This window comes from Streptomyces speibonae, from assembly GCF_984686075.1.
In genome coordinates, this window is record NZ_OZ480260.1 from 4,418,094 (window position 1) to 4,471,268 (window position 53,175).

At 71.0% G+C, this 53,175-nt stretch carries 61 protein-coding genes and 1 pseudogene (2 of these 62 running past the window's edge); 41 read left to right on the top strand and 21 right to left on the bottom strand.

All coding sequences use genetic code 11. From position 1 onward, the window contains the following. Positions 1-584, bottom strand: partial view of a winged helix-turn-helix transcriptional regulator gene (locus AC5L3C_RS20020; protein WP_493650157.1) — the 5' portion only. 196 nt of this gene lie to the left of the window's left edge; 584 of the gene's 780 nt are visible here — the first part of the coding sequence; it begins with the start codon at positions 582-584; the stop codon falls past the left edge of the window. Between the two features lie 187 nt (positions 585-771). Between AC5L3C_RS20020 and AC5L3C_RS20025 the strand changes: the two genes are divergently transcribed. The 10 genes and pseudogenes from AC5L3C_RS20025 (at position 772) to AC5L3C_RS20070 (ending at position 6,729) form a co-directional block, all read left to right on the top strand. Then, positions 772-1,647 (top strand): alpha/beta hydrolase, encoded by an 876-nt coding sequence (locus tag AC5L3C_RS20025; protein ID WP_493650158.1) that lies wholly within the window; start codon positions 772-774, stop codon positions 1,645-1,647. 37 nt (positions 1,648-1,684) lie between these two features. Then, on the top strand, positions 1,685-1,939 hold the full coding sequence (locus AC5L3C_RS20030; RefSeq protein WP_125510277.1) for a MoaD/ThiS family protein: 255 nt from the start codon (positions 1,685-1,687) through the stop codon (positions 1,937-1,939). 3 nt (positions 1,940-1,942) lie between these two features. Continuing rightward, positions 1,943-3,037, top strand: a complete 1,095-nt coding sequence (locus tag AC5L3C_RS20035) for a hypothetical protein (RefSeq protein ID WP_493650159.1) — start codon at positions 1,943-1,945, stop codon at positions 3,035-3,037. A 598-nt stretch (positions 3,038-3,635) separates the two neighbouring features. Next, positions 3,636-4,376, top strand: coding sequence for an LmeA family phospholipid-binding protein (locus tag AC5L3C_RS20040; RefSeq protein WP_493650160.1), 741 nt, complete (start codon positions 3,636-3,638; stop codon positions 4,374-4,376). Positions 4,377-4,600: 224 nt separating this feature from the next. Continuing rightward, a complete protein-coding gene (locus AC5L3C_RS20045; RefSeq protein WP_493653945.1) occupies positions 4,601-4,684 on the top strand; it encodes a putative leader peptide in 84 nt (27 codons plus the stop codon). Between the two features lie 124 nt (positions 4,685-4,808). Beyond that, entirely contained in the window at positions 4,809-5,654 is an 846-nt protein-coding gene (locus AC5L3C_RS20050) for a sulfurtransferase (RefSeq protein ID WP_125505573.1), read from the top strand. 43 nt (positions 5,655-5,697) lie between these two features. After that, entirely contained in the window at positions 5,698-5,985 is a 288-nt protein-coding gene (locus AC5L3C_RS20055; RefSeq protein ID WP_004986406.1) for a DUF1416 domain-containing protein, read from the top strand. An 87-nt stretch (positions 5,986-6,072) separates the two neighbouring features. After that, entirely contained in the window at positions 6,073-6,333 is a 261-nt protein-coding gene (locus AC5L3C_RS20060; protein ID WP_493650161.1) for a DUF3099 domain-containing protein, read from the top strand. Positions 6,334-6,343: 10 nt separating this feature from the next. After that, a pseudogene (locus AC5L3C_RS20065) lies at positions 6,344-6,397 on the top strand (hypothetical protein); the annotation flags it as partial. Positions 6,398-6,453: 56 nt separating this feature from the next. Then, a complete protein-coding gene (locus AC5L3C_RS20070) occupies positions 6,454-6,729 on the top strand; it encodes a VOC family protein (RefSeq protein ID WP_493653947.1) in 276 nt (91 codons plus the stop codon). Here the strand turns inward: AC5L3C_RS20070 and AC5L3C_RS20075 are convergent. Then, positions 6,723-7,085, bottom strand: a complete 363-nt coding sequence (locus tag AC5L3C_RS20075) for a DsrE family protein (RefSeq protein WP_493650162.1) — start codon at positions 7,083-7,085, stop codon at positions 6,723-6,725. The genes AC5L3C_RS20070 and AC5L3C_RS20075 overlap by 7 nt on opposite strands. Before the next feature lie 121 nt (positions 7,086-7,206). Between AC5L3C_RS20075 and AC5L3C_RS20080 the strand changes: the two genes are divergently transcribed. The 6 genes from AC5L3C_RS20080 (at position 7,207) to ygfZ (ending at position 11,906) form a co-directional block, all read left to right on the top strand. Further along, a complete protein-coding gene (locus AC5L3C_RS20080; protein ID WP_493650163.1) occupies positions 7,207-7,989 on the top strand; it encodes a hypothetical protein in 783 nt (260 codons plus the stop codon). Continuing rightward, positions 7,986-8,780 (top strand): hypothetical protein, encoded by a 795-nt coding sequence (locus AC5L3C_RS20085; RefSeq protein ID WP_493650164.1) that lies wholly within the window; start codon positions 7,986-7,988, stop codon positions 8,778-8,780. Before AC5L3C_RS20080 ends, AC5L3C_RS20085 begins: the two co-directional genes overlap by 4 nt. Continuing rightward, positions 8,777-9,613, top strand: coding sequence for a hypothetical protein (locus AC5L3C_RS20090; protein ID WP_493650165.1), 837 nt, complete (start codon positions 8,777-8,779; stop codon positions 9,611-9,613). Before AC5L3C_RS20085 ends, AC5L3C_RS20090 begins: the two co-directional genes overlap by 4 nt. Before the next feature lie 227 nt (positions 9,614-9,840). Continuing rightward, positions 9,841-10,416, top strand: coding sequence for a heme-binding beta-barrel domain-containing protein (locus tag AC5L3C_RS20095; protein WP_493650166.1), 576 nt, complete (start codon positions 9,841-9,843; stop codon positions 10,414-10,416). A 77-nt stretch (positions 10,417-10,493) separates the two neighbouring features. After that, the gene (locus AC5L3C_RS20100) at positions 10,494-10,931 is read left to right on the top strand and encodes a Fur family transcriptional regulator (protein WP_493650167.1); all 438 of its coding nucleotides are present in this window, start codon (positions 10,494-10,496) and stop codon (positions 10,929-10,931) included. A gap of 9 nt (positions 10,932-10,940) precedes the next feature. Beyond that, the gene (ygfZ, locus tag AC5L3C_RS20105; protein WP_493650168.1) at positions 10,941-11,906 is read left to right on the top strand and encodes a CAF17-like 4Fe-4S cluster assembly/insertion protein YgfZ; all 966 of its coding nucleotides are present in this window, start codon (positions 10,941-10,943) and stop codon (positions 11,904-11,906) included. Positions 11,907-11,943: 37 nt separating this feature from the next. Here ygfZ and dtd read toward each other — a convergent pair whose 3' ends face one another. Beyond that, positions 11,944-12,369: a D-aminoacyl-tRNA deacylase gene (dtd, locus tag AC5L3C_RS20110; RefSeq protein WP_493650169.1), complete on the bottom strand. Its 426-nt coding sequence runs from the start codon at positions 12,367-12,369 to the stop codon at positions 11,944-11,946. Between the two features lie 177 nt (positions 12,370-12,546). On the opposite strand from dtd, the gene AC5L3C_RS20115 reads away from it, so the two are divergent. Together AC5L3C_RS20115 and AC5L3C_RS20120 are read left to right on the top strand one after the other, a co-directional pair. Beyond that, positions 12,547-13,179 carry an RsiG family protein gene (locus AC5L3C_RS20115; protein ID WP_493650170.1) on the top strand — a complete coding sequence of 211 codons (633 nt, stop codon included), beginning with the start codon at positions 12,547-12,549 and terminating at the stop codon, positions 13,177-13,179. A gap of 87 nt (positions 13,180-13,266) precedes the next feature. After that, positions 13,267-14,523 carry a GNAT family N-acetyltransferase gene (locus AC5L3C_RS20120; protein WP_493650171.1) on the top strand — a complete coding sequence of 419 codons (1,257 nt, stop codon included), beginning with the start codon at positions 13,267-13,269 and terminating at the stop codon, positions 14,521-14,523. 194 nt (positions 14,524-14,717) lie between these two features. On the opposite strand, the gene AC5L3C_RS20125 is transcribed toward AC5L3C_RS20120, so the two are convergent. Next, entirely contained in the window at positions 14,718-14,903 is a 186-nt protein-coding gene (locus AC5L3C_RS20125) for a hypothetical protein (RefSeq protein ID WP_125505585.1), read from the bottom strand. Positions 14,904-15,077: 174 nt separating this feature from the next. Between AC5L3C_RS20125 and AC5L3C_RS20130 the strand changes: the two genes are divergently transcribed. After that, positions 15,078-15,992, top strand: coding sequence for a winged helix-turn-helix domain-containing protein (locus tag AC5L3C_RS20130; RefSeq protein WP_493650172.1), 915 nt, complete (start codon positions 15,078-15,080; stop codon positions 15,990-15,992). A gap of 4 nt (positions 15,993-15,996) precedes the next feature. Here AC5L3C_RS20130 and AC5L3C_RS20135 read toward each other — a convergent pair whose 3' ends face one another. After that, positions 15,997-16,185: a hypothetical protein gene (locus AC5L3C_RS20135; protein ID WP_493650173.1), complete on the bottom strand. Its 189-nt coding sequence runs from the start codon at positions 16,183-16,185 to the stop codon at positions 15,997-15,999. 128 nt (positions 16,186-16,313) lie between these two features. On the opposite strand from AC5L3C_RS20135, the gene AC5L3C_RS20140 reads away from it, so the two are divergent. The 4 genes from AC5L3C_RS20140 to AC5L3C_RS20155 all read left to right on the top strand — a co-directional run bounded on the left by AC5L3C_RS20140 (position 16,314) and on the right by AC5L3C_RS20155 (position 21,451). Beyond that, positions 16,314-17,195, top strand: coding sequence for a winged helix-turn-helix domain-containing protein (locus tag AC5L3C_RS20140; protein ID WP_493650174.1), 882 nt, complete (start codon positions 16,314-16,316; stop codon positions 17,193-17,195). Beyond that, complete coding sequence (locus AC5L3C_RS20145) at positions 17,195-17,950, top strand: HAD family hydrolase (RefSeq protein WP_493650175.1); 756 nt, start codon at positions 17,195-17,197, stop codon at positions 17,948-17,950. The genes AC5L3C_RS20140 and AC5L3C_RS20145 overlap by 1 nt, the downstream gene beginning before the upstream one ends. Before the next feature lie 419 nt (positions 17,951-18,369). Further along, complete coding sequence (locus AC5L3C_RS20150) at positions 18,370-20,487, top strand: phosphotransferase (protein WP_493650176.1); 2,118 nt, start codon at positions 18,370-18,372, stop codon at positions 20,485-20,487. Between the two features lie 79 nt (positions 20,488-20,566). Beyond that, positions 20,567-21,451: a hypothetical protein gene (locus AC5L3C_RS20155; RefSeq protein ID WP_493650177.1), complete on the top strand. Its 885-nt coding sequence runs from the start codon at positions 20,567-20,569 to the stop codon at positions 21,449-21,451. Between the two features lie 59 nt (positions 21,452-21,510). Here AC5L3C_RS20155 and AC5L3C_RS20160 read toward each other — a convergent pair whose 3' ends face one another. Further along, on the bottom strand, positions 21,511-22,215 hold the full coding sequence (locus tag AC5L3C_RS20160) for a FadR/GntR family transcriptional regulator (RefSeq protein ID WP_493650178.1): 705 nt from the start codon (positions 22,213-22,215) through the stop codon (positions 21,511-21,513). Positions 22,216-22,453: 238 nt separating this feature from the next. Here AC5L3C_RS20160 and AC5L3C_RS20165 point away from each other — a divergent pair, with 238 nt between their 5' ends. From AC5L3C_RS20165 to AC5L3C_RS20180, 4 genes are read left to right on the top strand one after another with little or no spacing between them, the layout of a single operon-like run. Continuing rightward, entirely contained in the window at positions 22,454-23,698 is a 1,245-nt protein-coding gene (locus tag AC5L3C_RS20165) for an aminotransferase class V-fold PLP-dependent enzyme (RefSeq protein ID WP_493650179.1), read from the top strand. A gap of 45 nt (positions 23,699-23,743) precedes the next feature. Beyond that, positions 23,744-25,039 (top strand): ABC transporter substrate-binding protein, encoded by a 1,296-nt coding sequence (locus AC5L3C_RS20170; RefSeq protein WP_493650180.1) that lies wholly within the window; start codon positions 23,744-23,746, stop codon positions 25,037-25,039. 2 nt (positions 25,040-25,041) lie between these two features. Then, a complete protein-coding gene (locus AC5L3C_RS20175) occupies positions 25,042-26,040 on the top strand; it encodes a carbohydrate ABC transporter permease (protein WP_493650181.1) in 999 nt (332 codons plus the stop codon). Next, positions 26,037-26,873 carry a carbohydrate ABC transporter permease gene (locus AC5L3C_RS20180; protein WP_493650182.1) on the top strand — a complete coding sequence of 279 codons (837 nt, stop codon included), beginning with the start codon at positions 26,037-26,039 and terminating at the stop codon, positions 26,871-26,873. The genes AC5L3C_RS20175 and AC5L3C_RS20180 overlap by 4 nt, the downstream gene beginning before the upstream one ends. Positions 26,874-26,891: 18 nt before the next feature. Here AC5L3C_RS20180 and AC5L3C_RS20185 read toward each other — a convergent pair whose 3' ends face one another. Next, positions 26,892-27,485, bottom strand: coding sequence for a DinB family protein (locus AC5L3C_RS20185; RefSeq protein ID WP_493650183.1), 594 nt, complete (start codon positions 27,483-27,485; stop codon positions 26,892-26,894). A gap of 4 nt (positions 27,486-27,489) precedes the next feature. Continuing rightward, entirely contained in the window at positions 27,490-27,966 is a 477-nt protein-coding gene (locus tag AC5L3C_RS20190) for a pyridoxamine 5'-phosphate oxidase family protein (RefSeq protein ID WP_493650184.1), read from the bottom strand. Positions 27,967-28,115: 149 nt separating this feature from the next. On the opposite strand from AC5L3C_RS20190, the gene AC5L3C_RS20195 reads away from it, so the two are divergent. The 3 genes from AC5L3C_RS20195 (at position 28,116) to AC5L3C_RS20205 (ending at position 29,796) form a co-directional block, all read left to right on the top strand. Then, a complete protein-coding gene (locus AC5L3C_RS20195; RefSeq protein WP_493650185.1) occupies positions 28,116-28,592 on the top strand; it encodes a helix-turn-helix domain-containing protein in 477 nt (158 codons plus the stop codon). A gap of 78 nt (positions 28,593-28,670) precedes the next feature. Next, entirely contained in the window at positions 28,671-29,303 is a 633-nt protein-coding gene (locus AC5L3C_RS20200) for a hypothetical protein (RefSeq protein ID WP_493650186.1), read from the top strand. 160 nt (positions 29,304-29,463) lie between these two features. After that, positions 29,464-29,796 carry a DUF2516 family protein gene (locus AC5L3C_RS20205; RefSeq protein ID WP_185930967.1) on the top strand — a complete coding sequence of 111 codons (333 nt, stop codon included), beginning with the start codon at positions 29,464-29,466 and terminating at the stop codon, positions 29,794-29,796. Positions 29,797-29,814: 18 nt separating this feature from the next. On the opposite strand, the gene AC5L3C_RS20210 is transcribed toward AC5L3C_RS20205, so the two are convergent. From AC5L3C_RS20210 to AC5L3C_RS20220, 3 genes are all read right to left on the bottom strand, one after another. After that, on the bottom strand, positions 29,815-31,182 hold the full coding sequence (locus AC5L3C_RS20210; protein WP_493650187.1) for a PP2C family protein-serine/threonine phosphatase: 1,368 nt from the start codon (positions 31,180-31,182) through the stop codon (positions 29,815-29,817). Positions 31,183-31,517: 335 nt separating this feature from the next. After that, complete coding sequence (locus tag AC5L3C_RS20215) at positions 31,518-32,636, bottom strand: C40 family peptidase (protein WP_493650188.1); 1,119 nt, start codon at positions 32,634-32,636, stop codon at positions 31,518-31,520. Between the two features lie 903 nt (positions 32,637-33,539). Next, positions 33,540-34,355, bottom strand: coding sequence for a class I SAM-dependent methyltransferase (locus tag AC5L3C_RS20220; RefSeq protein WP_493650189.1), 816 nt, complete (start codon positions 34,353-34,355; stop codon positions 33,540-33,542). 208 nt (positions 34,356-34,563) lie between these two features. Between AC5L3C_RS20220 and mshA the strand changes: the two genes are divergently transcribed. Together mshA and AC5L3C_RS20230 are read left to right on the top strand one after the other, a co-directional pair. Beyond that, positions 34,564-35,901 carry a D-inositol-3-phosphate glycosyltransferase gene (gene mshA, locus AC5L3C_RS20225; RefSeq protein WP_493650190.1) on the top strand — a complete coding sequence of 446 codons (1,338 nt, stop codon included), beginning with the start codon at positions 34,564-34,566 and terminating at the stop codon, positions 35,899-35,901. Continuing rightward, positions 35,894-36,412 carry a type III secretion system chaperone family protein gene (locus tag AC5L3C_RS20230; RefSeq protein ID WP_493650191.1) on the top strand — a complete coding sequence of 173 codons (519 nt, stop codon included), beginning with the start codon at positions 35,894-35,896 and terminating at the stop codon, positions 36,410-36,412. The genes mshA and AC5L3C_RS20230 overlap by 8 nt, the downstream gene beginning before the upstream one ends. On the opposite strand, the gene AC5L3C_RS20235 is transcribed toward AC5L3C_RS20230, so the two are convergent. Beyond that, complete coding sequence (locus tag AC5L3C_RS20235) at positions 36,366-37,187, bottom strand: helix-turn-helix transcriptional regulator (RefSeq protein ID WP_493650192.1); 822 nt, start codon at positions 37,185-37,187, stop codon at positions 36,366-36,368. The two genes, AC5L3C_RS20230 and AC5L3C_RS20235, sit on opposite strands and share 47 nt — an antisense overlap. Here AC5L3C_RS20235 and AC5L3C_RS20240 point away from each other — a divergent pair. After that, positions 37,186-37,659, top strand: coding sequence for a DUF2000 family protein (locus AC5L3C_RS20240; protein WP_493650193.1), 474 nt, complete (start codon positions 37,186-37,188; stop codon positions 37,657-37,659). The genes AC5L3C_RS20235 and AC5L3C_RS20240 overlap by 2 nt on opposite strands. A gap of 12 nt (positions 37,660-37,671) precedes the next feature. Continuing rightward, positions 37,672-38,238: an HAD domain-containing protein gene (locus AC5L3C_RS20245; protein ID WP_493650194.1), complete on the top strand. Its 567-nt coding sequence runs from the start codon at positions 37,672-37,674 to the stop codon at positions 38,236-38,238. Here the strand turns inward: AC5L3C_RS20245 and AC5L3C_RS20250 are convergent. Continuing rightward, positions 38,181-38,420 (bottom strand): hypothetical protein, encoded by a 240-nt coding sequence (locus AC5L3C_RS20250; RefSeq protein WP_493650195.1) that lies wholly within the window; start codon positions 38,418-38,420, stop codon positions 38,181-38,183. The genes AC5L3C_RS20245 and AC5L3C_RS20250 overlap by 58 nt on opposite strands. Before the next feature lie 116 nt (positions 38,421-38,536). Beyond that, entirely contained in the window at positions 38,537-39,310 is a 774-nt protein-coding gene (locus AC5L3C_RS20255; protein ID WP_493650196.1) for a methyltransferase domain-containing protein, read from the bottom strand. A gap of 314 nt (positions 39,311-39,624) precedes the next feature. On the opposite strand from AC5L3C_RS20255, the gene AC5L3C_RS20260 reads away from it, so the two are divergent. Beyond that, positions 39,625-40,968, top strand: a complete 1,344-nt coding sequence (locus AC5L3C_RS20260; protein WP_493650197.1) for an FG-GAP and VCBS repeat-containing protein — start codon at positions 39,625-39,627, stop codon at positions 40,966-40,968. Positions 40,969-41,154: 186 nt separating this feature from the next. Here AC5L3C_RS20260 and AC5L3C_RS20265 read toward each other — a convergent pair whose 3' ends face one another. Both AC5L3C_RS20265 and AC5L3C_RS20270 read right to left on the bottom strand, forming a co-directional pair. Then, positions 41,155-41,376 carry a hypothetical protein gene (locus tag AC5L3C_RS20265; RefSeq protein ID WP_125505609.1) on the bottom strand — a complete coding sequence of 74 codons (222 nt, stop codon included), beginning with the start codon at positions 41,374-41,376 and terminating at the stop codon, positions 41,155-41,157. Positions 41,377-41,451: 75 nt separating this feature from the next. Continuing rightward, positions 41,452-42,069, bottom strand: a complete 618-nt coding sequence (locus AC5L3C_RS20270) for a scabin-related ADP-ribosyltransferase (protein WP_493650198.1) — start codon at positions 42,067-42,069, stop codon at positions 41,452-41,454. A 587-nt stretch (positions 42,070-42,656) separates the two neighbouring features. On the opposite strand from AC5L3C_RS20270, the gene AC5L3C_RS20275 reads away from it, so the two are divergent. Continuing rightward, positions 42,657-43,112: a VOC family protein gene (locus AC5L3C_RS20275; protein WP_493650199.1), complete on the top strand. Its 456-nt coding sequence runs from the start codon at positions 42,657-42,659 to the stop codon at positions 43,110-43,112. Positions 43,113-43,176: 64 nt separating this feature from the next. Here AC5L3C_RS20275 and AC5L3C_RS20280 read toward each other — a convergent pair whose 3' ends face one another. From AC5L3C_RS20280 to AC5L3C_RS20290, 3 genes are all read right to left on the bottom strand, one after another. Beyond that, positions 43,177-43,455: an Atu4866 domain-containing protein gene (locus AC5L3C_RS20280; RefSeq protein WP_493650200.1), complete on the bottom strand. Its 279-nt coding sequence runs from the start codon at positions 43,453-43,455 to the stop codon at positions 43,177-43,179. 352 nt (positions 43,456-43,807) lie between these two features. Next, positions 43,808-44,476 (bottom strand): GntR family transcriptional regulator, encoded by a 669-nt coding sequence (locus AC5L3C_RS20285; RefSeq protein ID WP_125505612.1) that lies wholly within the window; start codon positions 44,474-44,476, stop codon positions 43,808-43,810. A gap of 53 nt (positions 44,477-44,529) precedes the next feature. After that, positions 44,530-46,908: a thiamine pyrophosphate-binding protein gene (locus AC5L3C_RS20290; RefSeq protein ID WP_493650201.1), complete on the bottom strand. Its 2,379-nt coding sequence runs from the start codon at positions 46,906-46,908 to the stop codon at positions 44,530-44,532. 153 nt (positions 46,909-47,061) lie between these two features. On the opposite strand from AC5L3C_RS20290, the gene AC5L3C_RS20295 reads away from it, so the two are divergent. Together AC5L3C_RS20295 and AC5L3C_RS20300 are read left to right on the top strand one after the other, a co-directional pair. Next, positions 47,062-47,544, top strand: coding sequence for an Lrp/AsnC family transcriptional regulator (locus AC5L3C_RS20295; protein ID WP_125505613.1), 483 nt, complete (start codon positions 47,062-47,064; stop codon positions 47,542-47,544). Between the two features lie 152 nt (positions 47,545-47,696). Beyond that, positions 47,697-48,704 (top strand): 1-aminocyclopropane-1-carboxylate deaminase, encoded by a 1,008-nt coding sequence (locus AC5L3C_RS20300; RefSeq protein WP_125505614.1) that lies wholly within the window; start codon positions 47,697-47,699, stop codon positions 48,702-48,704. Between the two features lie 300 nt (positions 48,705-49,004). Here AC5L3C_RS20300 and AC5L3C_RS20305 read toward each other — a convergent pair whose 3' ends face one another. Continuing rightward, entirely contained in the window at positions 49,005-49,877 is an 873-nt protein-coding gene (locus AC5L3C_RS20305; protein WP_493650202.1) for an SDR family NAD(P)-dependent oxidoreductase, read from the bottom strand. A gap of 55 nt (positions 49,878-49,932) precedes the next feature. On the opposite strand from AC5L3C_RS20305, the gene AC5L3C_RS20310 reads away from it, so the two are divergent. Then, positions 49,933-50,580: a TetR/AcrR family transcriptional regulator gene (locus tag AC5L3C_RS20310; protein ID WP_125505616.1), complete on the top strand. Its 648-nt coding sequence runs from the start codon at positions 49,933-49,935 to the stop codon at positions 50,578-50,580. Between the two features lie 351 nt (positions 50,581-50,931). Then, positions 50,932-51,408: a hypothetical protein gene (locus AC5L3C_RS20315; protein ID WP_125505617.1), complete on the top strand. Its 477-nt coding sequence runs from the start codon at positions 50,932-50,934 to the stop codon at positions 51,406-51,408. 132 nt (positions 51,409-51,540) lie between these two features. Here AC5L3C_RS20315 and AC5L3C_RS20320 read toward each other — a convergent pair whose 3' ends face one another. After that, on the bottom strand, positions 51,541-52,302 hold the full coding sequence (locus AC5L3C_RS20320; protein ID WP_493650203.1) for a phosphoglyceromutase: 762 nt from the start codon (positions 52,300-52,302) through the stop codon (positions 51,541-51,543). A 155-nt stretch (positions 52,303-52,457) separates the two neighbouring features. On the opposite strand from AC5L3C_RS20320, the gene AC5L3C_RS20325 reads away from it, so the two are divergent. Continuing rightward, positions 52,458-53,175, top strand: the 5' portion of a protein-coding gene (locus tag AC5L3C_RS20325; protein ID WP_493650204.1) for an MDR family MFS transporter. It continues 563 nt past the right edge of the window; 718 of the gene's 1,281 nt are visible here — the first part of the coding sequence; the start codon lies at positions 52,458-52,460; its stop codon lies off the right edge, out of view.

The window sequence follows — 53,175 nt, forward strand, 5'->3', positions numbered from 1 at the left end:
CGTACGTGCACGTCCACCGTGCGGGTGCCGCCGAAGTAGTCGTAGCCCCACACCTCCTGGAGGAGCTGGGCGCGGGTGAAGACCCGGCCGGGGTGCTGCGCCAGATACTTGAGCAGTTCGAATTCCTTGAAGGTCAGGTCGAGGACCCGGCCCTTGAGTTTCGCGGAGTACGTCGCCTCGTCGACCGACAGATCGCCGTTGCGGATCTCCATCGGGGAGTCGTCGTTGACGATCTGCTGGCGGCCCATCGCCAGGCGCAGCCGGGCCTCCACCTCGGCCGGGCCCGCGGTGTCCAGCAGCACGTCGTCGATGCCCCAGTCCGCGGTGACGGCGGCCAGCCCGCCCTCCGTCACCACCAGCACGAGCGGGCAGCCCGGGCCGGTGGAGCGCAGGAGCTGGCACAGGCTGCGCACCTGCGGAAGGTCCCGGCGGCCGTCGACGAGGATGATGTCGGCGCCGGGGGTGTCGACCAGGGCGGGGCCCTCCGCGGGGGCCACGCGCACGTTGTGCAGGAGCAGGCCGAGGGCGGGGAGCACCTCCGTCGACGGCTGGAGTGCGTTGGTCAGGAGCAGCAGCGAGCTCATCGCGTCTCCTCACCTGCTCGGAGCCGGGTCGTCCTGTCGTGCACGGATCGCTCTCCCATGACGTCTGGTTCCTCCTCGGTCCCTGCGACGGGGGCGCGCTTCCCGCGTTCGTATACAACGCTTCCGAAAGCACAAAAGGACCCGGGGGCTTCGCTGCCCGAGTCCTCTTCGCAGCAGAATAGCCGACATGAGCATCGATCGGGCAGGTCATGTGGCGCGGCCCACGCATCGTCCGTATTCCGAGACGGGTGGGACGGGCCGGGGGGTCACGTCCTCGCGGACGTTTCTGCGTACCGCTGACGGGGTCGCGATCGATGCCGTGCACCGGGCGGGGGCGGCCGGTTCCGTCGGTGATCTGGTGTTCGTGATCGCCCACGGCTTCACCGGCGACGCGGACCGGCCGCACGTGCGGCGCGTGGCGCGGGCGCTGTCGACGTACGGCGCCGTCGTGACGTTCTCCTTCCGCGGGCACGGGGCGTCCGGCGGGCGGTCGACCGTGGGGGACCGGGAGGTGCTGGATCTCGCGGCGGCCGTGGGGTGGGCGCGTGAGCTGGGGTATGCGCGGGTGGCCACCGTGGGGTTCTCGATGGGGGGATCCGTGGTGCTGCGGCATGCGGCGACGGCTGCGGCTGCTTTTTTGGCTGCGGCGGAGGAGGGCGGTGGCGGGAGTGGGTCCGTCGACGCCGTGGTGTCCGTGAGTGCGCCGGCGCGGTGGTTCTATCGCGGGACCGCGCCCATGCGACGGCTGCACTGGCTGGTGACCCGGCCGTCGGGGCGGGTCGTCGGGCGGTACGGGCTGCGTACGCGGATCCATCACCGGCAGTGGGATCCGGTGCCGGTGTCGCCCGTCGAGGCGGTGCCGGGGATCGCGCCGACGCCGTTGCTGATCGTGCACGGCGACCAGGACGCGTACTTTCCGCTCGACCATCCGCGGATGCTGGCGGCCGCCGCCGGGGAGCACGGGGAGCTGTGGGTCGAGCCCGGCATGGGGCACGCGGAGAACGCGGCGCCGGAGCCGCTGTTGGGGCGGATCGGGGACTGGGTGGTCGCCCGGGCGGGCTAGCCTGACGGTGTCTATGTCCACCGAGAGGAACCAGCAGATGGCAAAGGTCACGGTGCGGTACTGGGCCGCCGCCAAGGCCGCGGCCGGGGTGGCCGAGGAGGCGTACGAGGCGGACACGCTCGCCGAGGCGCTGGACGCCGTGCGGGGGCGGCACTCCGGAGAACTGACGCGCGTGCTGAAGCGGTGCTCGTTCCTCGTTGACGGTGATCCCGTGGGCAAGCGCGCGCATGAGACGGTACGGCTGGCCGACGGCGGCACGGTCGAGGTGCTTCCGCCGTTCGCAGGAGGGTGAGCGATGACGAACCAGCCGTACGGGTCGTACGGGGCGCATGAGCCGCCGCAGGCGTGGCCGGGGCAGGCGGGGCCGGGGCCGGCCGGCCCCGGGCAGGCAGGGCCGGGGCCGGCCGGGCAGCAGGGGTACTACGAGGATCCGTACGCGGATCAGCAGTACACGCAGCAGTGGCAGGGGCAGACCTGGGAGACGCAGATGCAGCCGCCGGTGGCCGCGTCCGCGTCGGCCGGTGTGGAGGAGACGTCGTATCTGCCTCCGCAGCCGGTCTCCGTGCCGGGAGCCGCGGCGGGGGCCGGGCCGGGAGCCGGGGCGGGCGGGCCCGAGTACGGGCCGGCTACGCTGGGTGGGAACTCCCGTGTCACCGACGCGCAGCGGGCGCGGGCGGAGGGGCGGTCGCCGGTCATCGAGCCCGGGATGCAGCCGGCGGTGCTCACGGCGGTGCTGGGGGCGTTGCTCGCGGGTGGGGCGGCGCTGGGGACATATGCGCTGCTTATGCCGCTGGTGCTGTTGCAGGGGCTCACCGCGGCGGGCTGGTTCCGGCTGAACGGCATGTGGCCGGCGCGGCAGGGGATCGCGCTGGGGTTCCTGGGCGCGGTGGTCGCGGATGTGGCGCTGCTGGCGTCCGACCGGTCGCCCGCGGCGATTCTGGGGGCGCTGGGGGTGTGGGTGCTGCTGTCGCTGGTGCTACAGCTGCGGTCGCACGCGGATCCCGATGAGCGGATGTACGGCCTGATGGCGACGGTCGCCGCGGCGGCGTTGGCGATCACGGCGGGCGGGTTCCTGGCGGCGGACGCGGATGCGGTGACCGTGGGGGCGCTCGCCGTGGCGGTGGCGATGGTGGCGCGGGCGCTGCCGTTGCCGACGGCGGTGTCCGTGGTGGTCGCGCTGGCGGCCGCGGCGGGGGCGGGGTTCGCGGTCGGGGGGATGGAAGCGGCGGGGGCGGGGGTCGGTGCGGGCGCGGCGGTCTGCGCGCTGATCGGCCACCGGGTCGCGAGCTACGACTACCCGTCACGCTTCGTGCACTTCACAGCGGGCGTCGCCCTGCCCCTGGCGGCGGCGGGTCCCGCGGTCTACGTCCTGTCCCGCCTCGCCACCTGACGTCTGGATGCCTGCGGCGCAGGTGCGGGTGCGGTGGGGGCTTGGGTAGCGCCCACAGTGGGTGGGTGGTGCGGGGGCGGGTCGGGGGTGTACGTCCTCGGACTGGCGCGATGGAGCTTGTTGGCGGGGCTGAACGGCGCGGACGCGCCAGCCACTGCGGGCGCACACCCCCGCCCCGCCCCCTCCCGTCACCGGCGCCTGCCGCACTCCGCGGGCTACGCGCCGCCCCTCCCCGCCGTCCCCGCGGTCCGCGCCGTCCGCGCGAGCCGCGCCATCCGCGGGCAGTCGTGCCGCTGGGGCGGCACGGGTGGGCGCGACGGCACCCCGTTGGCGCCGGGCTGCGCAGACACCCCCCGGCCCGCACCAACGCAGGGCACCTGCAGAAGCGCCGGGTGTGCAACATCCCCCGGGCCACCCCAGCGCGGGCCAGCGTTCACGCGCCGGGTGTGCGGCACCTCCCGCCGTCCACGCCCACCCCCTGTCACAGCTGATCGACAATTCCGCAGCCCACACCCCCGTCCGAGTTACGCTCGCGCCAGGACGGCCGCCCGGTCGTCGGGGAACGCCGTCGACACCAGCCAGGTGGGGGAATCACCGCATGCGCGCACTGCGAATACTGCTCATCGTCGTCGTGATACTGGGCGGAATCTTCGTGATCGTGGACCGCATCGCGGTCAACTTCGCCGAGGGCGAGGCCGCGGACCGCCTGAAGGCGAACGAGAACCTCGCCTCCACCCCCGACGTGTCCATCAAGGGCTTCCCCTTCCTCACCCAGGTCGCCGGCGGCACCCTCGACGAGGTGCAGGTCGGCATCGACGGCTACGAGGCCGACACCGGCGACGGCGCCCAGAAGATCCGCATCGGCGACCTCCGCGCCGACATGAAGGGCGTCGACTTCTCCAGCGACTTCAGCTCCGCCACCGCCGACCGCGCCACCGGCACCGCGACCGTCGCGTACGACGAGCTGCTGAAGACCGCCAAGTCCGAGCCCACCCAGGTGGCCAGCGGGATCACCGCCGAGGTCGTCGGCCTCTCCGACGGCGGCAACGGGAAGATCAAGGTCGAGGTGGAGGCCACCGTGTTCGGCAACAAGCTGCCCGAACCGGTCTTCGTGCTCAGCACGGTGTCGGTCGTCGACGGTGACACCGTGCGGGTGAAGGCCGACGCGCTGCCCGAGTTCGCCGGGGCCTCGCTCGCCGAGGCGCAGGTGCGGCAGATCACCGACTTCCAGCAGAAGATCGAGGGACTGCCCGGCGGGATCCGCCTGGACAAGGTCGAGCCGGCCGAGAAGGGCATGAACATCACGGTGACGGGTTCCGACGTCCGTCTGGTCGGGTAGGTATGGGTCCGGCGGGGACGGCGTCCGTCAGTTGAGACGGCTGTGTCCGCAGGGCAGATGAACGGACGGGGTCCCGAGGTCCCCGGCGGGCTCGAAGGGGCGCGTTTCCCTCCTTCGGTATCACATCACGGACGATCTCGTCTCAGCATGCGACACATCGGTGACACGCCCGCCCTGACCTCCTTACGATCGACCCCATGCAGTGCCAGACGAGCGTCGTCCCCATGCCGCGGGGACTGGCGGATCTCACGAAGCGGCGGGCAGTGGACCTGTGCCGTGTCGCCGCCATGCTCTGTCGCACCTTCTGAGCGGACGCGTCGCCGTCCGCACCTCTCGCCCCGCCCGTGAAGGGCGCCCGTGCGCCTGCCTGCCCAGGGCGCGCACACCTGTCACTCGCATGTCCCGCCGCAACTGCCCCGGAGGAGAATCAGCATGAGCCGCAGCGACGTCCTGGTCGACGCCGATTGGCTCCAGGAGCACCTGGACGACCCGACCATCGCCATCGTCGAGGTGGACGAGGACACCACCGCCTACGAGAAGAACCACATCAAGAACGCCATCCGGATCGACTGGACCCAGGACCTGCAGGACCCGGTCCGCCGTGACTTCGTCGACCAGGCCGGCTTCGAGAAGCTGCTGTCGGACAAGGGCATCTCCAACGACCACACGGTGGTCCTCTACGGCGGCAACAACAACTGGTTCGCGTCGTACGCCTACTGGTACTTCAAGCTGTACGGCCACGAGAACGTCAAGCTCCTCGACGGCGGCCGCAAGAAGTGGGAGCTCGACGCCCGCGAGCTGGTCCCGGGCGACGAGGTGCCGGAGCGGCCGAAGACCGAGTACAAGGCCAAGGCGCAGGACACCTCCATCCGTGCCTTCCGCGACGACGTCGTGGCCGCCATCGGCGCGCAGAACCTCGTCGACGTGCGCTCGCCCGACGAGTTCTCCGGCAAGCTGCTCGCCCCGGCCCACCTGCCGCAGGAGCAGTCGCAGCGTCCGGGCCACGTCCCGACGGCCGCCAACATCCCGTGGTCGAAGAACGCCAACGACGACGGCACCTTCAAGTCGGACGACGAGCTCAAGGAGCTCTACGCCGCGGAGAACGTCGACCTGGCCAAGGACACCATCGCCTACTGCCGCATCGGTGAGCGTTCCGCGCTGACCTGGTTCGTGCTGCACGAGCTGCTCGGCGTGGAGAACGTCAAGAACTACGACGGCTCCTGGACCGAGTACGGCTCCCTCGTCGGCGTGCCGATCGAGCTCGGCGCCGGCAAGTAATCCCACCCGACCGACCTTTCCAGACCCCTTCAGGGAGTAAGACATGTGCGGTGCGAAGGCCGGCGGCCCGGACGCCTCGACGATCAAGCCCGGTGAGACCACCATCCAGGGCCAGGTGACCCGCGACGGCGAGCCGGTGACGGGCTACGTCCGTCTGCTGGACTCGACCGGTGAGTTCACCGCGGAGGTTCCGACCTCCGCCACCGGGCAGTTCCGCTTCTACGCGGCGGAGGGCACCTGGACCGTCCGCGCCCTGGTGCCCGGCGGCACCGCCGACCGCACGGTCGTCGCCCAGCAGGGCGGCCTGGCCGAGGTCGCGATCGCGGTCTGAGGACGCGAGAGGCCTTGAAGGGCCGCATCCCACGGGTTGGACGCCCGGGATGCGGCCCTTCGGCATGTCCGGACCTACGCTGGACGTATGTACGCGCGCAGGCGGCACATCTACTTCGTCATGATGGGCACCTGCATCGGGCTGTTCGTCCTGGCATGGGGAGTGGTGCGGCTCTGGTCGGTGCCGGCGGCCGTGGCGATGTGCCTGGTCGCCATGGTCATCCCGCCGCTCGCCGCGGTCGTCGCCAACCGGCGGGGCCCGGACGACCGCTGGTGGGACGATCCGTCCGGCGACCCGCAGTCGGACGAGTGGTGGGACGAACTGGACGGCAAGAAGCGGCCCCACTAGGAAGGGGCCCATGTGCGCTGCGAGGCTGTCCACGGTCGTGCTCGACGCGCGTGACGCGCACGAGCTGGCCGGTTTCTATGTCCAGCTACTCGGATACGAGGTGCGTGCCGAGGAGCCGCACTGGGTGCTCATCGGGCCGCCGGGCGGGGGTGCGGGGACGGCGCTCGCCTTCGAGACGGAGCCCGGGTACGTCCCGCCGGTCTGGCCCGCCGCCGGCCCGGCGACCAGCAGATGATGCTGCACCTCGACATCGAGGCCGACGACCTGGACGCGGAGACCGCGCGGGCGGTGGCGGAGGGGGCGACGCTCGCCGGACACCAGCCGCAGGACGACGTGCGGGTGCTGTTCGACCCCTCCGGGCATCCGTTCTGTCTGTGGGTGCGGTCCGCTCAGTAGACGAGTGCCTGGGTGTCGTGCGCCATGGCCTCCTGCACGAAGACCTGCGCGCCCGCGATGCGCACGCCCTCGAGGACGTCCTTCTCCGTGATGTCGCGGCGGGCCGCGCACTGGGTACACAGCGTCACCCGGCCGCCCGCCAGGAGCGAGTCCAACAGGTCGGGCAGCGGCGCGGCGTGCGGCAGCTCGAACTCGGCCGCCCGCCCAGGCACCGCGAACCACGCGGACTCACCGGTCAGCCACAGCGACACGTCGACCCCGCTGGCCACCGCCACCGCCGCCACGGTGAACGCCTGCGAACACCGTTCAGGAGCATCCGCCCCTGCGGTCACCTTGATCACGAGCTTTTTCGCCATGACTGAATCGTAATCAAGATCGCCGCAACTTCGGCCGGGGGTTGAAGGTCTCCTGGGCGCGCGCACTCGGAACGCGCGCTTCACCTTCTTGTGGGGGGACGTCTTGGAACAACCCGGAGAAGTGACCGCTGCGCCCGGAACGGCGGATGCGGCGGAGGCCCCTCCGGCTCCGGAGGCGGGACGAAGACTCCGGTGGCGGGGGCGTACGGCCGCGCTGATCGGTGCCGCCGTGGTGCTGGGGCTCGTCGCCGGGACCTGCGCCGGCTACCTCGTCCAGGCCGACCGTGCGCCCACCCCGCTGCCGCCGCTGGGGCAGCCGGCGCTCCCGCAGGCGGAGGGCAAGGGGCCCGAACCCCTGTCCGCGGCGCAGGACCGCCGCGTGAGAACCGACGGCGATCTGCGCAAGCTGCTGATCAGGAGGCCCCGCTCGGCCCGGCCCGCCGACTGGCTGCCGGACGAGGACGGCTGGATGACCCTCGCCCAGTACGCCCGTGTCAGCTCCGCCCGCTTCTACGACGACACCAGAAGAGCATTCCGGCAGCTGGCGATGGAGGAGTTCCGGCGGGTGGCCGTCACGGGATGGTATGACGGCGACCACGACGTGGAGATCCGGCTGGTTCAGTTCCGGCAGGAGGAGACCGTCGTGGCCGCCGAGAGCGTCGTCAACAGTCAGACCCGGGCGGAGGGGGCGTTCACGGACAGCTGGCTCGTGCCCGGCACCGAGGACGGGCGGGCGTACGTCCACAAGGAGCCCGTGCGGGAGCCTGGCTACGAAGCCTTCTACAGCGCGGAGGCGCACGCCTGGCGCGGGGACATCGCGGTGGAGATCTGGGTGTCCTCGAGCGAGCCCGTCCCCAAGAAAATGATCTTAGATCTGGCCGAGCGGCAGATGGAGCAGCTGTGAGCACGAACGAGAGCCGGCCGGCCACGCCCGCAGAGCCCACCGGGAAGCGGCCCGTGCGAGGCGGGCGGATCGCGGCCGTTGCCGGCTGCGCGCTGGTGGCCGCTGCAGTGATCGCCGCGGCGGGCTGCACCGTCGTCACCGTGCGGGGAGCCGACCGCGATGCCGGTGCGCCCGTCTGGGAGATCCCCAGGGCGGACACCGCCGGGGAGAAGACGCCGGAGGCCCAGGGGCTGGCCGGGATGCTCGTGCCGCACGGGTACGACGGCTGGCTCCGGGGCCCGGACCTCGCCGAGTACGGCGCGGACGCGCAGCTCGACGGAGCGCGAGCCACGGCGTTGCACAAGCAGTCGCTGCTCGGCCTGCCGCGCTCCCAGCGCAAGCGCCTGGAGAAGGAGATCGACAGCTGGCGCGTGGAGGGCATCGCGATGCGCAGTTACACCAGCGGGTCGATCGCCTTCTACAGCGAGGAGCAGGTCTTCACCGTCGGCATCGTGCTCACCCGGATGAAGGACGGCGAGGCCGTGCGGGACCTCGCGCGGTACCAGACCGGGTTAGTCGACGCCCTCGACATCTTCCGCGAGGGTCCGAAGGTCAAGGGCCACAAGGACGCCGAGTGCTTTCTGCCGCCCGGCACGGAGTCCGGCCTCGAATCGATGCGCTGCTCCGCCCCCGCGGGAGACATCCTGGTCACCCTCACCGCGGAGGCTGCGACGCCGCTCGACACCGAGGGCGTCGCCACGCTGCTCGGTCAGCAGCTGGACCGTATCGCCGAAACCGGGAAGGCCGTATGAGCGAGCAGCAGGCCCTTACGCCGAGCGCGTCCCCGCAGGAGCCGCCGGCGGAACCGGTGCCGCCCGTGCGCAGGGACCGCCTGTCGCGCGCCGTCCTGCGCTGGACGGCCGCGGTCGTGGTCTTCGCCGTGGTGGGTGCGGGTACCGCGTACGGCATCACCCGGATGGACCGCACCGACCTGCCCGGGCTGGAGACGGAGTCCGACGGGCGCTGGGCGTACCCGAAGCTCACCAAGCCGCCGCTGCCGTCGGGCAGTCCGGGGCCGCAGGCGGAGTCCAACCCGGCCGGCGCCCACCACGCCGACCTCCGCGCGTTGCTGCTGCCCGCTCCGGAGGGTGCCGAGGAGAGCAAGGCGTTGCGCGGCACGGACGGCTGGCTGCCGACCGGGGAGTTCCTGGAGGAGTACGCGGACAAGGGGGACCGGGAGATCCTCGGGCAGAAGCTCGTCGATGCCGGTCTGCGGCACATCGCGGCCCGTGGCTGGACCACGCGGGACGGCACGCGCACCCGGATCTACCTGCTGCGGTTCGACACCGCGGCCGTGGTGGAGGAGAAATTCTTCCGCCCGTACTTCTCCTACGGTGACCCGGTGTACGAGGTGCGCGGCACGGAGGACGTGGCCTTCGACGAGTTCCTGAGTGACAACGCGGTGGTCCCGGGCGTCGACCGCGGCGCCTACGTCGAGTCCAAGCCGTACGGCAAGGAGCACGAGCGCTACGCCTACCTCGCCGCGGGCGACGTCCTCGGCGTCGTGCTGCAGTCCCGGAAGGGGATCGCGCACGCCCTCCCCTTCCAGCAGACGGTGGCCCTGCAGAGCCAGCTGCTGAGCTGACCGGCGGCGAGGACCCACCTCGCACGGAGTGGCGGGCCCCGGCCGCGTAAGCTGGGGGCCGGCCCCGTGTACGTCTTCGCACTTCCCGCTCAAGGAGCACCCCGTGGTTATCTTCTTCGAAGCCCTGCTGGTCCTCGTCGCCGTCGGCGTTCTCGCCTTCGCCGGGCTGACCGTGAAGAAGCTGTACCAGGGCCAGCGCTGATCACCGACGCCAGGAAGTTCCGCTCATGATCGAGATCCCGTCCGACCTGCACAAGGACCTCGTCCCGCTCGCCTTCCTGCTGGGCAGCTGGGCCGGCGCCGGCGTGCACGACTTCCCCGGCGCGGAGAAGTGCAACTTCGGCCAGGAAGTCACCTTCACCCACGACGGCCGGAACTTCCTCGAGTACAGCTCCCGCACCTGGGTGCTGGACGGCGACGGCAACAAGGTCCGGCCGCTGGAGTCCGAGTACGGCTACTGGCGGATCGACGCCGACCGCAAGGTCGAGGCGACGATGACCCGCGACGACGGTGTCATCGAGATCTGGTACGGCGAGCTGGCCGCGGGCAAGCCGCAGATCGACCTGGTCACGGACGCCGTGGCCCGCACCGTCGGCTCCCGGCCCTACACCGGCGGCAAGCGGCTGTACGGCTACGTCAAGAGCGACCTGATGTGGGTCGGCGAGAAGCAGACCCCCGAGGTCGAGCTGCGCCCGTACATGTCGGCGCACCTGAAGAAGGTCGTCACCCCGGAGGAGGTCGAGCGCTGGGCCAAGGCCCTGCCCGACGACATGCCGGACGACGGGATCGCCTTCTTCAAGTAGGAATCGCCTCCTTCAAGTAGGAATCGCGTTCTTCACGCAGGAGCGGGCCCCGGCCGCGGACGCCCTAGACTCGTGGTGTGGTGAGCACCGACTGGAAGAGCGACCTCAGGCAGCGCGGCTACCGGCTGACGCCGCAGCGCCAACTCGTGCTCGAAGCCGTCGACACCCTCGAGCACGCGACCCCCGACGACATCCTCGTGGAAGTGCGCAAGACCGCGTCGGGGGTCAACATCTCCACCGTGTACCGCACGCTGGAGCTGCTGGAGGAGCTGGGCCTGGTCAGCCACGCCCACCTCGGGCACGGCGCCCCGACCTACCACCTCGCGGACCGGCACCACCATCTCCACCTGGTCTGCCGCGACTGCGGCAACGTCATCGAGGCCGACGTCGAGGTGGCCGCCGAGTTCACCGCCAAGCTGCGCGGCGCCTTCGGTTTCGACACCGACATGAAGCACTTCGCGATCTTCGGCCGGTGCGAGGACTGCGCCGGGAAGGCCTCGTCCGCCGAGTCGTAGGCTTGGCGTATGAAGAGCCCCCTGCTGACCCTGCCCGGCGCCGTTCCCGCCGAGGGTGTGGACGAAGGCGTGGCCGCCCACTACGGCGACCTGTTCCGCGAGCAGCGCGCACTCGCCGACGGCACCGGTTTCGTCGACCTGTCCCACCGCGGGGTCGTCACCGTCACCGGACCGGAGCGGCTGTCCTGGCTGCATCTGCTGCTCACCCAGCACGTCAGCGAGCTGCCGCCGCACCAGGCCACCGAGGCCCTGATCCTCTCCGCCCACGGTCACATCGAGCACGTGCTCTACCTGGTGGACGACGGCGAGACGGTCTGGGCGCACGTCGAGCCGGGCACCCAGGAGGCGCTGATCGCGTACCTGGAGTCGATGAAGTTCTTCTACCGGGTCGAGGTCGCCGACCGCACCGCCGACACCGCGGTGGTGCATCTGCCCGCCGGGTCCATCGCGGAGGCGCCGGAGGGCGTGGTGGTGCGCGAGACGCCGTACGGGCGGGATCTGTTCCTGCCCCGCGCGGAGCTGGAGTCGTTCGCGGAGAAGGCGGGGCCGCCGGCCGGGATCCTCGCGCACGAGGCGCTGCGGGTCGAGCAGCAGCGGCCGCGGCTCGGCTTCGAGACCGACCACCGCACCATCCCGCACGAGCTGGGCTGGATCGGCGGCGCGGTGCATCTGCAGAAGGGCTGCTACCGGGGGCAGGAGACGGTCGCCCGGGTGCAGAACCTGGGCAAGCCGCCGCGGCGCCTGGTCTTCCTGCACCTGGACGGCAGTGAGGTGCATCTGCCGGTGCCGGGGACGGACGTCCGGCTGGCCGACGACGGGCCGGAGGGACGCAAGGTCGGATTCGTCACGACGTCCGTACGCCATCACGAGCTGGGGCCGGTGGCGCTGGCGCTGGTGAAGCGGAACGTGCCGGTGGACGCGCGGCTGCTCGCCGGGGAGACGGCGGCCGCACAGGAGACCGTCGTCGAGCCGTGAGCGGCGCCGCAGGGCTCAGCTCTCCGGGCCGTACGGCTCAGATCTCCAGCAGGACGGTGAACGGGCCGTCGTTGGTCAGCGACACGCTCATCTTCGCGCCGAAGCGGCCCGTCGCCACCGTCGCGCCCAGCGCGCGCAGCCGGGCGACCACCTCGTCGACCAGCGGTTCGGCGAGATCGCCGGGGGCCGCGGCGTTCCAGGTGGGGCGGCGGCCCTTGCGGGCGTCGCCGTAAAGGGTGAACTGGCTGATCACCAGGAGCGGGGCGCCGATGTCGCTGCACGACTTCTCGTCCTGGAGCATCCGGATCGACCAGAGCTTGCGGGCGAGCTGTGCCGCCTTCTCCTTGGTGTCGTCGTGGGTGACACCGACGAGGACGCACAGCCCCTCGCCCTCGATCGCGCCCACCGTCTCGCCGTCCACGACGACGCTCGCCCCGTCGACCCTCTGCACCACCGCACGCATACGACCATCATGCCGGTCGGCGAACAGACGGCCGACGGCGGCCCGCGGGACACCCCGGTCGGGCTATTTTTACTCCTTAGCGCCCATCTGGGGCGGATCGGGGACACTCGCTCACATTGCGGCAGCTTGGGGTGGCACGATGCTGGCACATGCCGGTCGAGGGGACGGTTGAGGCACATGAGCACACGGGGAATCGGACAGTCGGCGACGGCTGTCCCGCCTGTCCACGCGGCGACCGGGGAGCGGGAGTTCCACCGTCCGCCCACACAGCGCACCGACAGCCCGGTACTGCCGGAGGAGCGGGGGGCGGCCGATCTGACGCTGCTCGGTCTGCCGGCACTGCGCGCGGTGCGCCGTGCCGCGCAGCGCGACGAGGCCGACCTCAGCTATGTGCGGCGGCTGCTCCAGGGGCGTATCGACATCCTGCGCGCGGAGCTGGCGCGGCGGGACCCGGAGGGCGTGCCCTCGGTTCCCGCGCCGGGGGAGGCGTCGGTGGTGGAGCGGCTGTCGGAGATCCTGCGGGACGGTCCCGCCCGGCACCGGTCCTCCGCGCGCCATGTGACGCTGGGGACGCCGCGCGGGGAGGAGTACCGGCGGCTCGCGGCGGACATGCTCGGCGAGGTGGAGCTGTCCGACCTGGGCGCCCGCACGGACGGCGAGCTGAGCACCGCGATGGGGCGGCTGGTGCGCTACGAGCAGCAGGTGTCCCGGCGGCGGCAGGGGTTGCAGCGTACGGCGGACGAGTGCAGCGCGGAGATCGCGCGCCGGTACCGGGAGGGAGAGGCCCAGGTCGACGACCTGCTCGCGTGAGCGGGGCGTGGGCGTGGGCGTGGGCGGGGGAGGGGGCGGGAAAAACCTCGTCGACACCCGGCGCGCGGCCGACCTACCGTGACCTCCATGACCTCCCGCGACGGCATCGACGTACGTCCGATCACCGCATCCGAGTTCCCCGACTGGAACCGGGCCCTGAACACCGGGTTCCTGATGCAGCCCACCTCGGACGAGGACGTCGTCGAGGCGCGCCGGGCGCAGTTCACGCCCGGCCGCTCGCTGGGGGCCTTCGACGGGGGGCGGTGCGTCGCCACGTTCCGTTCCTTCGCGCAGGAGCTCACCGCGGTCGGCGGGGCGGCCGTGCCGGCGGACGCCGTGACCAACGTGACCGTGTCCCCCACCCACCGCCGACGGGGCCTGCTGAGCCGGATGATGGAGCGGGACCTGGCCGCGGCGAAGGAGCGCGGGGACGTGGTGGCCACGCTGATCGCCGCCGAGTACCCGATCTACGGACGGTACGGCTTCGGCCCGGCCACCTCGACGACGGAGTGGACGGTCGACGTGCCGCGCTCCGGTCTCGACCCGCGGTGGGCCGGACCGGAGGACGGCGGGCGGATCGACCTCGTGGACGCGGAGGACGTGCGCAAGCTCGGCCCGGAGCTGCATGAGCGGCTGCGCAGGGCGCAGCCCGGTGCCGTCAGCCGGGACGAGCTGTGGTGGCGGGTCACCACCGGCGCCGTACGCTTCCACCCGGCCTTCCACGAGCCGTACTACGCGGTGTACCGCTCGGCCGCCGGCGAGATCGAGGGCATGGTCGCCTACACCGCGGACGACCACTGGGGCGACGCCAAGCAGCCGCTGAACACGGCCCGCGTGAAGTGGCTGACCGCCGTGACCCCGGCCGCCGAGCGCGCGCTGTGGCACTACCTGTGCTCGGTGGACTGGGTGGTGAAGGTGAAGAGCGGCTGGCGGGCCCCCGACGACCTGCTCCCGCACCTCCTGCCCGACCCGCGCGCCGCCGCCGTCACCACGCAGGCGGACTGGCTGTGGGTGCGGATCCTGGACGTCGTACGGGCCTTGGAGGCGCGGACGTACGAGGCGGCGGGCTCGCTGGTGCTGGAGGTGTCCGACGGTGGCGGGCTGACCGGCGGGCGGTACCGGCTGGAGGCGTCGGCGGACGGGGCCGGGTCGTGCGTGCCGACCACGGAGAGTGCCGATCTCGCGCTGGACGTCGCGGAGTTGGCCGCGCTGTGGCTGGGGGACGAGTCGGCGGTACGGCTGGCGGCGCTGGGCCGGGTGCGGGAAGAACGAGCGGGCGCCGCCCGTCAGGCCGACGCCCTGCTGCGTACGTCCAGGCGACCCTGGTGCCCGGACATCTTCTGAGCGCGTCTTCCCTCCGCGCTCTCCTGCTGCCTCCTTCCGCCGACGACGGTGGAACGTGCATCCGTAGCGTGCTCTTCAGTTGTGGTTGTGGTTGTGGTTGTGGTTGTGGTTGTGGTTGTGGTGGTGGTGCGACTGGCGGGGCTCCCGGCTCCCCTCCGGAAGGGAGTCCCGTCAGCGGTGGTGCGGTGTTGCTGTCAGCCGGACTGGGCGAGCAGCATCACGAGGATGACCGCGCCGATGCCGCTGATCATGGTGTTGCGTGCCTTGATGCCCACGGTGAGGGCGACGAAGGCGATGATCCCCATCGGCCCGTATTTCCACTGGATGAGCTGTTCGAATCCGATGGCCAGGGCGGCGAGGACGATGGCGATGAGCGGCATGGCAGTCCCCCTTGTGTCCGTGGCCTCCAACCGTCACTCCTGGCGGCCAACCCCTTTGTAAGTCGACCAGGCTGCTCGAGTTGGTGACCAACTTGTTCCTAGTTATCTCCGCTTGGAAGAGGCTTATAACCACCCTTCGCTGAACTGCCCGAAGATGGCGAGAAGTTGTAGTGTTTGGTTGTGGACCCGGAACACGCCTCCGTCAATGGGCGGAAGAAGTCACAGCGGCCACAGAGAACACATACCGAGGTGGCCGACGAACTGCGCGCCCGGATCCGGTCCGGTGCGCTGCGGCCGGGCGCGCGCATGCCCACCCAGGCCCAGCTCGCGGCGGAGTTCGGCGTGGAGCGCCCCGCGATACGCCAGGCGCTGCGCATCCTGCAGTCCGAGCAGCTGCTCACCAACGTCTCCAAGGGCGCCCCGGCGACCGTCGCCGCCCGCCCGGGGAAGGCGCCGGCCGGTCCGGCGGCACCGCCGCTGCCCACCACGGTGGCCCTCGCGCCCAGGATCGCCGCGGCCTTCGAGGCCGAGCACGTCGAGATCGACGCGGTCTGTCTGACCTCCATCTCCCTCACGCTCGCCATCGGGGAGCCGTTGCGGCAGATCCACGCGGGGCGACTGAAACCGGCCAAGATCGACGTGCGGGTGCTGCTGCCCAGCCGGGACATCCCGCTCGCCTTCCCGGTGCCGGTCGAGGGGCGGACGGGCGCCGAACGCCCGGTGCACGACCAGTGGCTGTCGATGCGCAACGCCCAGGGGCAGGTGCTCCGGCACAACCTCCTGGCCCTGCGCGCCACCCACGGCATCGACGTCCGCGTCTCGTTCCGCGCGCTGCCCTTCACCCCGCCGGTGAAGCTGTACCTGCTCAACGGCGCGGAGGCGCTGTTCGCCTACTACACGGTGGCCCGCAGCCGGGCGCAGATCGACCAGGAGAGCCTGGAGACGTACGACGCGCAGGGCATACGGTCGATGCTGTTCGCCTTCGCGCAGGGCGCGGGCCTGCGGGACACCACGTTCGTGGAGCAGTCGCACCTGTGGTTCAACGCGCTGTGGGAGACCATCAGCTCGGAACTGGTGCTCACGAGCTGACGTCTCACAGGGCGGGCTTGCCCACCAGCAGGGCGAGCATCACCGCTCCGGCGGAGCTGAGCGAGGGCCGGTTGGCTTTGATGCCCAGGGTGAGCAGCAGCAGGCCGACGAGGCCGGCCACACCGTACCGCCACTGGACGAGCTGTTCGACGGTGAGGGCGACGACGGCGCAGACAAGGGCGAGGAAGTGCATGATGTCCCCCCATGGTCTTGCCAACTCCATCAAGTTGGCAACCAACTGTTCCTCACTTGTCCCCACTTGGTAGCTCTACATAAACAACCTTCAAACAACTCCCGTCAGATGGATCAAAGTTGTAGCGTTTGGTCGTGACCCAGGAGAACGTCGCAGTGAACGGCAGCAGCAGGCTCTCGCCCCAGGAGATCGCCGACATCCTGCGGGAACGCATCCGGGCCGGTGAGCTCAAGGCGGGCGACCGCCTGCCCACCCAGGCCGAGCTGGCCGAGGAGTTCGGCGTGGAGCGCGGCACCGTCCGCCAGGCCCTGCACGCCCTCCGGGAGGACGGCCTGCTCAGCAACCTGGGCAAGGGCAGCCCGCCGCGGATCGCCGCACCGCCGCCCGCGCGGGAGGAGCCCCAGCCGACGATGGTGGGCCTGGCACCGCGCCTGACGGACGCCTTCGAAACGGCGCGGGTGCGGATCGACGCGGTGTGCCTGACCTCGGAGAGCTTCATGCTGGCCCTCGGTGAGCCGCTGCGCCACATCCACGAGGGCCGCACCCGCCCCGACTCCGTCGACGTCCGCGTCCTGCTGCCCTCCCGGAACATCAACCTGGCCTTCCCCGTCCCCGTCGAGGAGGACGACGACGGCGCCAACCCGGTCCACGACCGCTGGCTGTCGATGCGCAACGCCCAGGCCCGCGTGCTCCGCCACAACCTCCTGGCCCTGCGCGCCACCCACGGCATCGACGTACACGTCTCCTTCCGCGCGCTGCCCTTCACCCCGCCGGTGAAGCTCTACCTCCTCAACGGTGACGAGGCCCTCCTCGGCTACTACATGCTCACCCGCCGCGAGGAGGAGTGGGAAAGCCACACCCTGGAGATGTACGACGCCCTGGGCTCGACCTCCCTGCTCTTCTCCTTCGCCAAGCGGGCGGGCCTGCGGGACCAGGCATTCGTGGAGGAATCACAGAACTGGTTCGACGCCCTCTGGGCAACCATCACGACGGACCTGACACTCTCTTAGTGACTTCTGAGACGACACAGACCGATCCGGTGCCGACCGAGGCCGAGACGGAACTGAGTGAAGTACGGGATGTGATCAAAGGCGCCCGAGTCGTGCTGTGGGATTTCGACGGCCCCGTCTGCCGGCTGTTCGCGGGGCACTCGGCGGCAGGTGTGGCGACCGACCTGGCGTCCTGGCTCGAGAGTCGTGGCCTGCACGGGCTGCTCACGGAGGACGAACGGGAATCCCCGGATCCGCAGATCCTCCTGCGTGCGGTCGACCGCCGGCGCCCCGGCAGCGACCTGGTGGCGGAGCTGGAGGAACGGCTCACTCAGGAGGAGCTGCGGGCCACCGCCTCGGCGATGCCCACTCCGTACGCCGACCCGCTGATCCGTACCTGGGCGGCGGTGGGTGCCCGCCTGGCCATCACCACCAACAACTCTCCACGCGTGGCCCGCGAGTACCTCGACTCCCGCGGGCTCGCTGCCTGCTTCGCCCCGCACATCTACGGCCGCACCCAGGAGCTGAACCACCTCAAACCCGACCCCCACTACATCAACCGTGCCCTGGCCGCGATGGGCGCCGCTCCGACATCCGCCCTGATGATCGGCGACGCCCCGTCCGACCTTTTCGCGGCCCGGGCCGCCGACGTGCCTTTCCTGGGTTACGCCCGCAATGAGCGCAAGAGCAAGCGTCTGCGCGAAGCGGGCGCCACGACGGTTGTGACCTCCCTGGAACCCGTCCTCCGGTTGGTCCGCGACCTGTATCGCAGCTGAGGACGAGACCGATCGCTGTCGTTCCATCCGCCGGGCCGACCCTTCGACGGTCGGTTTCCCGGTGGACGGGAAAGCTCGACGAACTGGTTCGACTCGGTCCGGGGTCCGCGGGTGGAGTGAACGGCATGCGGTACCCTTCGCGCACCGATTGAGCAAGCGCTCGCCTCCGCTCGTACCAAGGGGCACATCAGCCGACTCGGACGGGCTTCGTGGCTTGGGTGGACGGGTGACACCGGCCCGGAGTGTCCCGGCATGCGGCACTTCGCGTGCGGGACCGGAAGCCGCGTGCCTAACTTCAGTTGTGACTCCCTTCGTACCTCCCGGAGCGGCCAGTGGGCGCAGCACCTATTCCCCGACCCGCCCCTGGGGGACCACACTCGCCCGGCACCCTGCTCCGAGGACCGCTGCTCCGGGACTTCGTGGAACTCGCCACGCGCAACGGAACGGCCAGCAACGGTCACCACAACCAGAACTATGTGCTGCCGCTGACCGAGCCGGAGGCACGGCTGCTGGGGCGCGAGACGGGAACCTCCGTCACCGTGCGGGTCCGCCGGTCCGACGCGTTGCCCGTCGTGATCAGGACCTGGGACAACGAGGACGAGGTCCTGGGCGCGGTCAGAGGCGTCCTGCCGCACGTGCCGCAGTGCCTGGCCAAGGGGGCGGGCATCGCCATCCACACCTATGTGGAAGGCGTACCGCTGTCCAGCGTCTGCGGCAACGGCAAGCCCGTGGACACGCTGCTGGTCAAGGCGCTGGCCGGACTGCTGGCCCAGATGGCGCAGGTGCGGCGCAGCGCGCTGCCGCCTCTGCCGCGGAGCTGGCCCCGCAACGACACGGACAGCCGGGCCTTCCTGCGGACCTTGGCGCTTCTGGCGGATGAGCAGATCCGGCGGCCCAACTGGAGCATGTTCGGGGGCCTGTTCGCGGCGCTGGGCATTCCGGAGGACGCCATGGTCCGTTTGGCCGAACGGGCCCCCGTCATGACGAGACGTCCGTACAGCCTGCTCCACGCCGACCTGCACCGGGACAATCTGATCGTGTCCTACGGCGGACACACCCCGCTCATCTGCGTCGATTGGGAGCTGGCGACCTACGGTGATCCGCTCCACGATCTCGCCACGCACCTGGTGCGCATGCGGTACCCGGAGAGTCAGTGGGACGAGGTGATCGATGCGTGGGCGGAGGCCATGCGGGGGATCCGGCCGGCCGCCGTGAACGGGCTGTCGAAGGATCTGCCGCACTACCTGGCATTCGAACGGGCGCAGTCGGTCTACCCGGATGTGATGCGCGCAGCGCACTCCCTGCTGCAGTCGTTCACTCAGAAGGACCTGGACGAGGCGACGGAGGCGGTGAGCAGAGCGCTGGTCGCGGCCGCAGAACCGTTGCGGCTGAGGAGTGTGCCCGGTGTGCGGGAGATCGAGCGGGCGCTGTGCCGCTGGGTGGCGTCCCGCCAGGAACGCGACCGCACCGGCCGCGGACCGTTCGTCCACGTCCTCGACTGGCAGGCGGATCCCCGGCTGCCCCCGTCCTCCTGCTTTCCCGAGGTCGCCGTGCGGGAAGCCCTTGCCCTGGAAGGCGCCGCGCCGGCGGGACGGGTGTTCAAGGGCACCACTCATCTCAACACCGTGGTCCGGGTGCCGAGCACGGGACAGTCCGTGGTGGTGCGGCGAAGACTGCCCGACGTCCACCGACGGGAGCGCAGTTTTCTCAGCGAGCATGCTGTGCTGCGCGCCATCGAGCAGGCACCCGTCGCCGTCACGGCACCCAAGGCCCTGGCACTGGGTGAGAGCTACCCGGACGACGGCTTCGCCATCCACACCTATGTGGGCCCGCACGACATCGACCGCCCCCCGAACCACCCCGTGCACGGGTTGCTCCCGCACGAGGCGGACGGTCTCGTGGACCAGCTCTGCGCCCTGACCCGGGTGGACTACAAGCAACTCGATCCGGTGGCCGGTGAGCGGGGCTTCTACCGGTGGCTCAAGTGCCAGCTCGTTGCCCTCGTCGGGGAGCTGCCCAAGAAGACGCAGCAACTCGCCCGGCAACTGGGCCTGCCGGACGCCGGGCGTCTGGACCAGATCCTGTCCGGACAGGAGGTGAGCCACCGGGAGCCCTCCCTGCTCCACGGGGACCTGAACCCGTGGAACCTGGTCCGCCGTGACGACTCGCACGCACTGACCATCATCGACTGGGAGATGGCCCTGATCGGCGACCCGCTCTACGACCTCGTCCGGCACATGCACCTCACGCCGACCCGGCGCGAGATCAGGGACCGGATGTTCAACCGCTGGGAGCGCACGCTGCCGTCCGAGTACACGCACGACTGGCACAGGGACTGGCAGACGTACGCGAGGCTGGAGACGGTCCGGTCCGCATACATCGACCTCGACCGTCTGGTGACCGGGGAAAGTCTGGACGCGCCCAATGTCCGCCGCGCGGTGGAGTCCTACGCGGTGACCCTGGCCGTCGCCATCGGCTCGCTGGGCCTGCCCCTCCGTTCCACGGCGAACCCTTATCTTGCCCGGGCACTGGTGTAGGGGGAACATGTCTTCCAAGGCCGTTGTGCACACCGTCGTGTGACGGCTCGCCGGGTGGGGTGCACGAAGGGGGCCGGGCATGCCGGAGCGCGTGAACGGGTCGTCCGGCAGCAGTGTGAGCAGGCGCTTACGCGGCTTTCAGGAGCGCTTCGAGCCCTTGGTGACCCGCCTCTTCCTGGCGGGCATTTTCGTCACCGGCCTGGTCGCTCAGTTCATCCAGCCGGTGGGGGACGCACTGGAGGGCAAGGCCTTCCTCGGCGGCGCCCTGCTGAGTCTGGTCGCGTACGTGCTCTACGACGCGGTGCGGGAGCTCTCCTCGTCGGTGCGGCAGCCGACGCGTGGCCTGGTGAACTCGAGTGAGCTGGGCGGATTCGTCAACGAGGCCTTCCGGGCGCGCAAGGTGGAGATCAGCTTCCTCGGCTACACGGGGGAGACCCTCTACCACGAGGTCTATCGCAGTCTGGGGGAACTCTTCGACAATCCGGGGCCGACGAGGACGGTCGTCGTGCGAATGCTCGTTCCGGACTTCGGGCAGCCCATGACCGTACCGGCGCGCGTGGGGCCCGACGACCGTCCCGTGGACGATCCGGCGTTCCGGAGCCGGATGCTGCGGCAGTGCCGGGAGTACAGCGGAATCCTGTCGGCCGTGGCGGACAGCCTCAACGGGACCGGACGGTTCGTCGTCGAGTGCGAGTACCGCTGCTACCCCGGCATTCCGCGGGACAAGATCTGCATATTCAACCGGGCTCATGTCCTGCACGGTCTCTACGACGTTTCCGCCCGGAAGCGTCTTGAGCACATAGGGCCCGAGTACTACGACCCCAAGGGTTACACCACGGAGCTCAACGTCTGGTCGCAGGAGGGCGCGACCGCCGCCGAGGCCGTCTCCATGCGGGTGAAGCATTTCGACGAACTCTGGGCGCTGTCGTCGGTGCCCAACTGGGGTCGCAGCGCGGCTGCCTAGGTCTCCGGGCGGCGTCCACGTCGCGTCAGTGCTCAGCACGCAGGCGGAGGCCCCCCGGGTCAGACCCCGGAGTCGCTCTCCTCCTCCACCGGTGGCATCAGTGCGCGCAGCCAGCGTTCCGTCTGGGCGACGTGGGCCTCTGCCGCTCCGGCCGCCGCGCCGGGGTCGCGGTCGGCGATGGCGGTGGCGAGGATGCGGTGGTCCGCGTCGCTCTTGCGGCGCAGGTCGGGCCCCTCGGGCAGGGTGAAGACCTGGTACTTGCGGGAGCGGGCACGGAAGACCGCGAGCAGCGAGGCGAGCGTGGGGTTTCCGCTCGCCTGGGCGATCTCGGCGTGGAAGCGGTGGTCGAGTTCCGAGGCCTCGGTGGGGTCCTCGGTGGCCTCCATCGCCTCGATGAGGGAGAAGAGGGTCTCGACGGTCCGGGGCGTGGCCCGGGCGGCGGCCTTGGCCGCGACATGGGCCTCCAGGACGCGCCGGATCTCGTAGAGCTCCAGCAGTCCGGGCAGCGGCAGGAGCTGCAGGGTCAGCGAGAGGCTGCCGATCAGGTCCTCCGGCCGCAGCTGGGAGACGTACGTGCCGGAACCGTGGCGCGGCTCTATCACGCCCAGCGCCGCCAGCATGCGTACCGCCTCCCGCAACGAGCCGCGGGAGACGCCCAGTTCCTCGCAGAGATCCGCCTCGGGAGGAATGCGCTCGCCGGCGCCGAGCCGCCCCGTCGCGATCATGTGGCGCAGGCCGTGGAAGGCCTTGTCGACTGCGGACATCCGATTCCTCCCCTGACGGGCCGGCGTCGGCGTGCGCCTGCCCGAGTGCACTGTAGCGAGACAAGAGATCCGATGTCTCCCATGTATCGGCTGTGAGTCATCTGATTTCTCTTGGCGCAGAGGGCTTGTCATGGCCGAAAAGTGCATGCCACCATCCCGAGTCATCATACGTCTCGGCATGAGGGTCTGATGTCCCGGTGCGATGTCCCGGGTCCGGAGCCTCACGGATGGGAGTCATGTGAGCGAGACCGAGGTCACCACCGCACCCCGCCCCCTGCTGCTGGCCGACGGCCGTCCGGCGGCGCGGGCGTGGTCGCTGGATCCCGCCCTGCGCCACCTCAACCACGGCTCCTTCGGCGCGGTACCGCTGGCCGCCCAGGCGCGCCAGCACGAGCTGCGTACGGAGATGGAGAGCGCGCCGGTGGTGTGGTTCCCGGAGCTGCCGCGGCGGCTCGCGGCCACCCGGGGCGACCTCGCGGCCTTCCTCGGCGCGGCCCCCCGCGACCTCGCCCTGGTGCCGAACGCGAGCGCCGGCATGAGCGTCGTGTACGCCAGTCTGGAGCGGCGGCGCGGCGGGGAGATCGTCGTCACCGACCACGGCTACGGCGCCGTGACCATGGGCGCCGAGCGGCTGGCGCGCCGCTGGGGCGGCCGGGTGCGCACCGCCCGGGTGCCGCTGGACGCGGACGAGGAGCGGGCGTACGAGGCCGTGATGGCCGAGGTGGGGGAGAGCACCGACCTCCTCGTCATCGACCAGATCACCTCGGCGACCGCCCGCCGGCTTCCGGTGGAGCGGATCGGCGCGGAGGCACGGCGCCGCGGTATCCCGCTCCTCGTGGACGGCGCCCACGCCCCCGGCCTGATCGACGCCCCGCTCACCGGGCTCACCTGCGACTTCTGGGCGGGCAACCTGCACAAATGGGCCTGCGCGCCGCGCGGCACGGCGGCCCTGGTGGCGCGCGGTCCGCTGCGCGACGGCCTGTATCCGCTGATCGACTCCTGGGGCGCCGCCGACCCCTACCCCGACCGCTTCGACCAGCAGGGCACCATCGACGCCACCCACTACCTCGCCGCCCCGACGGCCCTCGACTTCGTCGGGGCGACCTGGGGCTGGCCCGCCGCCCGCCGCTACATGGACGAGCTGGCCGGCTACGCCGAGCAGGTCGTGGGCGCCGCGTTCACCGCGCTGACCGGCACGGACGCCCGAGTCGACGTGGGCATGCCCGTGCCCGGCATGCGGCTGGTGCGGCTGCCGGAGGGTCTCGCCGACAGCCGCGTCACCGCTGACGCCCTGCGCGACCGGGTCGCCGCGGAGCTGGGCGTCGAGGCGGCGTTCACCGCCTTCGGCGGCGTCGGCTACTGGCGGCTGTCCGCCCATGTCTACAACACCGCCGAGGACTACGAGTACTTCGCCGAGAGGTGCGTTCCCGTGCTCGGTGAGTGGGCCCGCGCGGCGCGCGCCCAGCAGCACCGCACCCCCTGAGGCCACGCCGCCGTATCCCCTCCACCCAAGGAAGAGGTCGCCACGATGAGAAGAAGGACGGCAGCTCTCGCGCTCGGCACCGCCGCCGCGATGGTCCTGACCGGCTGTTCCACCATGAGCCCCGGTGAGAGCGGGACGGTCACCCTCAACATGGTCGAGAGCCTGACCAACCCCGCCCGCACCGACCTGCTGAAGGGGCTGATAGCCGACTTCGAGAAGCAGAACCCGAAGATCGAGGTCAACCTCGTCTCCCCGCCCACCGAGCAGGCCGACCAGAAGATCCAGCAGATGCTCCAGTCCGGCAGCGGCGTGGACGTCCTGGAGGTCCGCGACATCACCGTGGGGCCGTGGTCGAACAACGGCTGGCTCTACGACATGAAGAAGGACCTCGCCGACTGGAAGGGCTGGGAGGCCCTGACCGACAACGCCGTCGAGGCCTCCGAGGACACCGAGGGCAGGACGTACTTCGTCCCCTACGGCTTCTACGGGCTGAGCCTCTTCCACCGCACCGACCTGATTGAGGAGGCCGGCTTCGACAAGCCGCCCGCCACCTGGGAGGAGCTGCTGGAGCAGGCGTCCAAGATCCACAAGCCGTCGGAGCGGCGCTACGGTTACGCCTTCCGGGGCGGCGCCAACGCGCACAGCAACGCCACCGCCGCGATCGAGGCGTACGTCGCCGACGACATCGACCCGGCCAACGGCTACCTGCTGAAGGACGGCAGCACGATCTTCTCCGCGCCCGAGGCGCTGGACGCGATGGAGACGTACCTGAAGTTGTTCGAGGAGGCGTCACCGGAGTCGTCCGTGGCGTGGGGCTACCCGGAGATGGTCGAGGGCTTCTCCAACGGCTCGACCGCGTTCCTGCTCCAGGACCCCGAGGTCATCGCCACCGTCTCGGAGTCCAAGTCGATCAAGCCGGACCAGTGGAGCACCGCACCGCTGGTGGCCGGGCCCAGCGGAAAGACCGTGCAGCCGCTGGCCACCGCCGGCTGGGGCGTGGCCGAGGGCAGCAAGCACAAGGCGGAGGCGGTCGAGCTCGTCCAGTTCCTGTCGGAGGGCGAGGCGTCGACGGCGTTCACCAAGAAGAACAGCCTGGTGCCGATCCTGAAGTCGGCGGCACAGGACGAGTTCTACCGGACGGGCCCCTGGGCCAGCTACGTCACCATGACGGAGAACCCGGACAAGTACCTCGTCGTCACCCAGCCGCGCGGCGTCGCCTGGTGGGCCGAGTGGCAGCAGCGCGCCGACACCGACGTGCAGAAGATGATCCTCGGCAAGCTGACGCCGAAGGATCTGCTCGAGGGCTGGGACGCGTACTGGACCGAGAAGTGGAAGAAGTAGCGATGCCCACCACGTCCACTCGTGACGTACGCAAGGCGCCCCCCGCGCGGAAGGGGGGCGCCCCGCCCACGAGGACCGGGCGCCGGCGGGAGTTCACCACGCGGCGCGGTCTGGTCATCGCCGCGTTCATGGCGCCGGCGGCGGTGTTCGTGGCGGTCTTCACGTACTACCCGATGATCGCCGGCAGTCAGATGGCGTTCCGCAACTGGAACCTGACCGACCTCACCGACACCTCCTGGGTGGGCCTGAAGAACTTCCGCGAGGTCTTCACCGACCCGGCCTGGGGCACGGTGCTGGACAACACCCTGCTGTGGGTGGTCGGTTCGATCGTGCCGCAGCTGGTGATCGGGTTCGCCATCGCGCTGTGGCTGCGCCGGCGGTTCCCCTTCCGTGGGCTCTACCAGGCGCTGATCTTCTTCCCCTGGGCGATCTCCGGGTTCCTCATCGGCATCCTGTTCCGCTGGCTGTTCAACAGCGAGTTCGGCGTCGTCAACGACCTGCTGCAGAAGGCGGGGATCATCGACGAGCCGATCGCCTGGCTGGCCGATCCGCAGACCGCGATGATCGCCGTGCTGATCGCCAACGTCTGGTACGGCGTCACCTTCTTCGCGATCATGATCCTGGCCGCGCTCCAGTCCATCCCCGACGAGCTGTACGAGGCTGCGGCGCTGGACGGTGCGAGCCGGACGCGGACCCTCTTCCAGATCACCATCCCCTACATCCGTATGACGCTGGCCCTGACGGTGCTGCTGCGCGTCATCTGGATCTTCAACTTCCCCGACCTGATCTTCGGTATGACCGGGGGCGGGCCGAACAACGAGACGCACATCGTGACCACCTGGATGATCAAGATCACCCAGCAGGGCGACTACGGCAAGGCCTCCGCCCTCGGCCTCCTGGTCGTCGCCATCCTGCTGGTCTTCGCGGTGTTCTTCCTGCTGGCGACGCGGGAGCGGACGGCCACGGCACGGGGCTCCGGAAAGCGAGGTGCACGGACGTGATCGGCAAGGAAACGGCGGCCGGACGGGCCACCAAGTTCACGTTCCTGGGCCTGTGGCTGATCTTCTCCCTCTTCCCCCTCTACTGGATCACCGTCACCTCGCTCAAGGCGCCCGGCGACATCTTCGCCTTCCCCATCGCCTACTGGCCCGAGCGCTTCTCGCTGGAGAACTACCAGGGTCTGTTCGGCACCGCCGACTTCGGCACGTACCTGGTCAACAGCCTGGTGGTGGCGACGGTCGCGGGGCTGGTCGCCACGGCGATCTCGACGCTGTCGGCGTATGTCCTCGCACGGTTCGAGTTCCGCACGAAGTCCGCGCTGCTGATGGCGGCGCTGGTCACGCAGATGATCCCGTCCTTCATCGCGCTGGGCCCGCTGTACCTGCTGATGACCGACCTGCGTCTGGTCGACAACCGGCTCGGGCTGATCCTCGTCTACATCGCCGTGTGCGTCCCCTTCTGCACGGTGATGCTGCGCGGCTTCTTCGCCAACGTCCCGGACGCGCTGGAGGAGGCCGCCATGATCGACGGCCTGTCCCGGCTCGGGGCGCTGGTACGGGTGCTGCTGCCGGTGATGCGCCCCGGGATCGTGGCGGCGTTCATCTTCAACTTCGTCAACTGCTGGAACGAGCTGTTCCTGTCGGTGACGCTGATGAACAGCGACGGCAACAAGACCGTGCCGACGGCCCTGAACGGCTTCATCTCCAGCTTCAACATCGACTGGGGCTCGATGTCCGCGGCGGCCGTCCTGACCATCCTCCCCACCATGGTCCTCTTCGCCTTCGCCAGCCGGCACATCGTCCAGGGGCTCACGTCGGGGGCGGTGAAGGGATGAGCCGGGGGCCGACGGCGGTCACCGCTGCCGTCCGGCCTCCCGCGCCGCCCGCTCCAGCCGCTCACGGTAGCTCTCCCACCAGGCCGGGTCGGTGGACGGCAGGCTGCTCGCGTCCTTTCCCTCGCCCACCCCGCCGTCCAGCAGTTCCCGGAGGATGTCGGCGTGCCCCGCGTGGCGGTGGGTGTCGGAGATGACGCGGACCACGGCGTGGTGCAGGGTCAGTTCGTCATGGCCCTCCGGCCACCAGGGCACCTTGCCGGCCGTCTCCAGGGGCAGGGCGTCGAGCGTGGCGTCCGCGTGCGCCCACGCCCGGCGGTACAGGTCCACCACGAACGCGCGTGACTCCTGCGCGGTGGCCCACATGTCCGCGTTGGTCTCCGCGGCCTCCGCGAGCCAGGGCAGCGCCTCGCCCGACGGGCGGCCGAAGGCGTCGCCGAGGTAGCCGAGTTCGATGCCGGCCACGTGTTTCACCAGGCCCAGGAGGTTGGTCCCGGTCGGGGTCATCGGGCGCCGGATGTCGTACTCGGACAGCCCTTCGAGCTTCCACAGCAGGGCGTCGCGGGCCTCCTGGAGATAGCGGCGCAGGTCGGCCTTGGCGCCGGACACGGTCACGGGGTCAGCCCTCCGCGCGGGGCGCGTCCAGCCAGCGGCCGTCGCGCATCAGGGTGCGTCCGGGCAGCTCGTTCGCCTCCCGCCAGGCCTGGACGCGCAGCGGCCGGATGCGGAAGTACTGGTACGGCCGGTCGAGCTTGCGCGGGTCGAACCCGGTCTTCGCGGCGAACGCGTCGCCGGTGCCGGCGCCGAGCTCGGCGACATCGACGGGCTCGGCGGTGCCGTCGACGAGCACGACGTCACGCGTCGGCCCGAGGCCTACGCGCACCCGGGGGTCGGCCAGCAGATTGCGGCTGGTGACCGACGCACGCGGCGTCGAGACGAGCAGCGCGTCCCCGTCCCAGAGAAACGACAACGGAACCAGATGCACCCCACCGGACGCGCCCGCGGTGGCGACCCAGAGATCAACATCGCCCTCCAGCCGCTCCCGCGTATCCCGCACTCGCTCCCCGAACCCCCGCGCCGCAACGTCCTCGCTCATAACCCCTCCCTTCCACGAAGACCCCCACGCTAAGCGCTGCCCGGACCCCACCGCTTCTCCACAACCGACCGACCGCGGGCGGTTGTGCTGTGGCGCACTATTGCAAGCGGGTGCTTGCAATAGTTAGCGGGGTGGGGCAGGGTGGGGGTATGGCATCGCTCAACGTCGGCAATCTCGGTGAGTACCTGCGCGAGCAGCGGCGCAGTGCGCAGTTGTCGCTGCGGCAGCTCGCCGATGCCGCCGGGGTGTCCAATCCGTACCTCAGTCAGATCGAGCGCGGGCTGCGCAAGCCCAGTGCGGAGGTGTTGCAGCAGGTCGCCAAGGCGCTGCGGATCTCCGCCGAGACGCTCTACGTCCGGGCCGGCATCCTCGACGCCGAGCGCGGCCAGGGCGAGGTGGAGACACGGGCCGCGCTGCTCGCCGATCCCACGCTGACCGAGCGTCAGAAGCAGGTGCTGCTGCAGATCTACGAGTCCTTCCGCAAGGAGAACGGGTTCGGCGGCACCGAGGACGAGGCCGTCGACGCGAGTGACGGCGCGGTGGACGCCGAGGACGGCGATGCCGTGATACGCCGGAGCCGTACGGCCGGCGGCAGTGACAAGGGTCCGCGGAGGACGGCCGGCTGAGCCGGACCAGGGCGCCGGCCACCCGCCGCGGACCACATGAGAACCCTCAGCCGAAACGAATCCGGGAGGACCATCACCATGGCCATCACCGACGACCTGCGCAAGACCTTCAGCGACCCGACCCCGCTCTACTTCGCCGCCGGCACCGCCGACCTCGCGCTGCAGCAGGCCCGGAAGGTGCCGGCCCTCGTGGAGCACCTGCGCGCCGAGGCCCCGGCCCGTATCGAGGCCGTGCGCAACACCGACCCCAAGGCCGTGCAGGAGCGGGCGACCGTCCGGGTCCGTGAGACCCAGGAGACGCTCCAGACCAAGGTCGGCGAGATCATCGGCACGCTCGACACCGACCTGAAGAAGCTCGGCGAGAACGCCCAGGACATCGCGCTGCGCGGTGTCGGCATCGCCGCCGAGTACGCGGTCAAGGCGCGGGAGACCTACGAGAAGGTCGCCGAGCGCGGCGAGCAGACCGTGAAGACCTGGCGCGGCGAGGCCGCCGAGGGCATCGAGGACATCGCCGTGGCCGTCGAGCCGGCCCCCGAGCCGAAGCCCGCGCCCCGGCCCGAGCCGGTCGAGCCCAAGGCCGACAAGCCCGCTGACAAGCCCGCCGACAAGCCCGCGGGCAGCCCGGCCGCAGCCGCGAAGAAGCCCGCCGCCGCCAAGAAGGCCCCCGCGCGCAAGACCACCGCGAAGAAGACGACCCCGCCCGCGAAGTAGTCGCCGGGTGGCGGCGACGGTGACGGGCCGGGCACTCTCGTGGTGCCCGGCCCGTTCTCCGGGTAGCCGACCGGCGGATGCCGACCGGTGGATGCGGGTACGGTGACCGGGTAAAGACGGCGTAATGGACGAGCCGAGTCGGGTGGTGGACGTAGTGCTGATGCAGGGCTTCGCGGGGTTCATGTGGCTGCTGAGCATGGCCCTGATCGTTTTCAGTGGCTTCGCGCTGATCGACGCCGCCACGCGTCGTGAGGACGCCTACCGCGCGGCGGACAAGAAGACCAAGCCGTTCTGGCTGATCATCCTGGCCCTGGCTTTCGTGGTGAACCTGATCTTCAACATTCTGTCGTTCCTGCCGATCATCGGCCTGATCGCGACCATCGTGTACATGGTGGACGTCCGCCCGGCCCTCCGCGGCCTGCCCGGCGGCGGCCGCGCCCGCAGGGGCTCCAGCAGCGACGGTCCCTACGGGCCGTACAACGGCGGCCGCTGACGGGGGCGCGGGCCCCGGTCAGGCCGTCCGGTCCAGCAGCAGTACCGCCACGTCGTCGGTCAGCTCGCCGCCGTTGAGGTCGCGGACCTCGTTCACGGCGGTGCGCAGCAGTGCCTCGCCGCTCAGGCCCTCGGAGAGCTGGCGGCGGATCATCTCCACCATGCCGTCCTGGCCGAGCCGCTCGCCGGTGTCGCCGACCCGGCCCTCGATCAGACCGTCGGTGTAGAGCATCAGGCTCCACTCGGCGCCCAGCTCCACCCGCATCCGAGGCCAGCGGGCGCCCGGCAGCAGCCCGAGCGCCGGGCCGTTGTTGCCGTACGGCAGCAGCTGCGCCGGCATGCCCGGGCGGGCGAGCAGCGGTGACGGGTGGCCGGCCAGGCACAGGCCCGCGTGCCGGCCGTCCGGCGCGATGTCCACCGTGCACAGGGTCGCGAAGATCTCGTCGTCGGGGCGCTCGTGTTCCAGCACCTCCTGCAAGGTGCCGAGGAGCTGGTCCCCGGACAGCCCCGCCAGGGTCAGCGCGCGCCACGCGATGCGCAGCTCCACGCCGAGGGCGGCCTCGTCCGGGCCGTGTCCGCAGACATCGCCGATCATGGCGTGCACGGTGCCGTCGGGGGTGCGTACGACGTCGTAGAAGTCGCCGCCGAGCAGGGCGCGCGAGCGGCCGGGGCGGTAGCGGGCGGCGAAGCGCAGCGGGGAGCCGTCCAGCAGCGGCGTCGGCAGCAGGCCGCGCTCCAGCCGGCGGTTCTCCTGGGCGCGCACCCGGCCCTCCGCGAGGCGCCGCTCGGCGGAGTCGGACCGCTTGCGCTCCACCGCGTAGCGGATCGCCCGGCTCAGCAGCCGGCCGTCCAGCTCGTCGCGGACGAGGTAGTCCTGGGCGCCCACCCGCACCGCCTCCGCGCCCCGCTCGGTGTCGTCGGCGCCGGTGAGGGCGAGGACGGCGTGCCGGGGAGCGAGCTCCAGGACGTGCTTGAGCACGGCGAGCTCGTCACCGTCGCCGGTGCGGCCCGGCGCGGGCAGGGCGAGGTCCAGCAGGATGCAGTGGACGTCGTCGGTCAGCAGCCGCTCGGCCTCGGTGAGATTGCGGGCGGTGCGGACGCGAATGGGTTTGCCGGACGGGTCGAGCAGGTCCGGCACGATCGGTGACCCGCCGGGATCGTCCTGGATCAGCAGCAGGGTGAGGTTGGTGTGGGCGGCCGTGTCGGACCGGTCCGGCGCGGTGCCGGACAGGACCGCGGTGCTGCTCTCGACCGGGGCCGCGGTGTGCGGGGCCGCCGTCCTGGTCTCCGCGGAGTCCAGGGCGGAGCCTTTGCTCAGTGCAGCGGCCGGAGCCTGACCACCTTCCGCGGCCGGGATCGCTCTCTGCCGCGGTACGGGTGCGGGCATTTTTCCGGGTTCCTTCCCTCCCCCCGAGGGCATGGTGGGGGCGACGGATCTCGGCCCTGTCCCCGGCTCCACCTCGGTGTGCGAGCAGAGGATGCCCCTTCGAACGGGGACCTTAGCGGTTGACGGCGCCGCAGCGGAATGGTGGAGACCACGCCGCCGCGCCCTCGGCCATTGTCATATGCCGCGTTTGCTAACGCAGTTGGACAGGCCGGGTGTGCTGTGGGAATGACGAACGTCACGTCCCCAGGGGGTTTGATCGCAAGATCCACGTGCAGTGGGTCACGTGGCCTGTGTCACCGGGGCGTTGGGCACACCCGCGCGGGGTGCCCCGCCGTTCAGTCCGTGTCCGGGCCCGTGTCCGGGCCCGTGTCCGCGTCCGGGCGTACGACCCCCAGGATCGGCATCGATCCGGCCCCCGCGAGCGTGATGGACCGCCCGGGGCGCGGGGCGTGCACCATGATGCCGTCGCCCAGGTACATGCCGACGTGGGTGGCGTCCTTGAAGTAGATGATGAGGTCACCGGGCCGCATGTCCTCGATCTCCACGCGCTCCAGCTGCCTCCACTGCTCCTGTGAGGTGCGCGGTATGGTCCGCCCGGCCGATATCCAGGCCTGTGAGGTGAGTCCGGAGCAGTCGTACGCCTTCGGCCCCTCCGCGCCCCACTGGTACGGCTTCCCGATCTGCGCGGTGGCGTACGCGACGGCCTTCTTGCCCTGCTCCGTCGCCTTGCCGTCGATGTCGTCCAGGATGCCGGAGCTGAGCCAGCCGGCCTGGGCCTGGTCGGCGGCGCGCCGCTCCATCCGGGCCAGGCGCTGCTTCTCCTCTTCCTTCAGCTCGGACTCGAGCTTCTCGGCCGCCTTGATCTGCTTCTCGATCTTCTTCTGGGACTTGGCCTTGGCCTTGCGGACCGTTTCCAGTTCCTTGAACTGGGTTTCCGCGTCCTGGGCGTACTGCTCCAAGTCCTGCTGGGTGCGGGACATTTCCCGCAGCAGCCCCTTGGTGGCGTGCTCGCCCTGCCGTACCCGGCCCGCGCCGTCGAGGAACTCCTGCGGGCTGTCGCTCAGCATGAGGTGGGCCTCGGGCGGCAGCCCGCCGCCGCGGTACTGGGCGGCGGCCGCGGCGCCCGCGCGCTCCTTGAGCTCGTCCAGCCGCTCGCGGCCCTTGACGATCTTCTCCGCCAGCCGCACGATCTCGGCGGACTGCTTCTTCGCCTTCTCCTCCGCGGCGTTGTACTCCTCGGTGGCGACGGCCGCCGCGCGGTAGAGCTTGTCGAGCTTCTTGCGGACGGCTTCGAGTTCCTCGTCGGGGCCGTCGACCACGGTGACGCTCGCGGTCGTGCCCGGGGGCGGCGGGGGAGTGGGGGCCGCGAACGCCGTACCGGGCAGTGCCAGTACGGTCACCGCGCAGACCACGGTCACGGCCGCCGCGAGCATTCCGCGCCTGCCCGTCCCCATGAGGCCACCCCCCGCTTGATTAACCGTCAGTAACAAATGGTCGCCAGGGGGATGCTGCCATGCCGCGGCGTGAAACGACAGAGGGAGTCCTTCCCGTCCCTCCCGCCCGTGCAATCCCCGGCGCGACGATCGCCCCACCCATGTGACGAACAACTCACGGAGATCGTTCCTCCGGCGCGGACGCCAGGGCCGCTGGCCGGTCCGGTGCGGCCGCCGCCACGGGCCCGACGGGTTCCGCGCGGGGCGTCATGGCCCGCGGTTCCTCTCGGGCGGGTGTCATGGCCCCGGGCCCTTCCCGCGCGGTATCGCGGTTGCCGGCCGGTCCGGTGCGGGCGTCACGGGCCCGGTGGAAACCGTGCGGGGTGTCACGCTCGTGGTTCCTGCCGCGCGGGGCGTCACGCTCGCGGCTTCTCCCGCGCGGGTGTTCGCGGTTCCTCTCGGGCGGGTGTCATGGTCCCGGGCCCTTCCCGCGCGGTGTCGCGGTTGCCGGCCGGTCCGGTGCGGGCGTCACGGGCCCGGTGGAAACCGTGCGGGGTGTCACGCTCGTGGTTCCTGCCGCGCGGGGCGTCACGCTCGCGGCTTCTCCCGCGCGGGTGTTCGCGGTTCCTCTCGGGCGGGTGTCATGGTCCCGGGCCCTTCCCGCGCGGTGTCGCGGTTGCCGGCCGGTCCGGTGCGGGCGTCACGGCTGCTGGTCGGCGTCGGCGGGGAGTTACGGGCCTGGGTCCCTTCCGCGCGGTGGGCGGGGCGTTACGGGCCCGGGTCCCTCCCGCGCGGTGTCACGGCTGCCGGTCGGTTCCAGGCGGGCGTCACAGCCACTGGGCGACCCCGGCCGGGGCTCGCGGCTCGCCGTCACTCCCGCGCGCGCCACGCGGCTCCCGCCAGTCCCGCGCGGACGCGCCCCCGTCACCCCCGCGGCGCCAACGCCCCCCACCGCACCGTGACTTCGCCCTGGCGCCACCGCGACGGGCCGTCCGTCACCGGCCAGTCGGCCGTGAGGTCCCGTACCGTCCGGATCCAGCGTTGCCGGGCGCCGTAGGAGGCGTAGGGCGCGGCGGCGGCCCAGGCGCGGTCGAAGTCGCGCAGGAAGGCGTGCACCGGCTCACCGGGGACGTTGCGGTGGATGAGCGCTTTCGGCAGGCGCTCGGCCAGGTCGGACGGGCGCTCCAGGGAGCCGAGCCGGGTCGCGAAGGTGACGGTGCGCGGCCCCTCCGGACCGAGCGCCACCCACACGTGCCGGCGTCCGATCTCGTCACACGTGCCCTCGACCAGCAGCCCGCCGCGCGCCCCCGTCGCCGGGTCGGCCGGTGCGAGCCGCGCGCACAGCCGGCGCCACACGGCGGCGACCTCCGCCTCGTCGTACTGGCGCAGCACGTTCGCCGCGCGGATGAGCACCGGCCGCCCCGGGACCGGGACCTCGAAGCCGCCGTGCCGGAAGACCAGCCCCTCGCGCTCGTACGGCCGTGCCGCCGCGACCCGGGCCGGGTCGATCTCGACGCCCGTCACGTGGGCGCGGGGCGCCACCGAGCGCAGCCGGTGCAGCAGCTCGACAGCCGTCCAGGGCGCCGCGCCGTAGCCGAGGTCGACGGCGGCGGAGTGCTCCGCGCGGCGCAGTTCCGCGCCGTGCGTGACCGCGATCCAGCGGTCCATGCGGCGCAGCCGGTTGGGGTTGGTGGTGCCGCGCGTCACGGTGCCCAGGGGGCGTGGGGCGCGGACTGTCATACGTCCGAGTATGCGGGTACCCGCGAAAGCGTCCCCACGTGGGGGACGTGTCACGGTCTCGAACGGTTGAGCGACAGTCGGTAATGATTCGGCAAAGACCGTGACCGGGGTCGCCGACCGGAAATGGGAACCGAGCCTTCCGGTGTTGAGGTCACGGAGGGCCGCACCACCCTCCGCCAGGCATGCCCACAGCGAGGAGGAACGCCACGTGAGCCAGTACATCGCGAGGCTCGGCCGGCGCTCCCCCGCCGCGCCGCCGCGGCTGCGCCTGCACCGCAGGCCGCGCCGCGTGGCGATGCTCACCGTGCACACCTCCCCGCTCCACCAGCCGGGCACCGGCGACGCGGGCGGCATGAACGTCTACATCGTGGAGCTCGCGCAGCGCCTCGCCGCGATCAACATCGAGGTCGAGATCTTCACCCGCGCGACCGCCGCCTCCCTCCCGCCCACCGTGGAGCTCGCCCCCGGCGTCCTGGTCCGGCACGTCGACGCCGGCCCCTACGAGGGTCTGGCCAAGGAGGACCTCCCCGCCCAGCTGTGCGCCTTCACCCACGGGGTGATGCAGGCCTGGGCCGGCCACCGCCCCGGCCACTACGACCTGGTCCACTCCCACTACTGGCTCTCCGGGCACGTCGGCTGGCTCGCCGCCCAGCGCTGGGGCGTCCCCCTGGTGCACGCCATGCACACCATGGCCAAGGTCAAGAACGCCAACCTCGCCGACGGCGACACCCCCGAGCCCGCCGCCCGCGTCATCGGCGAGACCCAGATCGTCTCCGCCGCCGACCGGCTGATCGCCAACACCTCCGAAGAGGCCGGCGAACTCATGGAGCACTACGCCGCCGACCCCGGCAAGGTCGCCGTCGTCCACCCCGGCGTGAACCTGGCCCGCTTCCGCCCCGCCGACGGCCGCGCCGCCGCGCGGGCGCGCCTCGGTCTCCCCGAGGACGCCCTGATCCCCCTCTTCGCGGGACGCATCCAGCCCCTCAAGGCCCCCGACGTCCTGCTCCGCGCGGTCGCCGTCCTCCTCGACCAGCGCCCCGAGCTGCGCGGCCGCATCTGCGTCCCCGTGGTCGGCGGCCCCAGCGGCAGCGGCCTCGCCAAACCGGAGGGCCTGCAGAAGCTCGCCGCGCGGCTCGGCATCGCCGACGTCGTCCGCTTCCACCCGCCCGTCGGGCAGGAACAGCTCGCGGACTGGTTCCGCGCGGCGTCCGTCCTCGTCATGCCCTCCTACAGCGAGTCCTTCGGCCTGGCCGCCATAGAGGCGCAGGCCTCCGGCACCCCGGTGCTCGCCGCGGCGGTCGGCGGCCTGCCCGTCGCCGTACGGGACGGGCACACCGGCTTCCTCGTGCAGGGCCACGATCCCGCCGCGTACGCGCGCGTGCTGCGCGACTTCGCCGACCACCCGCCCCTCGCCGCCCGCATGGGCGTGGCTGCCGCCCGGCACGCCCAGTCCTTCGGCTGGGACACCGCGGCCGCCGCCACGGCGGACGTCTACACGGCCGCGACCCAGGTCCACCGCCGTCACGTACGCTCGCACCATGGCTGACAAAGCGGCGGAGGCGGCGCAGGTCGTCGAGGGTGTGCTGAAGGACGCGGAACTGGAGTGGGAGAGCCCCGCCCCGGGGTCGTACGTGGTGAAGCTCCCCGGCACCCGCAAGCTCTCCACGACCGTCTCCCTGATCGCCGGCCGGCACACGCTCTCCCTGAACGCCTTCGTCATCCGCCACCCCGACGAGAACGAGGGCGCGGTCCACCGCTGGCTCCTCGAGCGCAACCTCAAGCTCTTCGGCGTGAGTTACGCCGTCGACCCGCTCGGCGACATCTACGTCACCGGACGGCTGCCCCTGTCCGCGGTCACCGCGCAGGAGATCGACCGCCTCCTCGGCCAGGTCCTCGAAGCCGCCGACGGCAGCTTCAACACGCTCCTGGAACTCGGCTTCGCCTCCGCGATCCGCAAGGAGTACGCCTGGCGGGTGTCACGCGGCGAGTCCACCCGCAACCTGGACGCGTTCACCCACCTGCTGGAGCGCCCGTCGCCCGGTAGTGTCCCGGAGTGACGCCCACGAGTTTCCGGAAGTGCCGGGTCAGATGGGCCTGGTCGTAGAACCCGGTGGCGACCGCCACCTCGCTCGGTGACCGCCCCGCCAGCAGCAGCCGCCGCGCCCGCCCCACCCGCCGGGACATCAGATACTGGTGCGGCGCGATGCCGTACGCCCCGCTGAACGCCCGTACCAGGTGCGCGGGGTGCGCGGACAGCAGCGCGCCCGCCTCCTCCAGGGTGAGCCCCTCGACCACCCGCGCGTCCAGCAGCTCCCGCAGCCGCCGCGCGAGCACGGGGTCCCGGCGGACCGCTCCGGCGCCGTCGCGCGAGCGCAGATGCTCCCGCAGCCGCTCCCCGACGAGCGTCAGCCGGCTCTCGGCCTCCAGTTCGTCGCCGGGCCGCACCAGCGCGGAGTGCACCTGCCCGACGCGCCGACGCAGCAGCGGGTCCCGCAGATCGGGCCGGTCGACGGCGGCCCCGATGAGATCGTCCCCGAGCCGGGTGGTGTCCAGGTACAGCACCCGCTTGCGGAAGCCGCCGGCCGTGGCGGGGGCGCCGTTGTGGGGGACGTGCGGCGGCAGCAGCGTCACCGTGTCGTGCGGGGTGCCGTGCTCGTGCCGGTCCAGGTCGTACCGTACGGCGCCGTCGTCGACGATGAGCAGCGTCCAGGCGTCGTGGACGTGCATCGGGTAGGCGTACTCGGTGAAACGGGCGTGGAACACCTCGACGACGCCCGGTACCTGGGGCCGCCAGGCGGAGACCGTCGCCCCGGACGCTGCCTGGGAGGGCATGCAAACAACGTACAAGACCGCGCGGCGGCCGGAGCGGCAGTCTCACTCCATGACCACCAGCACCCGCTTCGACACGAAGATCGCCGTCCTGCTGCGCGAGGACCTGGAGACCTGGCAGCGCCTCAACGTCACCGCGTTCCTGGTCAGCGGCCTGGGCACGCAGTTCCCCGAGCTGATCGGGGAGCCGTACGAGGACGCGGACGGTGTGCCGTACCTGCCGATGTTCCGCCAGCCGGTCCTGGTCTTCCAGGGCTCGAAGGAAACCCTCGGGACGGCCCACACGCGGGCGCTCACCCGGGCCCTGCCCCGCGCGGTCTTCACCGGCGACCTGTTCGCCACGGGCCACGACGAGGCCAACCGCGCGGCGGTCCGCGCCGTCGGCACGACCGGCCTGGACCTGGTCGGCCTGGCCGTCCACGGCCCGAGGAACGCGGTCGACAAGGTCCTGAAGGGGGCCAGGATGCACCCGTGAGACGCTGACGGCATGACCGAGCCCGGCGGCCGCCCCCTCCTCTTCCTGGACGTGGACGGCCCGCTGATCCCCTTCGGCTCCGGCGCACCACCCGCGCGGGGGCCGCTCACGGACGCCGGGCACCCCCTGCTGGGCCGCCTCGACCCCACCGTGGGCGCCCGCCTGCTCGCCCTCCCCTGCGAGCTTGTGTGGGCGACGACCTGGCAGCACGAGGCCAACGACACGATCGCCCCGCGCCTCGGCCTGCCCCGCCTGCCGGTCGTGCCCTGGCCGGAGCACGACGACGGCACCCCCGCGCCCCGCGGCCTCCACTGGAAGACCCGGCACCTGTCCGCGTGGGCCGGCCCCCGCCCGTTCGTCTGGCTGGACGACGAGATCGGCGCGACGGACCGCACCTGGACCGAAGCCGCCCACCCGGCCCCGGCCCTGCTCCACCGGGTGGACCCGACGAAGGGCCTGACGGAGGGGGACTTCGAGGTGGTACGGGAATGGCTTGGCCGTGCGGCTTTGTTCCGCCCCGGTCAGTCCGGCAGGGGGATGGTCGTCGACTTGCCCGGCTGGACGCCCTCCGGCGGGTAGTCGCAGTCGATGCTGGTCACCTCGCGGTCACTGTCGTCTCCGTCGTCGATCACCACGCCCGTGCAGGCGCGGCCGTGCTCATCGGTCCACGTGATGACTTCGGTCTTGTCGGCACAGCCCGTGAGCAGCAGCGCGCCCAGCACCGCCGACGCGGCGAGTCCGGCCTTCCGCGGTCCTGTCATGGCATCCCCCGTGACAACGGCCGTACGACGCACACCCGTACGCCTGCCTCCGGGATACCCGGCGGAGGCAAACGCTCCCCCAACCACCGGGTGCAAAGCCGTCACAGCGGGCGCAATCAGCGGGTGCAGACCACGCTGATCAGCGTGAACGAGGCGTGGAACGGCCCTTCGGACAGCCCGGCGAACCAGTCACGGCCGCGCGTCGCGTCGATGTCCCCCGCGTCGATGGCCTTGTGCAGATTGCGGCCCAGCCCGAGGGTGTGATCCGCCTCCGTGACGTCACGGAAGACGGGTGTCGTGGCGCTCACGTCCTCCACGCGGAAGCCCGCCCGTTCGGCGAGCCGCGCGAGACGGCGGCCGATCGTCGCGTGGCGCACCGCCACCCCGGTGGTGTACCGCGTGAAGGCCCGGCTCGTCTCCAGGTCCTCGGAGTCGACGATCAGCGTGTCCCAGTCGGGTTCCGCGAGCCCGACGCGCGCGCCCGCGCGGGTGACGCGGTGCAGTTCCGCGAGTACGGCGGCGGGCTCGGCGACGTGCATCAGCACCCGGTCGACCTTGGCGCGGTCCACGCTCCCCGCGTCGACGGGCAGTTGGTGCGCGTCCCCCTCACGAACCTCCACCCGCCGCAGCTCCGCCGTGCGCGCACGGGCCTGCGCCAGCATCGCCTCGTCCCGGTCCACCCCGATCACGGTGCCGGTGTCACCGGCGCGTTCGGCCAGCGCGGGCAGATCCGTACCGGGCCCGCACCCGACATCCAGCACGGCATGCCCCGTCCGGACGTCCAGCAGATCGAGCATCCGCCCCTTGTACGCCCGCCCGGCCTCACCGGCGGCGGCCCGCAACATGTAGGAGGCCTGATCGGGCGTGGAAACACCAAGAGTTGTCGACATGCGGGCCAGTCAAGCGCGTCCACCGCCCGCTTGTCAGGGCCAGGTTCGTTCGAGCCTTCGTTTGTGGTGGTCGCGGCGAACGTAGCCGTGCGCTTCCCGCACCTGCAAGCCAGTCACCCGCACGGGTGACGTGGGCCGTTCCGGCGGGGCGGGGCGGGCGGGCAGCGCTGGGGCTGGGTGCCGCGCCGTGCCGTCGGCAAGATCGTCTGGGCGGAAGTGGCGGCTTGTCCGCGTACAACCATCCGTGCGGGATGAGCGTCCAAGATCCAGTTCACGTGTCCGTTCCCAGGGCACTTACGGGATTTCGGAGAACCATGCCCTCCTCACGCACCGTCCTGGCCGCCACGGCCGCACTCGCGACGGCACTCTGCTCGCCCCTTCTCCTCGCCCCCACGGCGACCGCCGCCCCCGCCAAGTACGCGGACGACTTCAACGGTGACGGCTACCGGGACTACGCCTACGGCGGCAGCGTCACCGACGCGGGTTCGGACGGCTCAGGGACCGTCGGCATCATCTACGGAACGGCCACCGGGCCGAACGGACGCAAGCAGAACATCACGCAGAACAGCGCGGGCATCCCCGGCGCCAACGAGTGGGGCGACGGCTTCGGCAACGCGATGGTGGGCGCCGACTTCAACCGCGACGGCTACGCCGACCTGGCCGTCGGCGTCTACAACGAGGACGTCGGCACCGGCAAGGACCGCGGCGCCGTCCTGATCATCTGGGGGTCGGCATCGGGTCTGTCCGGTGCCACGTCCATCCCGAACAAGGCACCCCGGAGCTACGCCCAGATGGGCCTCGACCTGGCCGCCGGTGACTTCAACGGCGACGGCAGGCCCGACCTGGCCACCATCAACGGCCACACCGTGCACGTGTACGTCGGCTCGTTCACCAAGTCGGGCTTCAGCGGCAAGGTCACCAAGCTCACCAACGACAAGATGTCCGCGGAGCATCTGGCCGCCGGGAAGGTCACCAAGGACGCGGCCGCCGACCTGGTGGTCGTCGGCGGGGTGGACGGAAGCGAGCACACCGTCAGCGGCGCCTGGTTCATCCGCGGCGGCAGCACGCTCACGCGCGGCAAGACGTACAAACTCGGCACCGGGGAGGACACCAGCTGGGAGGTGGACACCCGGATCGCCGACTTCGACAAGGACGGGTACGGGGACATCGCCCTCGGCCACCCCAATGCCAACGGCAAGGGCGGCGTGCTCCTGTGGCGCGGCGGCTCCAGCGGCCCCGGCAGTGTCACCAAGATCAACCAGAACACGGCGGGCGTCGCCGGCGGCATGGAGGTCGGCGACCGCTTCGGCGCGCGGATCTCCGTCGGCGACGTCAACCGCGACGGCTACCCGGACCTCGCCGTCGCCGCCCCCGGTGAGGACCTCGGGGGCTACGCCGACGCGGGCGCCGTCCACATCCTGCGCGGCAGCGCCTCCGGGCTCACCGGATCGAAGTCACAGTTCTTCGACCGCACCAGCAAGGGCGTGCCGGGCGGCCTGGAGGAGGGCGCGTCCTTCGGCGAACACCTGCGCCTGCGCGATTCCGACCGCGACGGCCACGCCGACCTCTTCACGGACTACCTCCGCCTCCCCGGATCCTCGTCAGGCATCACGACGACCGGCCTCAAGGAAACGGTCTGGTCCGCGTTCATGCAGTAGAGGACGGTTTCACGCGGCGGAGCAGGGCCCTGGTCCTTCCTCGGCCGCGAAGGCCTCGTCCTCCCCGACGAAGTCAGGAGCCCGGAAAGGGTTGGTCGTCGGAGGGGGCGAGGCCGCGACGGAACTGCGCGGCTGCCCCTCCGGAGCGGAGAACAGCGAGGTCAGGTCGATGAGAGGTCTCTCTTCCTAGAGCTTGGTCATCTTGGCGTACGGACTCAGGATGCGTGTCCTCGTCGAACCGAAGTCGACGAGCGCGGCGACCCCGTCCTCGACGGAGATCACCCGGCCGAGGCCGTACACATCATGTGTGACCTGGTCTCCCTCGGCGAAGTGCTTGGGAGCCGGTGCGACGGCAGCCTTGAAGGGGCTGGTGGGCAGGTGGCGCTTAGGAGCAGCAGATTTCGTCATCGCCCTCAGTATGCGCCTACGAACCCGCTCTGCGCTGTGGTCACGGTCTCCATATTTCGCTTGGTGACGAGTCCGTCACGCCGCGCCGTCGTTCGGGATCCATGTGCGGGTGCCGTCCTCGGCGAGTGCCCAGCAGCCCTTGATGAACCTGGGGGCGATACCGCCGGGGAAGTCGACCTCGGCCTCGTCGTACTTGTCCGGGTTCATCGTGTGAGGGTACGTCCTGTTGGCGTCGATACCGCCGGGTGCGTCTATTTCATAGATGTAGGCATCGCCGCCCTCGAACGGCCAGTTGAGGTCCTTCTTCCTGGTCGTCGCCACGTAGGCCGAGGGCGCGTTGCTGTGCAGGAAATCCTCGAGATCCATGTTGGCGGGATTCTTCGGCGCGAAGCCCTGCGCGAAAACGATGTACCAGGGGCGGCTGTCATTGCGGTACAAGGGCTCACGAGAGGTGCGCCAGACCGCCTCGCGCGGGATTCTTTCCACATCCACACTCACGAGGGCCGCCTGCAGCGCGCCGCGGGGTGCGCCGCCTCTGGAACGGCCGGGGGCGTTCGCCCGACGGAGGGCGTTCGAACGGCGGAGGCCCGATCCGGCGGAGGCGTTGTCCTGGGTGAGAGCGGAGGCGTTGTCCTGGGCGGGACCGAAACCCTGCCCGCCGTTGGACGAGGTGCCGAACAGGCTGCCGCTCATTCCCTCCACCGGCGCGTATGCCTCGGCGGCCCAACCCGAGTAGTCCTCCTCGGCCCTCTGCACCGTGGGGGAACCGGACGACCTGGTCCTCTGAAGGGGGACCGTCACAGAGGCACCCGGGGGAGTGCCGGCGTCCTGCACTCTGCTGTCCCGCTCCTCCTTGAGCACACGTGTCAGCCCCGCGTTGCCCGCCATCCGCTGCAGGGCCAGCATGGGGGTAACTGACGACGTCGCCGTTGACCGCGCGGAGCGTTGTACGGAGGCCCGGTCCTTGGGTGCGAAGCGTGGCTCGTGTGTGTACATGGTCCTTGCTGTGGTGTGGAGGCGGATCCGTCGACCGCACAGTGCCCGGAGGCGGCCGACGCCGACGCGTGGGGCAGCGGGGTGCGGACCCGGCCCCAAGAGGTGGACTCCTGTTCGCCATTGTTTCAGTGAGAGCCAGATTAACTTAACGCTATTAGTGGGCGATTGGCGTGTGCCCGCCCGGAAACGGCCCAGCCGTGGATCACGTGAACGGCCCTCAGCCGGCGGAAGACGCCTGGGCTGCGCTGCATCCGGCTGTCAGACCCGCCTGGGATGCTCCGGGCATGGAGATGACAGTGCAGCTGACGATCGACTGCGCCGATCCTCAGCGGATGGTGGCGTTCTGGGCCGAGGCTCTGGGATACGTACCTGAGCCTCCGCCGGCCGGGCACGCCACGTGGCGTGCCTACTGGAGGGCGGCAGGGGTGCCCGAGGAGGAGTTGCCGGACGGTGCCGGGGACATTCCGGAGTCGATCATCGATCCCGCGGGGCACGGACCGAGGGTGTGGTTCCAGCAGGTCCCGGAGCCGAAGGCCGCCAAGAACCGGTGGCACTTCGACCTGAAGGCCGGCGGGGGCCGTGATGTCCCGCTGGACGTCCGCGTCCAGCGGGTCACAGCAACGGTGGAACGGCTCGTCGACGCCGGTGCCACCGTGCTGCGGATCAGGAACGAGCCGGAGACGGGGCTCTACGCCGCCGCGATGCACGACCCCGAGGGCAACGAGTTCGACGTCGTCTGAGGGCCGCCGCGACGCGGACCACGGACGGCGGGCGTGCGGTCGAACACGGACGGCGGGCGTGCGATCAGTCGCCGGTCGCCGCGCGATGGGCGGCGCTGCCTTCGCGGTAGAAGACGTAGCCGCCGTGGTGCAGGACGTCGCCGTCGAACGTGCCGTCGGCGCTGAAGCCGGTGTCGTCCTTGTACTCGATGTGGGTGCCGTTCACCCAGTAGCGCCCGGTGTAGGCGGAGGCGCGCGTACCGCGGGCCTCGTCGTAGCGTCCGTTCGGGAGGAGTTCTTGCCGGATGTGGTGGTCGGCGGTCACCCACATGCCGACGTAGGGGTGTTCTTCGTTCACTGTCACAGGACTGCTGCTCTCGGTGTGGGTTGCTCGTGCGGAATTCGCCGCGGCTGTTCCCGACCCGGGGGTGGAGCAGCCGGCGATCAGTGCGGCGGCCAGAAGGGCGATGACCGCGCCGGCGGTACCTCGTACGCTGTGCCCGGCCATCAGCTTTCCGGCACCTCGACGCCGCCTGGCGCGGAAGCGAGGGCGACGCATGACCGTCGACTGCGCTGCTGCATGGTGTCCGTCCTCCGCGTTGTCGTGGATTTCGAACGATCCTGGGTCAGCGCAGGGCGAGGGAACAGGCCGCACTGCTCCTGGGAGGACCACACCCCCTCAGCTGTGCAAGCCCTCTGCCCGTCGCGCGGGCGGCTCAGCCGTCCGTCGTCAGGCCGTCGATCAACGGGATGAGCGTCTGCCAGTTCGCCCGGACCGCGGCGGCCGCCCCCTCCGCGTCACCGGCCTCGCACAGTTCGATGATCTGCTGGTGCTGGGCGACCGAGGAGCGGCCGGACAGCGAGGAGAACCGCAACCGCACCACCCGGCGCAGCACGGGCGTGAACTGTTCCAGCACCGTACGGACCGCCCCGTTGGCGCAGGCCGCGACGGCGACGCCGTGGAAGTCCTCGTCCGCCGTCAGCGCGGCCGCGGCGTCGTCGTGACGCAGAGCCGCGGCGAACCGGCTGTTCGCCTCCCGCATGATGTCGAGTTCGGCCGGGGAGAGGTTCGGTACCGCGGTCCGTACCGCCAACTCGTGCATGGCGGCCGTCACCGCCTGGGCGTCATGGGCGGCCCGCGCGTCCAGCGGGCTGACGATCGTGTGACTGCCCGGCTTGGTCCGCACCAGCCCGATCTGCTCCAGCCGCGCCAGGGCCTCCCGGATCGGAGTACGGCTGACCCCCAGCCAAGCGGTCAGGTCGGCGTCGTTGAGGCGCTCGCCCGGAGCGAGTGTGCCGTCGACGATGGCGTCCCGAAGCGCTCGGTAGGCGTTCTCCCGCAGCAGCGGCCGGGCGACGAGCCCGCGACCTTGTGGAACCGGCATGCGAAATATCGTACGTGGCATACATCGCGCCGGTCGAACCCCCTCCGGGGCTCTCAGTGGAGGAGGTCGAGCGCCGCGGCGATGATGCCGTCCGTGTCGATGCCGTGGTGGCGGTAGACGTCCTCGATCGTGCCGGACTGGCCGAACCGGGTCACGCCCAGGGACGTGACCGGCGTGTTCCGGACCGTGCCCAGGAAGGCCAGGGTGTGCGGATGGCCGTCGAGGACGGTGACGAGCGGGGTGGCCCGGTCGGCGGGGAAGACCTGGTCGAGGATCCAGGCCGGGTCATCGGACAGGCCGCGGCGGGCCTGGAGCGCACGGAAGAGCAGGTCGGGGCTGGTCACGCAGACCACGTCGGCGCCGTGGCCGAGGGCGGCGAGGCGGTCGGCGGCGGCCAGTGCCTCCGGGACCAGGGCGCCCATGGCGGCCAGCGTCACCACCGGCTTGACGTGCCGGCGCAGCCGGTAGGCCCCCGCGGTCACCTGGCGGCGGCGCCGCTGGCGGGCGGCCGGGTCGGCGGGCACGGCCGCGAGCGTCTGGTCGACCGGCTTGGTGGACAGCCGCAGATAGGCCGAACTCCCCTCCGGGTGGCCGAGGTTGCCGAGCGCGGCGAGCAGGCACCATTCGGCGTCGATGGCGAAGGCGGGCTCGTAGGTGACGCAGCCTGGCTGCTCGATGCCGAGGGACGGCGTGGTGATCGACTGGTGCGCGCCGCCCTCGGGGGCGAGGGTGACCCCGGAGGGCGTGCCGACCAGGATCGACTGACCGCCGGCGTAGATACCGAACGACCACGGTTCCAGGGCCCGGTTGACGAAGGGGTCGTAGACCACGCCGATCGGGAGCAGCGGCCGGTCCCAGCGGCTCCAGGTGGCGCCCAGTTCTCCGAGCAGGCCGACCAGGTTGGTCTCGGCGATGCCCAGTTCCACGTGCTGGCCGGTGGGCCGCTCCCGCCAGTGCAGGATCGTCTCGGCGTCGTCGGCGAACCAGTCGGGGCGCTCGGCCTGCGACCACACGCCGACCTTGTTGAGCCAGCCGCCGAGGTTGGTGGAGGAGCTGACGTCCGGGCTCACGGTGACGATCCGGCCGGCCGCCTCCGGCGCCCGCCGGGTGAGGTCCAGCAGGGTGCGTCCGAGCGCCTGCTGGGTGGTGCCGTTGCCGGCCGGCGCCGGGCGGCCGAGGTCGGTGGGGACCGCGGGCGGCCGCTGGGGCGTGCGTGCGGGACGGCGCAGCCGCTGGGCGGCGGCCGCGCACAGGGCGGCCTCCGGTGAACCGTCGGCGAAACCCGTCCACGGGTGGTCGAGGTCCGTCCCCAGGCGGTCGGCCAGTGCCCTCATCTGATCGGCGGTCAGCAGGGACGAGTGGTTCTGCGGGTGCCCCTCGGTGGGCAGTCCGTGACCCTTGACGGTGTAGGCGAAGATCACGGTCGGGCGGGTGTCGTCGACGGCGTCGTAGGCGTCCGTCAACGCGCCGAGGTCGTGACCGCCCAGGTTGCGCAGCGCCGCGAGCAGCGACGTGTCGTCCAGGGACGCGATGAGCGCGGAGACCGGTCCCGCGGTGGAACCGGCGCCGGGCAGGCGGTCACGCACCTGGCCGGCGGAGCAGCGCAGCAGGCGCTGGTATTCGGGGTTGCCCATGGCGTCGATACGGGCGCGCAGGGCGTCACCGCCCGGCCGGGTGAGCAGCTCCTCCAGGAGACGGCCGTACTTGAGGGTGATCACCTGCCAGCCCGCCGCCTCGAACATGCCCCGCAGCCGGTCCGCGGCGATGCCGGGCACGACCCTGTCCAGCGACTGCCGGTTCAGGTCGACCACCCACACGACCTCGCCCAGGCCCGGCACCATGGGGTCCTGGATCGCCTCCCAGATCGCGCCTTCGTCCAGCTCCGCGTCCCCGAGCAGGGAGTACTGCCGTCCCCTGCCGGCCCCGCCGTCATGGCTCTCGACGTACCGCCGGGCGATGGCACCCCACAGGGGCGCCGTGGCGCCGATGCCGACCGAGCCGGTGGAGTAGTCGACGGTGTCGGGGTCCTTGGACCGGCTGGGGTAGCTCTGCAGGCCGCCGAAGGCGCGCAGGGTGGTGAGGTGGGACGCGTCCAGCTCGCCCAGCAGGTAATTGATCGCGTGCAGCACGGGTGAGGCGTGCGGCTTGACCGACACCCGGTCGTCGGCGGTCAGGGAGTGGAACCACAGGGCCGTCATGATCGAGGTCATGGAGGCGCTGGACGCCTGGTGGCCGCCGACCTTCAGCCCCGAGGGGTTGGGCCGGACCCGGTTGGCGTGGTCGACGATCGCGGTGGACAGCCACAGGACGCGTTGCTCGATGCTCCGCAGCTCGGCGAGAGCCTCACTCCTGCCGGGGTGCGAGCGCTCGGCATGCGTGACGAGGCGCGAGCCCTCGGCAGCGACCTCGACCGGACCGGTCTTCCCGACCATCACAGACCACCTCCGCTACTGGCGTCACGCCCCGGGAACTCCGCGTTGCGCTCCGCCAGTAGAAAGATGACTTCTCGGATGCACAAGATGTGTCTTTCCGATTGAGCATTCTGCTCACTTCGCGAGGCGAATGAGAGAGGCCGACCGAGCACCATGAACAGCGAACGCACCCTCGACGCGACCGATGCCCGGATCCTGCTGGCCCTGGGCGCCGACCCCCGGGCCACCGTCGTCGCCCTCGCCGAACGGCTGGGGCTGTCCCGCAACACCGTCCAGGCGCGGGTGGCCAGGATGGAGCAGAGCGGCGCACTGGGCTCCTTCGAACGCCGGGTCGCCGCGAAGACTCTGGGCTATCCACTCACCGCGTTCGTCACCGCACAGGTCGACCAGCATCGCCTGGCCGAGGTGTCCCGGGCGCTGTCGGGTCTCACGGAGGTCGTGGAGGTCTTCGGGCTCAGCGGGGAGACGGACCTGCTGGTCCGGGTGGTCGCCAGGGACGCCGAGGATCTGTACCGGATCGCGGGGCAGATCCTCGCCGTTCCCGGAATCGAACGCACGACCACGGCCCTGGCCATGCGTGAACTCGTACCCCACCGCATCACCCCGCTCCTGCGCCACGCCGCGGCGGGCGGTTAGCCGACTGCCGGGCGGGGCCCGGACGAACCCTTGACAGGATCCCACCACCCACATCCAATATATCGCATGTAGCCGGTCGCGAATGGCCCGCCTTTCCGCTGTCAGGCCGCCCGTTCCTGTCGGGCCGCCCTTCCTGGTCCCTGGAGATACCCATGTCCCTCGACGACTTCGAGCGCTATCCGCTGCTGTTCGGCCCGAGCCCCGTGCACCCCCTCGACCGACTCAGCGATCACCTCGGCGGCGCCCGGATCTGGGCCAAGCGGGAGGACTGCAACAGCGGGCTGGCATACGGCGGCAACAAGACCCGGAAACTGGAGTACCTGATCCCCGACGTGCTGCGCCGGGGCGCCGACACCCTGGTCACCATCGGCGGGGTGCAGTCCAACCACACCCGGCAGGTGGCCGCGGTCGCGGCCAGAGCCGGGATGAAGGCCGTCCTGGTCCAGGAGAGCTGGGTGGACTGGCCGGACGCGGTCAACGACAAGGTCGGCAACATCCTGCTGTCCCGCATCATGGGGGCCGACGTCCGCCTCGTCCGGGCGGGATTCGGCATCGGGTTCAAGGACAGCTGGCACCAGGCCCTCGAGGACGTGCGGGCCGCCGGAGGCACTCCCTACGCGATCCCGGCCGGAGCCTCCGACCACCCCCTCGGCGGCCTGGGCTTCGCCAACTGGGCGCAGGAAGTGCGGCAGCAGGAACGTGAACTCGGCGTCTTCTTCGACACGATCGTGGTGTGCAGCGTCACCGGCAGCACCCACGCGGGCATGATCGCCGGCTTCGCGGGCCAGGACCGGCCGCGCCGCGTGCTGGGCATCGACGCCTCGGCCAAGCCGGCCGAGACCCGTGCCCAGGTGGAGAAGATCGCCCGCAACACCGCCGAACTCATCGGCCTGGGCCGGGAATTGCGCGACGAGGAGATCACGGTCCTGGAGGGCTGGGCCGGCGACCTCTACGGCATCCCCGTCCCGTCCACCCTGGACGCCATCCGGCTCAGCGGACGCCTCGAAGGCGTGATCATCGACCCCGTCTACGAGGGCAAATCCATGGCCGGCCTCATCGACCTCGTACGGAACGGCGACATCCCGAAGGACTCCAACGTCCTGTACGCCCACCTCGGCGGCCAGCCGGCCCTCAACGCCTACAGCGGCGTCTTCCACTGACCCGGGGATTGCGTCAGGGTGTCGCCCCCACCTGTGGCAGGGCGTCGGCGTAGTCGCATGACGTCCGTTTTGTTGCGCCCTGGCCTGGACCGGTGTCTGAGGGTGCCGAGAAGGCTGGGGACAGGGACTGTCGGGCTTGCGGTGAACGGCTGAAGCCGGATGCCCGGCCCGAGGCGGTGTTCTGCTCGCCGGTGCGGGGCTCGCTGGGTGGCCGGCATCACCCGCCCAGGAGCCACCTGGACCCAGCAGTCCCGGCTCGTCAAAGCCGCCCCCTGACATCAGCTGGGGGTGGCGTCCTCGTCAAGCGACGGTTTCCTTCGGGTAGTGGCGGCGCAGGTTGGCGGCGAGGATGCGGTCGAGCGTGCGGTCGGGCAGGATCCGGACCAGGCGGGTGATCAGGGCGGCGTCCCGGCCGGCGGTGTAGCGGGTGCGTGGCTTGCGGGTTGTCACGGCCTTCGCGATGACCCGGGCGGCGGCGTCGGCGGTCAGGCCCGATGCGGTGCCCGTGGTCATCAGTTTGTTGTTCGCCTGGACCAGGCTGCCGTAGCGCTCGTTCTGCTCCGGCGTCATCCGGACGGCCAGATCGTTCGCCGCCTGGACCCCGCGGGCGGCCATCTCCGTGCGGACACCGCCGGGCCGGACCACGACCACCTGTACGCCCAACGGCGCGACCTCACGGCGGAGCGAGTCGCTGACCGCCTCCAGGGCGAACTTCGTGCCGGCGTACGCGCCGTATGTGGCCATGGCGGCCGTGCCGCCGACCGAGCTGATGTTGATCACGCGGCCCTTGCTGCGCAGCAGTGCGGGCAGGAGCGCCTGAGTGACGGCGATGTGGCCGAACAGGTTGACTTCGAACACCCGCCGCCACTCCGCGAGTGGCAGGGCTTCGACCGCGGCGTTCACCTGGATGCCGGCGTTGTTGACGAGCGCGTGCAGCGCGCGCGGGTCGTCGGCGACCCGCGCGGCGAGTGCCTCCACCTGCTCGGGCTTGGTGATGTCGAGGATGACCGGCTCGATGCCGGTCGATCGGATGGAGTCGGCGTCATGGACGCGTCGCACGCCGGCCAGGACGTGGAATCCCTGACGGGCCAGTTCGCGGGCGGCCGCCTCGCCCATGCCCGTGGAGGCGCCGGTTACGACGATCAGCTTCTGGGGTTCAGATGACGTTGTCACCTGAACTACGCTACCAATTCAGATGACATCGTCAACTGAATGTACGATGAGCGCCATGGCCACCCGTGCGGAATCCGCCGCCCTCACCCGCCGCGCTCTGCTCGACGCGGCCGCCGAACTCCTCGACCTCGGCGGCCCCGAGGCCGTCACCCTGCGCGAGATCGGCGCGCGGGCAGGCGTGACGCGGGGAGCGCCGTACCGGCATTTCACTGGCAAGGACAGCCTGCTGGATGCCGTCGCGACCGAGAGCTGGGAACGGCTGGGCAACCAGATGCACGCCCTGCGGACCGACCCGGCCCTGCCGGCCTCCGAGAAGCTGCGCGGAGCTCTCCGCTCCCTCATCGGCGTCGGCCGGGACCAGCCGTACAGGTACCAATTGTTGTTCAAGCGGCCCGGGCACGGTCCGGGAGAGCGCGGTGAAGGGCTCGACCGCGTCATGCGACGGCTTTGCGGACCGGAAGGCGACCCCGCCGCAGCCATCCGTGCCTCAGTGCGCTTTCAGGACGAGTTCCTGGCCATCGTCGCCGCCCTCGTAGGGGAGCGGAACGCACACCACTACGGAGCCCTGCTACTGGCCGGCGCTCACGGCATCGCAGACATGGAACTCAGCGGCCACCTCGGAGAGGACACGTGGCGCACCACCGCCGACGAGCTCGTCGACACCCTCGTCCGCCTGGTCGCGGACACCGGCGAAACGGCATAGCAACGCCCGCGAGCCTCGCCGCCCCCTCGCGCTCCTCGGCCTCGAATGATCACGAACCGGACGTCATGCGACTGCGCCGACGCGCCCTGCTACTTGCCGAGCTAGCCAGACCAGTGCAGGGCATCTACTTCACCTACGCGTGGAATCGAGCGAGGAACTACCGCCGGGATCGCGCAGGTCTGGCGGCTGCACTGGCCCGTGTGAACACGCTTCCTCCCCGCTGATCGCTGAACGCGGACGCCCGCCCGGCTCTCCCCGTTCGTGCGACATCACCTCAACGTGCTCGGCCGGTAGGTACACCATGCCGTGACGGTTCGGTGGGGGCGCCGTAGCCGTGGCTACGGTCGGTCCATGCAGTGGATCACCCTGATCAGCACCGTAGTTGGCGCGGCGATCGCCACAGGATCCGCCATGCTCCTGGACCGTCAACGGTGGAAGCGGGAGCGCTCAGACCGTGAGACCCAAGCGCGTCGTGCCCTGTACGGAGACTACTTAGCCGGCCTGTCTGAGGCTCGCCACGCTTGCGGCAACATGGCCCGTGACCCAGACCTGGAGCCCTCGACGCGCCGCACCACAGCGCGCGAAGCGTTCGGCCCGTGCATTGGACTGAGGTACCAGATGACCATCAGTGCGCCCGGTCGTGTGGTAGAGGCGTCGGAGGATGCCTTCCGCAGTCTGCGAGACCTTCGCGATCGGGTGATGGAGGGAGCCCTGATCACTGATCCCGTGTACCTGGAGGGGCGCCGAACCTACGACGATGCCCTCGCAGTGCTTCGGGCGCGCATGCGAGAGGATCTGCACGTCAGTGAAGACGGCACTGCTTCTTGACTTGGGCCCGACGCGGGCCAGGTCGTGCGGGAGCCAAGGCGCGCGCTTTCACACGGCCCATATGCGGTCCCAGTGCAGCGACAAGCCCCCTACTTACGGAAAACCGCAGGCAGGGGGCTTGCTGGCGTCTGCTTACTTCTTCTTGCCCTGGTTCTTGACTGCCTCGATGGCGGCGGCTGCCGCTTCCGGGTCGAGGTACTTGCCGCCGGGGGTGGTCGGCTTGAAGTCGGCGTCGAGTTCGTAGTACAGGGGGATGCCCGTGGGGATGTTCAGGCCCGCGATGTCGGCGTCCGAGATGCCGTCGAGGTGCTTGACCAGGGCCCGCAGGCTGTTGCCGTGGGCGGCGACGAGGACCGTGCGGCCGGTGAGGAGGTCGGGGACGATCGAGTCGAACCAGTACGGGAGCATGCGGACGACGACGTCCTTGAGGCACTCCGTCTGCGGGCGCAGCTCCGGCGGGAGGGTCGCGTAGCGCGGGTCCGCGAACTGGGAGTACTCGGCGTCGTTGTCGAGCGGGGGCGGCGGGGTGTCGTAGGAGCGGCGCCAGAGCATGAACTGCTCCTCGCCGAACTCCGCGAGGGTCTGCGCCTTGTCCTTGCCCTGGAGGGCGCCGTAGTGACGCTCGTTCAGGCGCCAGCTGCGGTTCACCGGGATCCACAGGCGGTCGGCGGCCTCCAGCGCGAGCTGCGCGGTGCGGATCGCGCGCTTCTGGAGGGAGGTGTGGAGTACGTCGGGCAGCAGACCGGCGTCCTTGAGCAGTTCGCCGCCGCGCGTCGCCTCCTTCTCGCCCTTCGGGGTGAGGTTGACGTCCACCCAGCCGGTGAACAGGTTCTTCTCGTTCCACTCGCTCTCGCCGTGGCGGAGGAGGATCAGCTTGTACGGTGCGTCGGCCATGTGTCCGAGCGTAATCGACGGCAGGAGAGGGCCGCGCGCCCTGCCCGCCTGGCGGACGGTTGACTGGGCGCGTTAATTGAGTGGCCTCCGGAGGGGTGGGTTCGTAAGGTGTGCTCGGCTTGTGACTGCTTACATTCTTCCGTGCGGGGGTCCTCGTGTCCGTTGTCGCAGTGAGACGTGCCGTGCGCGCGTCCGTCTCCGGGCTGCCCCGTGAGTTCTGGTGGCTGTGGACCAGCACCCTCGTCAACCGGCTCGGCGCCTTCGTCGCCACCTTCATGGCGCTCTACCTGACCCTCGACCGCGGGTACTCCGCCTCCTACGCCGGTCTCGTCGCCGCGCTCCACGGGCTCGGCGGGGTGATCTCCTCGCTCGGGGCCGGGGTGATGACCGACCGGCTGGGGCGGCGGCCCACCCTGCTCGTCGCCCAGACCGCGACTGCGGCCTCCGTCGCGCTGCTCGGCTTCATGCGGGACCCGTTCGCCATCGCGGCCGTCGCCTTCCTCGTCGGCATGGCCTCCAACGCCTCCCGGCCCGCCGTGCAGGCGATGATGGCGGACATCGTGCGGCCGGAGGACCGTATCCGGGCCTTCTCGCTCAACTTCTGGGCCATCAACCTCGGCTTCGCGATCTCCTCCGCGGGCGCGGGGTTCATCGCCGAGGTCAGCTATCTCGCCGGGTTCCTGCTCGAGGCCGGCATGACGCTGGTGTGTGCCGTGCTCGTGTTCGTGAAGCTGCCCGAGTCACGGCCCAGTGAGAAGGACACCGGTGGGGCCGTGGCGGGGGAGCCCGTGTCGTTGCTGACCGTGCTGCGCGACGGGCGGTTCATGGGTGTCGTCGGGCTGTCCTTTCTCATCGCCTTCGTCTTCCAGCAGG

Excerpts from the sequence above, each read along its gene's own strand:
- AC5L3C_RS20025 (WP_493650158.1), top strand. The coding sequence starts at position 772 with ATGAGCATCGATCGGGCAGGTCATGTGGCGCGGCCCACGCATCGTCCG.
- AC5L3C_RS20030 (WP_125510277.1), top strand. The coding sequence starts at position 1,685 with ATGGCAAAGGTCACGGTGCGGTACTGGGCCGCCGCCAAGGCCGCGGCC.
- AC5L3C_RS20035 (WP_493650159.1), top strand. The coding sequence starts at position 1,943 with ATGACGAACCAGCCGTACGGGTCGTACGGGGCGCATGAGCCGCCGCAG.
- AC5L3C_RS20040 (WP_493650160.1), top strand. The coding sequence starts at position 3,636 with ATGCGCGCACTGCGAATACTGCTCATCGTCGTCGTGATACTGGGCGGA.
- AC5L3C_RS20045 (WP_493653945.1), top strand. The coding sequence starts at position 4,601 with ATGCCGCGGGGACTGGCGGATCTCACGAAGCGGCGGGCAGTGGACCTG.
- AC5L3C_RS20050 (WP_125505573.1), top strand. The coding sequence starts at position 4,809 with ATGAGCCGCAGCGACGTCCTGGTCGACGCCGATTGGCTCCAGGAGCAC.
- AC5L3C_RS20055 (WP_004986406.1), top strand. The coding sequence starts at position 5,698 with ATGTGCGGTGCGAAGGCCGGCGGCCCGGACGCCTCGACGATCAAGCCC.
- AC5L3C_RS20060 (WP_493650161.1), top strand. The coding sequence starts at position 6,073 with ATGTACGCGCGCAGGCGGCACATCTACTTCGTCATGATGGGCACCTGC.
- AC5L3C_RS20075 (WP_493650162.1), bottom strand. The coding sequence starts at position 7,085 with ATGGCGAAAAAGCTCGTGATCAAGGTGACCGCAGGGGCGGATGCTCCT.
- AC5L3C_RS20090 (WP_493650165.1), top strand. The coding sequence starts at position 8,777 with ATGAGCGAGCAGCAGGCCCTTACGCCGAGCGCGTCCCCGCAGGAGCCG.
- AC5L3C_RS20095 (WP_493650166.1), top strand. The coding sequence starts at position 9,841 with ATGATCGAGATCCCGTCCGACCTGCACAAGGACCTCGTCCCGCTCGCC.
- ygfZ (WP_493650168.1), top strand. The coding sequence starts at position 10,941 with ATGAAGAGCCCCCTGCTGACCCTGCCCGGCGCCGTTCCCGCCGAGGGT.
- dtd (WP_493650169.1), bottom strand. The coding sequence starts at position 12,369 with ATGCGTGCGGTGGTGCAGAGGGTCGACGGGGCGAGCGTCGTCGTGGAC.
- AC5L3C_RS20115 (WP_493650170.1), top strand. The coding sequence starts at position 12,547 with ATGAGCACACGGGGAATCGGACAGTCGGCGACGGCTGTCCCGCCTGTC.
- AC5L3C_RS20120 (WP_493650171.1), top strand. The coding sequence starts at position 13,267 with ATGACCTCCCGCGACGGCATCGACGTACGTCCGATCACCGCATCCGAG.
- AC5L3C_RS20125 (WP_125505585.1), bottom strand. The coding sequence starts at position 14,903 with ATGCCGCTCATCGCCATCGTCCTCGCCGCCCTGGCCATCGGATTCGAA.
- AC5L3C_RS20135 (WP_493650173.1), bottom strand. The coding sequence starts at position 16,185 with ATGCACTTCCTCGCCCTTGTCTGCGCCGTCGTCGCCCTCACCGTCGAA.
- AC5L3C_RS20155 (WP_493650177.1), top strand. The coding sequence starts at position 20,567 with ATGCCGGAGCGCGTGAACGGGTCGTCCGGCAGCAGTGTGAGCAGGCGC.
- AC5L3C_RS20160 (WP_493650178.1), bottom strand. The coding sequence starts at position 22,215 with ATGTCCGCAGTCGACAAGGCCTTCCACGGCCTGCGCCACATGATCGCG.
- AC5L3C_RS20170 (WP_493650180.1), top strand. The coding sequence starts at position 23,744 with ATGAGAAGAAGGACGGCAGCTCTCGCGCTCGGCACCGCCGCCGCGATG.
- AC5L3C_RS20175 (WP_493650181.1), top strand. The coding sequence starts at position 25,042 with ATGCCCACCACGTCCACTCGTGACGTACGCAAGGCGCCCCCCGCGCGG.
- AC5L3C_RS20190 (WP_493650184.1), bottom strand. The coding sequence starts at position 27,966 with ATGAGCGAGGACGTTGCGGCGCGGGGGTTCGGGGAGCGAGTGCGGGAT.
- AC5L3C_RS20195 (WP_493650185.1), top strand. The coding sequence starts at position 28,116 with ATGGCATCGCTCAACGTCGGCAATCTCGGTGAGTACCTGCGCGAGCAG.
- AC5L3C_RS20200 (WP_493650186.1), top strand. The coding sequence starts at position 28,671 with ATGGCCATCACCGACGACCTGCGCAAGACCTTCAGCGACCCGACCCCG.
- AC5L3C_RS20205 (WP_185930967.1), top strand. The coding sequence starts at position 29,464 with ATGCAGGGCTTCGCGGGGTTCATGTGGCTGCTGAGCATGGCCCTGATC.
- AC5L3C_RS20210 (WP_493650187.1), bottom strand. The coding sequence starts at position 31,182 with ATGCCCGCACCCGTACCGCGGCAGAGAGCGATCCCGGCCGCGGAAGGT.
- AC5L3C_RS20215 (WP_493650188.1), bottom strand. The coding sequence starts at position 32,636 with ATGGGGACGGGCAGGCGCGGAATGCTCGCGGCGGCCGTGACCGTGGTC.
- AC5L3C_RS20220 (WP_493650189.1), bottom strand. The coding sequence starts at position 34,355 with ATGACAGTCCGCGCCCCACGCCCCCTGGGCACCGTGACGCGCGGCACC.
- AC5L3C_RS20230 (WP_493650191.1), top strand. The coding sequence starts at position 35,894 with ATGGCTGACAAAGCGGCGGAGGCGGCGCAGGTCGTCGAGGGTGTGCTG.
- AC5L3C_RS20240 (WP_493650193.1), top strand. The coding sequence starts at position 37,186 with ATGCAAACAACGTACAAGACCGCGCGGCGGCCGGAGCGGCAGTCTCAC.
- AC5L3C_RS20235 (WP_493650192.1), bottom strand. The coding sequence starts at position 37,187 with ATGCCCTCCCAGGCAGCGTCCGGGGCGACGGTCTCCGCCTGGCGGCCC.
- AC5L3C_RS20245 (WP_493650194.1), top strand. The coding sequence starts at position 37,672 with ATGACCGAGCCCGGCGGCCGCCCCCTCCTCTTCCTGGACGTGGACGGC.
- AC5L3C_RS20250 (WP_493650195.1), bottom strand. The coding sequence starts at position 38,420 with ATGACAGGACCGCGGAAGGCCGGACTCGCCGCGTCGGCGGTGCTGGGC.
- AC5L3C_RS20255 (WP_493650196.1), bottom strand. The coding sequence starts at position 39,310 with ATGTCGACAACTCTTGGTGTTTCCACGCCCGATCAGGCCTCCTACATG.
- AC5L3C_RS20260 (WP_493650197.1), top strand. The coding sequence starts at position 39,625 with ATGCCCTCCTCACGCACCGTCCTGGCCGCCACGGCCGCACTCGCGACG.
- AC5L3C_RS20265 (WP_125505609.1), bottom strand. The coding sequence starts at position 41,376 with ATGACGAAATCTGCTGCTCCTAAGCGCCACCTGCCCACCAGCCCCTTC.
- AC5L3C_RS20270 (WP_493650198.1), bottom strand. The coding sequence starts at position 42,069 with ATGAGCGGCAGCCTGTTCGGCACCTCGTCCAACGGCGGGCAGGGTTTC.
- AC5L3C_RS20275 (WP_493650199.1), top strand. The coding sequence starts at position 42,657 with ATGGAGATGACAGTGCAGCTGACGATCGACTGCGCCGATCCTCAGCGG.
- AC5L3C_RS20285 (WP_125505612.1), bottom strand. The coding sequence starts at position 44,476 with ATGCCGGTTCCACAAGGTCGCGGGCTCGTCGCCCGGCCGCTGCTGCGG.
- AC5L3C_RS20290 (WP_493650201.1), bottom strand. The coding sequence starts at position 46,908 with ATGGTCGGGAAGACCGGTCCGGTCGAGGTCGCTGCCGAGGGCTCGCGC.
- AC5L3C_RS20295 (WP_125505613.1), top strand. The coding sequence starts at position 47,062 with ATGAACAGCGAACGCACCCTCGACGCGACCGATGCCCGGATCCTGCTG.
- AC5L3C_RS20300 (WP_125505614.1), top strand. The coding sequence starts at position 47,697 with ATGTCCCTCGACGACTTCGAGCGCTATCCGCTGCTGTTCGGCCCGAGC.
- AC5L3C_RS20310 (WP_125505616.1), top strand. The coding sequence starts at position 49,933 with ATGGCCACCCGTGCGGAATCCGCCGCCCTCACCCGCCGCGCTCTGCTC.
- AC5L3C_RS20315 (WP_125505617.1), top strand. The coding sequence starts at position 50,932 with ATGCAGTGGATCACCCTGATCAGCACCGTAGTTGGCGCGGCGATCGCC.
- AC5L3C_RS20320 (WP_493650203.1), bottom strand. The coding sequence starts at position 52,302 with ATGGCCGACGCACCGTACAAGCTGATCCTCCTCCGCCACGGCGAGAGC.